This is a genomic window from Tatumella sp. JGM91, assembly GCF_018257575.1.
GTDB lineage: Bacteria > Pseudomonadota > Gammaproteobacteria > Enterobacterales > Enterobacteriaceae > Tatumella > Tatumella punctata.
This window is the reverse complement of the sequence record NZ_JAERJP010000001.1, coordinates 114685-172355: the sequence shown is the minus strand read 5'-3', so window position 1 is coordinate 172355 and position 57671 is coordinate 114685. Positions and strand designations below refer to the sequence as shown.

Genomic DNA, 57671 nt, shown 5'->3' with positions numbered 1-57671 from the left:
TTATTGTAGTAAAGCTGGCCCAGCCAGTAATTTGCATTAGGCTGATAAGTAGAATCCGGATATTTTTTCACCCACGCCTGCATTGCAGTGATCGCCTGATCAAACTTTTTCTGCTTCAGGATCAAATCAACAGCTGCATTATACTCGCTGTTTGCATCACCTGACTGGGTACCTGACGCGGCTTCTGTCGCCGGTGTGTTAGCGGTACTGGCAGCCCCATTGGTTGCCGCGGCAGCCGTTGCAGACGCAGAATTATTACTACTCAGCGCATCAATTTGCTGATAAAGCTGCTTTTGCTGCTCAGTAACCTGGCTAAGCTGATAGGTGTTTTGCTGAATCTGACCACGCAATGAGTCAATATCATTCTGGGTGTCACTGAGTTGCTGTTGCAGTTGTTGCAGTAACTGTGCCTGTGCATTCGAAATACGTTCAAGGGTGGTGACCCGGTCATCTACCGAGCCAGAGCCAACGCTACTGATTGACGCCTGAGCATGAGCGGCCGGAACGGCCGCTACAGCAATCAGTAACGACAGACTCAGGGTATGAAGTCTGAAGTTACTAATCATATTCTTCTCTTAGTAAACCAGTACGGCACGACGGTTTTTAGCCCAGGCGGCTTCGTCATGACCCAGTACTGCAGGTTTTTCTTTACCGTAAGATACGATAGACATTTGATCTTCGGCGACGCCTTTACCTTGCAGATACATTTTCACTGCATTAGCACGACGTTCACCCAGTGCAATATTGTATTCCGGTGTACCACGTTCATCCGCATGACCTTCGATAGTCACTTTGTATGAAGGGTTGCTGCGCAGGAAGTTAGCATGCTGATCCAGCATCTGAGCGTAGTCAGGCAGGATGTCATACTTATCCAGACCGAAGTAAACAATATTGTTCTGCTGCAGCTGCTGCATTTGCAGACGTGCCTGCTCATCAGAAGACATATTGCCGCTATTAGCGCCATTACCGTATGCACTGTCTGCACCGGTAGTTGCACCGCTATCATTATCATTTTTATGTGAGCTACAAGCTGCTACAGCCAGAACAGGCAGAGCAAGCATTAACCCTTTCAGCAGTTTATTCAGTTGCATTTCAAAATCCTATTATAGTTTGCCATACATATTTACACATGCATCACAGATACGGAGACCAGGCAGGTGATGACACCTGTCCGTCAGTCGCCGGAAGACGCGCTTTGAAACGCCCGTCGGTCGAAACCAACTGCAAGACGGACCCGTAACCCTGAGTAGAGCTATAGATAACCATTGTGCCGTTAGGTGCAAGACTTGGCGTCTCATCCAGGTACGTGTCCGTTAATGTTTGAACGGCTCCCGTTTCCAGATCCTGTTTAGTGACGTGCTGAGCACCGTTTGCGGTACTGATCATCACCATAAATTTCCCATTCGGGGCCACATCCGCATCCTGGTTCTGGTTGCCTTGCCAGGTAATACGTTGTGGTGTACCACCATTAATACCGATTTTATAAATTTGCGGACGTCCCGCCTGATCCGAAGTATACGCCAGAGACTGGCTGTCCGGGAACCATGTCGGTTCTGTACTGTTATATCGCGCATTTGTCAGCTGGCGAATCTGCCCCGACGCCAGATCCATCAGATAAAGATTCAGGCTGCCGGTCTTGGATAAAGCAAATGCCAGTTTGGTCCCGTCCGGAGAAAAGGCCGGTGCACCATTGTGTCGTGGGAAATCAGCGATAGTACGTATCGCACTGTTCGCCAGGGTCTGGACCACCAGTGCAGAACGGCCGGTTTCAAACGTAACATAGGCCAGTTTACTGCCATCCGGTGACCATGCCGGGGACATTAATGGTTGCGGTGAACGATGCACGACAAACTGGTTGTAGCCATCATAATCGGCAACACGCAGTTCCCATGGATACTGGCCACCATTGGTCTGAACGATATAAGCGATACGGGTACGGAATGCTCCTTTGATACCTGTCAGTTTCTGAAATACTTCGTCACTGGCAGTATGGGCCGCATAACGCAACCATTGTTTGGTCACTTTGTACGAGTTCTGAGAAAGTACGGTGCCCGGAGCCCCGGCGGTATCCACCAGCTGATACGATACCTGATAGCTGCCATCTGCATTCCCCTGAACCTGACCGACCACAACAGCATCAATCCCCAACGCAGACCATGCTGCAGGCTGAACCTCTTGTGCAGTTGTCGGTTGCTGAGGCAGGCGACTACGATCTAATGGATTGAATTTTCCACTGTTGCGTAAATCAGCTGCCACGATACCACCGATGTCCTCTGGCGCTGCACCTGTTCCCACCCACTGAAAAGGAACTACGCCTATCGGACGAGCCGTATTGACCCCCTGGGTGATTTCGATGCGTACTTCAGCCTGTGAGACTACGGTCCATAACAATAAAAAAAGACCCAAGGTTATACGAAATGCATGCTTCATCTTTTCTCCCTTATCTGAACTCAGTGTTCATGATAATTCGTATAAATTCCGATAAATTGTCTGATAAAAGAACGACTATCTTTGACAGCATAGTCGTTCTTTTATTCCGCGACACAGTTAAGGCTTAAATACCAGTGTTGCATCTTTTACCGCCTGCCAGACATCCTGACTTGGTGGTTTCGGAATACGTGCCAGTTTAGCCGCCGTAATCGCCGCCTGGCATAACGCCGTATCGCCTCCCGCCGACACCGCAGAAATCAGCGTCCCGTCTGGCATCAGTTTTATCCGGACATTACAGGTTTGCCCTGTATAGTTATCAGAGTCATAGAACTTGCTCTGAATAGCACCCTGTACCTGACCGATATAACTTTCAATCGCCGCACCTGATGCTCCGGATTTCTTCTGTGTTCCCTGACCAGCTGCAGAGGTCCCTGCATTTTTTCCTGCTTTGGGCGCATTTTTCCCTGACGCCAGCCCCCCCAGTAAATTATCAACTTCACTGCTTTGTCTGGCTGCCGCGGCGGCTTTGGCTTTCGCTTCTGCCGCTGCTTTCTGTTTCGCTTCCGCTGCTGCCTTCGCTTTCGCTTCTGCTTCAGCCTTCTGCTTCGCTTCCGCTACTGCCTTCGCTTTCGCTTCTGCCTCAGCCTTCTGCTTCGCTTCCGCTTCTGCCTTCGCTTTCGCTTCTGCCTCAGCCTTCTGCTTCGCTTCCGCTGCTGCCTTCGCTTTCGCTTCTGCCTCAGCTTTCTGCTTCGCTTCCGCTACTGCCTTCGCTTTGGCTTCTGCCGCAGCAGCTTTCGCCTGCTGATCTGCCTGTGCTTTAGCTTCTGCCGCAGCGGCTTTCGCCTGCTGTTCTGCCTGTGCTTTGGCCTCTGCCGCAGCGGCTTTCGCCTGCTGTTCTGCCTGTGCTTTGGCCTCTGCCGCAGCGGCTTTCGCCTGCTGTTCTGCCTGTGCTTTGGCTTCTGCTGCAGCGGCTTTCGCCTGCTGTTCTGCCTGTGCTTTGGCTTCTGCTGCAGCGGCTTTCGCCTGCTGGTCTGCCTGTGCTTTGGCTTCTGCATCAGTATCGGCTTGCTTATCAGACTGTTGCTGTGCCTGTTTTGCGGCAGCCTGCTGCTGAGACTGCTGGGCATTATCGCGGTTGTATTGTTCAACGACAGCGCCAGGATCTACCATGACCGCATCAATGTCGCTTCCCCCGCCACCACCGCTGGGTTCAATATTTTCGTCAAACGAGCTAAGGATAAGCACCCCGACCACCAGAACATGCAAGGCGACGGATATCATCATTGAGCGCTTTAACTTATCGTTTTGTTCGGTTGCCTTCGACACTATTGGTTCCCAAAAACAGATGATAATTAAATCGGTTTGGTCATCAGACCGACAGACTTAACACCTGCCTGATGAAGTAAATTCAGTGCTTTAATTATTTCATCGTAAGGCACATCTTTTGCCCCGCCGATCAAAAATATACTTTTCGGATTCGCTTCCAGACGGTGCTGCGCCTCACTGATAATCTGTTCCGGCGGCAGTTGTTCTAACCGTTGATGATCTTCAACAATAGTATATTGTCCGACACCTGAGACTTCTAAAATCACCGGTGGGTTATCATCAGCAGACACTGTTTTAGAATCGGTAGCATCCGGCAGATCCACATTGACACTCTGGGTAATAATCGGTGCTGTTGCCATAAAAATCAGTAACAACACCAGCAATACATCCAGCAGCGGTACAATATTTATCTCTGACTTCAGGTCACGACGAGCGCGACCACGCGTTCTGGCCATGAGTCAACCTCTGCTTACTTAGGGCTTTCGCTGGTAAATGCCTGGCGATGCAGGATTGCGGTAAACTCTTCGGTGAAGTTATCGTAACCCTGTTCCAGCTTATTCACCCGCTGGTTCAGACGGTTATAAGCCATAACCGCAGGTATTGCCGCAAATAAACCAATTGCTGTCGCAATCAGTGCTTCCGCAATGCCGGGCGCAACCATTTGTAAAGTCGCCTGCTTCACTGCACCCAGAGCGATAAAGGCGTGCATAATCCCCCACACGGTACCAAACAGACCGATATACGGGCTGATAGATCCCACCGTACCGAGGAAAGGAATATGGTTTTCAAGATTTTCCAGTTCACGGTTCATCGAAATACGCATCGCACGGCTGGCACCTTCAACAACAGCTTCCGGCGCATGTACATTGGCACGGTGCAGCCGGGCAAACTCTTTAAATCCTGCGTAGAAAATCTGCTCTGAACCATTCAGTTCCTCACGGCGCCCCTGACTTTCCTGGTATAAACGGGATAAGTCGACACCTGACCAGAACTTATCTTCGAAGGCTTCGGCTTCACGGTTTGCCGCATTTAAAATACGGGTACGCTGAATAATGATGGCCCAGGATACGATGGAAAAACCAATCAAAATCAACATAATGAATTTGACCAGAAGGCTTGCCTTCAGGAACAAATCAAGGATGTTCATATCAGTCACTGCTTGAACTCCGCGACAATGGACTTAGGAAGCGCAATCGGCTTCATACGATGAGTGTTGATACAGGCAATAAGAACTTCAGCTTCATTAATCAGCCTGCCCTCTGAATTTAGCATGCGTTGACGAAAAGTCATGGTTGCCCGCCCCATATCGCTGACTTCACTCTCAATGTGCAGTAAGTCATCAAGCCGGGCTGCCGCAATGTAATCGACCGTCATACGCCGTACCACAAAAGCGGTCTGCTGCTCTAACAGCGTTTGCTGCGTAAAGCCGCACTGACGCAACATTTCGGTTCGTGCCCGTTCATAAAAAGCAATGTAGCTGGCGTGGTACACCACACCTCCGGCATCAGTGTCTTCGTAATAGACCCTGACCGGCCAACGAAACAGTAAGTTACTCACCCTGTATCCCGGTATTAAGTTAAACCAGCATACTATACGCAACTGAAATCGGCTTTGGAATGGGACAATACTGACCTGTGAAAATAATTATTTCCGCGGAAACACCCCTCGCCTCTGAGGGGGATAAATATGACAAACTCTTAAGATTTTTTACTCTCTGCGTACAGTCACAGCAGAAAAATTTGCATATACGGTAATAATTTCATCTCCTCTCGCAGGATAACCTGCGGGAGAAAATGATTTATTGGGATTGATCGTCAGAAAAAAGGAGGGAAATACGGATTCAGGCGCTGTAGAAGCAAATGATCGCAGACAATAAAATAATCCAGGCAAAAAGAGGATTAAACACTATCTGCCAGAGCATTGTACGGAGACGAAAACCACTGCCGTGTATCACACTGCTACACACCGCCCAGATGAGTAATATCCCCCACCACAGACTCAGCGTTTTTGAGGACAGTGAAAAACGGGTGGGATCCCAGAGAACACAACCTGCAACCAGCAAACCGGCGATCAGTGAAAGGCCCCGTAAAGGGGCCTTACCGGTCAGGTCATAAATCCTGCTGACCATCCGCTGCATCAGGCCTGTTCATCCTGATTATCTTTACTGCCATTCTCTAATGCCAGTGCAGTCATGATCCCGAAGGAACAAGCCAACAGCGTGCCAAGAATCCAGGCAAAATACCACATGGTTGACCTCTCTTTTAATACAGTGAATGGGTATTACGGTCGATATCATCTTTAGTGATCCGTCCGTACATTTTGTAATAACACCAGGCGGTATATGCCAGGATCAAAGGCACAAAGATAATCGCCGCAAACGTCATAGTGGTCAGAGTCAGCTTGCTGGAGGTCGCATCCCACATGGTCAGACTCATACCAGGATTAGTGTCCGATGGCATGATGAACGGGAACATAGCAATACCGGCAGTCATAATAACGCAGGCAATGGTCAGGGAAGAGAATACAAATGCCCAGGCGCCTTTGTTGAGACGGGTAGTGAGTATTGTCAGCAACGGCAGTACTGCCCCCAGCACCGGGAACAACCATAACACCGGCGACTGTTTAAAGTTTACCAGCCATGCACCACTTTCACGGATAACATCTTTACCAAGAGGATCCGAGGCGGCGTGACGATCGATTACACTTTTCACTACATAGCCATCAATACCATAAGCAATCCAGATGCCCGCCACAACAAAGCATACCAGCATCACCAGTGCTGTAACCTGCGTCATACTGCGGCTGCGCAGATACAATTCACCGGCAGTACGCATCTGCAGATAGGCCGCTCCCTGAGTCAGGATCATCGTCAGACTGACAATGCCGGCTAACAGGGCAAACGGATTCAGCAGCATAAAGAAATTACCCGTATAAAACAGGCGCAGATACTCATCCATGTGGAAAGGAACACCCTGCAGCAGGTTACCAAATGCCACACCTATTACCAGCGGCGGAACAAAGCTGCCGATGAAAATCCCCCAGTCCCACATTCCTCTCCAGCGGCTGTCAGCCAGTTTTGAACGATAATCAAAACCGATCGGCCGGAAGAACAATGAGGCCAGCACCAGAATCATCGCAATATAAAATCCGGAAAAGGCGGCCGCATAAACGGTCGGCCAGGCGGCAAACAGCGCACCACCGGCAGTAATCAGCCAGACCTGGTTACCGTCCCAATGGGGGGCAATACTGTTAATCATTATCCGGCGTTCAGTATCTGTTTTTCCGATAATCCGGCAGAGCATCCCTACCCCCATATCGAAACCATCGGTCACTGCAAACCCGATAAACAGAACCCCGATCAGCAGCCACCAGACAAAGCGCAATACTTCATAATCAAACATGTGTGCTCTCCTGAATTATCGTGCCGACTGAGTGGTTGCTGGCAATTGTTCATGATGATAGCGACCTGTTTTCAGACTGCTGGGTCCGAGACGAGCAAATTTGAACATCAGGTACATCTCTGCAATCAGGAACAACGTGTATAAACCACAAATCAGGCCCATGGAAAACAGCAGGTCGCCTGCTGTCAGGGAAGAGTTTGCCACAGCAGTCGGTAATACCTCACCGATAGCCCATGGCTGACGACCATATTCGGCCACAAACCAGCCTGACTCAACCGCGATCCAGGGTAACGGAATACCGAGTAATGCAGCTTTGAGTAACCAGCGGCATTTGCCAATCCGGTTGCGCAGCACACTCCAGAAAGAAAGCGCAATAATCGCCAGCAGCAGCACTCCGCAAAGCACCATGATGCGGAAGGCAAAATAGAGCGGTGCTACTTCAGGGATAGAGTCTTTGGTCGCCTTCGCAATCTGAGCTTCTGTCGCATTGGTCACATCCGGTGTGTAACGTTTCAGCAGCAATCCATAACCCAGATCTTTTTTGGTTTGGTCGAATGCGGTACGTACCGCCGGATCCTGGTTGCCGTTGCGCAACTCATTCAGCAATCCATAGGCTTTCATCCCGTTACGAATACGAATTTCATGCTGCGCCAGTAAGTCTTTTAACCCGAGAACCGGGGTATCAAGAGAGCGCGTGGCAATTAATCCGAGCAGATAAGGGATTTGAATCGAGTAGTTATTTTTTTCAGTCTTCTGGTCCGGAATAGCAAACAGAGTGAATGAAGCGGGTGCCGGCTGAGTTTCCCATTCAGCTTCTATCGCAGCCAGCTTGGTTTTCTGTACATCCCCCATCTCGTAGCCTGATTCATCGCCAAGCAGAATAACGGACAACACGGCAGCCATACCAAAACTGGCAGCGATAGCAAACGAGCGTTTGGCAAATGCAGTATCCCGGCCTTTCAGTAAGTAGTACGCGCTGATACCCAGAATAAACATCGCCCCGGTGGTATAACCTGCGGCAACCGTATGAACAAATTTAACCTGCGCTACCGGATTAAGGACTAATTCGGAGAAACTGACCATCTCCATACGCATGGTTTCATAGTTAAATTCAGAGGCTACCGGATTTTGCATCCAGCCATTGGCCACCAGGATCCATAAGGCGGACATATTGGAACCCAGGGCAACCAGCCAGGTGACCGAAAGATGCTGAACCTTGCCCAGACGATCCCAGCCGAAAAAGAACAGACCGACAAAGGTGGACTCAAGGAAAAATGCCATCAGACCTTCGATGGCCAGCGGCGCTCCGAAAATATCTCCGACATAGTGGGAATAGTATGACCAGTTAGTCCCGAACTGAAACTCCATTGTCAGGCCGGTAGCGACCCCGAGGGCAAAGTTAATACCAAATAATTTCCCCCAGAACTTAGTCATATCTTTATAAATTTGTTTACCGCTCAGCACATATACGGTTTCCATAATTGCCAGCAGAAACGCCATACCGAGCGTCAGTGGCACAAACAGAAAGTGGTACATTGCAGTCAAGGCAAACTGTAGACGAGACAGTTCGACGATATCTAACATCCTGACTCCTTGCTCTTTTTAATAAAAATTCTCTTCAGATAACATTGGGTTGCTTCCGGACTTCAGAGAATAAGCCGTTAACGGTACCGGTAAATTGTACTTCGTTGTGTTGACAGAAAATTGACCGATTATTGATAATCAAACGTTTGTATCCGCTAATCAGGGTCTGATACCTGTCATTCCTCTGACTATCACTGTACTGTCAGGACTCACACCAGTGATCTTTATCAACTTTTTAATAACAGGAAAAACAACAGAAAAAACCCAAATTGACGTAAGACAATTTAATCTAAAATCCTTATTTATATCCAGCAGATAAAATAGATATAAGCCATGATTTATTGATCTAAGTCGTTATTTGTCGATAAACTTTTTGATATGTAAATGACCCTGTAACGATATCAATAGATATCCGTGATTACAGGCAGAGACAGAACGATGAACAATACAAGATTATTGAAAACCAGACTTCATGTCAGTTAACCTATGCATTTATAACATGCATTAAAGTAAGCGTAGTACATGATAGTGAATCAGGATATGTATTATTTACAGTTTAATGATATTTAAATAACAAAATAAATCATAATAAAAAGAATAATTGTATTTATCCCATTATTACAGCGTGTTAGTCGTTGAAGATTGTTTGTCATTCACTGACCTCTGCTATAGGGGAAAAAAAACCACCGCCGGCTGGCAGTGGTTTAATCAGAGCCGAAGGAGATCAGCGGGCAGGTAATACCGATTTCACAGCCTCACCGATCTCTGCGAGGCTGTGAACCGTTTTAACTCCGGCAGCTTCAAGAGCTGCAAATTTCTCATCTGCAGTCCCTTTCCCCCCGGCAATAATCGCGCCGGCATGCCCCATACGTTTACCTTTTGGTGCAGTCACACCGGCAATGTAGCTGACGACCGGTTTGGTCACATGCTGACTGATATAAGCGGCTGCTTCCTCTTCTGCACTCCCGCCAATTTCACCAATCATCACAATCGCCTCGGTCTGCGGATCCTGTTCAAACAATGCCAGAATATCAATAAAGTTTGAGCCTGGAATCGGGTCTCCGCCAATACCCACGCAGGTTGACTGTCCATAGCCAATATCTGTGGTTTGCTTAACAGCTTCATAAGTCAGTGTCCCTGAACGAGAGACAATCCCGATGCGACCCGGCAGATGGATATGACCTGGCATAATACCGATTTTACATTCTCCCGGAGTAATCACCCCCGGGCAGTTCGGGCCAATCATCCGCACACCGGCTTCATCTAGTTTGACTTTAACCGTCAGCATATCCAGCGTCGGGATACCTTCAGTGATAGTAATAATCAGTTTAATCCCGGCATCGATAGCTTCAAGGATACTGTCTTTGCAGAACGGTGCCGGCACATAAATAACCGAGGCTGTCGCTCCGGTATGCTCTACCGCTTCACGTACGGTATTGAATACCGGCAGGCCAAGGTGCGTGGTCCCGCCTTTACCCGGCGTGACTCCGCCCACCATTTGCGTACCATAAGCAATCGCCTGTTCAGAGTGAAATGTCCCCTGCCCGCCAGTAAATCCCTGGCAAATAACTTTGGTATTTTTGTCGATCAGAATTGACATTATTTGCCCTCCGCTGCAGCCACTACACGCTGAGCCGCGTCAGTGAGACTGGTTGCTGCAATAATATTTAAACCACTTTCGGCCAGTTTTTTCGCCCCTTTCTCCGCATTATTGCCTTCCAGACGGACCACTACCGGGACATTAACGCCGACTTCTTCAACCGCACCGATAATACCGTCGGCGATCAAATCGCAGCGGACAATACCACCGAAAATATTCACAAAAACCGCACTGACCGCATCATCCGACAAAATAATTTTAAATGCTTCGGTAACGCGTTCTTTAGTCGCACCACCGCCCACATCAAGGAAGTTCGCCGGCTGACCGCCGTGGTGCTTAACAATATCCATGGTTCCCATCGCCAGGCCGGCACCATTGACCATGCAACCAATATTGCCTTCCAGAGCTACGTAATTCAGCTCCCATTGTGCAGCACTGGCTTCACGGGCATCTTCCTGGCTTGGGTCATGCATTTCCCGCAGTTCAGGCTGACGGAATAACGCATTACTATCAATACTCAGTTTACCGTCCAGACACACCAGTTCCCCCGCGGTAGTTATCACCAGCGGGTTGATTTCCACCAGCGCCAGGTCCCGCTCAAGGAAGAGAGTTGCCAGTCCCATAAAAATTTTCGCAAACTGGCTCACCTGCCGGCCTTGCAGGCCAAGTTTAAATGCCAGTTCACGGCCCTGGTACGGCATCGGTCCGGTCAATGGATCAATGGCCATTTTGTGGATCAGATGAGGCGTTTCTTCCGCGACTTTCTCTATTTCCACACCACCTTCCGTCGAAGCCATAAAGACCACACGGCGGCTGCTGCGATCAACGACCGCACCCAGATATAATTCTTTATCAATATCAGTCGCCGCTTCGACCAGAATCTGATTGACTGGCTGACCATCAGCATCTGTCTGATAGGTAACCAGTTTGTTACCCAGCCACTGTTCAGCAAACGCACCAATGTCTTCTTTATTGTGCACAACCTTCACACCACCGGCTTTACCGCGACCACCGGCATGGACCTGACATTTCACGACCCAGGGCCCGGCTCCGATCTTCGATGCGGCTTCTTCCGCTTCACGCGGGGTTGTACAGGCATACCCTGTAGGGGCAGGTAAGCCGTACCGGGCAAACAGTTGTTTTGCCTGATATTCATGTAGATTCATGATGTTCTATCCATTCAGTTCTGAAAAGAATAAAAAACAGGCGCCCCTCAGGAACGCCCGGCTAAAAATCAGACATCCAGTAACAAGCGGGCCGGATCTTCCAGCAGCTCTTTAATCGCGACCAGATAACCCACGGATTCACGGCCATCGATCAAACGATGATCATAAGACAATGCCAGGTACATCATCGGCAGGATTACTACCTGACCATTGACGGCCATTGGTCGATCTTTTATCGCATGCATACCGAGGATCGCGCTCTGTGGCGGGTTAATGATCGGCGTCGACATCAGAGAGCCAAAGACTCCGCCATTGGTAATCGTGAAATTACCGCCCGTCAGTTCTTCAACCGTCAGTTTTCCGTCACGGCCTTTAATCGCCAGCTCTTTAATTTTCTTCTCGATCGCGGCCATGCTCAGGGCATCGACATCACGCAGCACCGGGGTGACCAGACCGCGCGGGGTAGACACGGCAATGCTGACATCAAAGTAGTTATGGTAGACCACATCATCACCATCGATGGAAGCATTGACTTCCGGATAGCGTTTCAGTGCCTCCACAACCGCTTTAAGGTAAAAAGACATAAACCCGAGCCGTACGCCGTGACGTTTTTCGAACGCTTCACCATACTGTTTACGGAGATCCATAATCGGTTGCATGTTCACTTCGTTAAACGTTGTCAGCATGGCAGTGCTGTTTTTCGCTTCCAGCAAACGTTCGGCCACCCGCTTACGTAACCGGGTCATCGGTACCCGTTTTTCACTGCGGTTGCTCAGTGCCGGTTGCTCTGCTGTTACTGTTGCTGCGGCAGCAGGCAGAGGGGCGGTCTTCTGTCCGGCCAGATATTTTTCAACATCTTCACGGGTCAGACGCCCGCCTACCCCGCTGCCTTTAATCTGAGAAGCATCCAGTGAATGTTCAGCAATTAAACGGCGGATAGCCGGGCTAAGAGCATCACTGGATTCTTCTTCCAGCGAAGCCGTCTGTCGTTGTGCCGGGGTCGATTCTTTGGCTTCGGTTTTCACCGCCGATTCTTTGCCGCTGCTGTTACCTTCTTTCAGACGGCCTAATAACTGGCGCGAAGTTACCGTCGCCCCTTCATCTTCCAGTACCGCCTCAAGCACCCCGTCAGCAAACGCCGGCACTTCCAGGATCACTTTATCGGTTTCAATTTCGACCAGCACTTCATCGCGCCGGACGCTGTCACCCGGTTTTTTATGCCAGGTAGCCACAGTGGCGTCGGCAACAGACTCCGGCAAATCGGGAACGAGAATATCTAAGCTACTCATTATCTTTCCTTATAATCAATCAACGTTCAGCGCATCATTTACCAGCGCTTGCTGCTGCTGCTGGTGAACAGACATATACCCGACAGCAGGCGAGGCGGATGCCGGACGCCCTGCATAGCGCAATGACGCTCCCTGCGGTACAACTTCACGGAAATTATGCTGACTGGAATACCATGCACCCTGATTCAGTGGCTCTTCCTGACACCAGATAAAATCGGTCACATGTGAATAAGACTGCAGGATCTCCTGCACAGCCTGATGCGGGAAAGGATACAGCTGTTCAATACGGATGAGAGCCACATCCTGCTGCTCATTTTTACGGCGCTGCTCAAGTAAATCGTAATAGACTTTGCCGGCACACATCACTACGCGGCGAATATTTGCCGGATTCAGCGGATCAATTTCACCGATCGCCGGCATAAACTGTCCGTCTGCCAGCTCCCCGAGCCCGGAAACGGCCAGCGGATGACGTAACAGGGATTTAGGGGACATCACAATCAGTGGCCGGCGCATACCGCGCAGGGCCTGGCGACGTAACATATGATAGACCTGCGCCGGCGTGGAAGGGACACAGACCTGCATATTCTGCTCTGCACAGAGTTGCAGATAACGTTCCAGCCGGGCGGATGAGTGTTCCGGCCCCTGCCCTTCATAGCCATGCGGTAATAACATGACCAGGCCACACATCCGTCCCCACTTTTGCTCACCGGAGCTGATAAACTGGTCAATAACCACCTGAGCACCATTGGCGAAGTCACCAAACTGGGCTTCCCAGATAGTCAGGGTACGTGGCTCTGCGGTTGCATAGCCATATTCAAAAGCCAGTACCGCTTCTTCAGACAATACGGAATCCCAGACTTTGAATTTTCCCTGCCCGTGGTGGATATGCTGTAACGGCGTGTAGGTTGACCCGTTAATCTGATTATGGATCACCGCATGCCGATGGAAAAACGTTCCCCGTCCGGTATCTTCTCCCGACAGACGAATAGGCACACCTTCATCCACCAGCGTGGCATAGGCCAGGTTTTCCGCCCCGCCCCAGTCGAATGGCCGGGTGCCTTCGGCCATTTCCTGACGGTCACGATAAATTTTCAGTACCCGTGACTGTGCTTCAATACCTTCAGGTATCTGGCTGATACGCCGGGCCAGCTCCTGCAACCGTTTCATCTCAACGGTTGCAGGGTAGCTTTCGTCCCAGTCATGGTTCAGGTACGGAGACCAGGTGTAAGAATTGAGAGTCATCGGACGCCATTCGTCTACCACACATTCACCTGAATCCAGGGCATCCCGGTACAGGTTCATCATTTCTGTGGCATCCGCGCTGCTGATCACCCCTTCATTCTGCAATCGATCTGCATAAATTTTACGGGGCGTCGGATGTTTTTTGATTTTTTTATACATAAGCGGCTGGGTTGCACTTGGCTCATCCGCTTCGTTATGACCATGGCGGCGATAGCATACCAGGTCAATAAAGACGTCACGTTTAAAGGTATTACGATAATCCAGCGCCAGCCGTGTCACAAATGCCACGGCTTCCGCATCGTCCGCATTCACGTGAAAAATGGGTGCCAGCACCATTTTTCCGATATCAGTACAATAAGGTGTTGAACGTGCATCCTGAGGATTAGAGGTGGTGAAGCCCACCTGATTGTTGATAACAATACGAACCGTTCCGCCCACTTCATAACCACGGGCCTGGGACATATTCAGGGTTTCCTGCACGACCCCCTGACCGGTAACCGCAGCGTCACCGTGAATTGTAATTGGCAAAACCTGGTCAATCGACGGCTGTGACAGACGATCTAAACGGGCGCGCACCGACCCCATCACTACCGGACTGACAATTTCCAGATGAGACGGGTTAAAGGCCAGTGCCAGATGCACCAGCCCGCCTTCGGTTTCAATATCTGAAGAAAACCCCATGTGGTATTTCACATCACCGGTGCCCAGCAATTCTTTGTGTTTACCGGCAAACTCATCAAACAGATGCTGGGTTTTCTTACCCAGTACATTGATCAGTACATTCAGACGCCCGCGGTGTGCCATACCCAGTACCACTTCACGGGTACCATGTTTTCCCGAATGTCGGATCATTTCACGCAACATCGGGATTAATGCATCTCCGCCTTCCAGAGAAAAACGTTTCGCCCCCGGGAATTTTGCCCCGAGATATTTCTCAATTCCCTCGGCTGCAGTCAGTTCCTGCAGAAATTTTTTCCGCTCGCCGCTCGTAAAGCTGGCACGTCCGGCCACCGATTCAATACGCTGCTGAATCCAGCGCTTTTCTTCGGTGTTATTAATATGCATATATTCCGCACCAATCGAGCCGCAGTATGTCTGCTTCAGTGCTTCATAAAGATCCGCCAGCTTCATGGTGTCTTTGCCAATGGCAAATGACCCCACATTAAAAGTTTCCCCGAAATCTTCGGCCGTCAGACCATGAAATGCCGGGTCAAGATCCGGTACCGGATCCTGTTTCCAGAGCCCTAACGGGTCAAGGCTGGCTTGCTGATGGCCCCGAAAACGAAAAGCATTGATCAGCTGCAATACTTTTACCTGCCGGGAATTCGCTTCAGGATCCGTGACCGATGAGGTATACCGGGTGGAATCTTTAGCCAGACGGCGAAAGTAATCACGGGTCGTTGAATGAAATTGTTCCGGACGAAGGTTATCAGCAGGGAATTGTTCAAACAGTTCCCGCCAGACAGGTTCTACAGAATCAGGACTTGTAAGGTAATCCTCGTATAACTGTTCTATATAAGACTGGTTCGCTCCGGCCAGCCAGGAAGAATCCAGCCAGGGTTTCATTGCATTGTTCTGCATGGTGATCCCTTGTGCATTATCATGCTTTTCGTAGTTATTGTTGCCGTTTTCACGGGTGTTCCGGGACAATGCGTCGGCCGATGAGTACTATTCCACAGTAAATTCTGCCTGCCTGATACTGCCATCCTGCAGGCGTTAAACGGGGAATGATTTTTCACCCTGCATCACTACTGTCCGCAATCATCATCACCTTGTTTTATATCATTAAACAGGGTGTTGTGGACATGCAAGATTGCCTTCAGCAGTCACACTGTCTCCCAGGTTCAACGGAGCGAACATCATGGTGCTGTCTTTGCCCGCAAGGGAACCTTTGTAAACCCTTTCGTCTGTCGCACCGGGAAAAGGTTTACCAGGGTTTCCGTCAATTGCCGGGAAGCAATGCTTCCCGGCGTATCTATATCAGGCCCCTCGTTGCAGCAGCATAGATTTAATGTGACCAATCGCGCGGGTAGGATTCAGCCCCTTCGGACAAACATTCACACAATTCATAATACTGTGGCAGCGGAAAACACTGAATGCGTCATCAAGTGCATCCAGACGTGCATCTGTTTCTGTATCACGACTATCAATCAGGAAACGATAAGCCGCCAGCAAACCCGCCGGGCCGACAAATTTATCCGGGTTCCACCAGAAAGACGGACAGGACGTTGAACAGCAGGCACACAGAATACATTCATACAGGCCATCAAGATGGGCACGCTGATCAGGAGACTGCAGATTTTCCCTGGCTGGCGGGTTACGGTCATTATTTTGCAGGAAAGGTTTAATCTTTTCGTACTGGGCATAAAACTGCCCCATGTCCACGACCAGATCACGGATCACCGGCAGCCCGGGTAACGGACGGATGACAATTTTACCTTTGCCTCTCAGGGCTGAGAGCGGGGTAATACAGGCCAGACCGTTTTTCCCGTTCATATTCAGACCGTCAGAACCACATACCCCTTCACGACAGGAACGGCGAAATGACAAGCTGGGGTCCTGTTCTTTAAGCAGAATTAATGCATCCAGCAGCATCATATCACTGCCTTCTTCTGCATTAAGGGTGTAATCCTGCATCCGCGGGGCATCATCAACCTCAGGATTATACCGGTACAGCGAAAATTCCAGTTTCATTTATCTTTCTCCACCGGTTAATAAGTACGCACTTTCGGCGGGAACGCCGGACGTAACTTAGGCTGCATATTGACTTCACGCCGCGTCATACTTTCAGTCTGAGGTAAATACAGACTGTGGCATAACCAGTTCGCATCATCCCTGTCAGGGAAATCGAAACGGCTGTGCGCGCCGCGGCTTTCGGTACGGTAATTTGCGGCAACTGCGGTGGCATAAGCCGTTTCCATCAGATTATCCAGCTCCAGACATTCAACACGCTGGGTGTTGAAGTCCGGGGAGCGGTCATCAAGCCGCGCATCCTGCAGCCGGGCACGGATATGCTTTAATTCTTCCAGCCCTTTGGCCATTGCATCCCCCTCGCGGAATACGGAGAAGTTATGCTGCATACAGGTCTGGAGTGCTTTCCGGATTTCCGCCGGGTCTTCACCCGTAGTGTTATTATCCCAGCGCTGATAGCGGGCCAGCGCAGCATTAATATCGTCTTCTGTCGCATCAGCCAGTGGCCCCTGCTGCTGAATAGATTCCAGCAGGTGCAAGCCCGCAGCACGACCAAACACCACCAGGTCAAGCAGCGAGTTGCCTCCCAGCCGGTTAGCGCCATGCACTGATACGCAGGCGATTTCACCGACAGCAAACAAGCCCGGAACGACCTGATCATTACCATGTTCATCAACCGTCAGCGCCTGACCCGTCACTTTGGTCGGGATCCCGCCCATCATATAATGGCAGGTCGGGATCACCGGGATCGGCTCTTTCACCGGATCCGCATGGGCAAATGTCCGGGAGAGTTCAAGGATCCCCGGTAAACGTGATTCCAGGACGTCTTTACCTAAATGGTCAAGTTTGAGTTTAAGGTGAGGTCCCCACGGACCATCACAACCACGGCCTTCACGGATTTCGATCATCATAGAACGGGCCACCACATCACGTCCGGCAAGATCTTTGGCGTTCGGTGCATAGCGTTCCATAAAGCGTTCACCGTGTTTATTCAGCAAATATCCGCCTTCACCACGACAGCCTTCCGTGACTAACACCCCGGCACCGGCAATACCTGTCGGGTGAAACTGCCACATTTCCATATCCTGTACCGGCACTCCGGCCCGCAGGGCCATTCCCACACCATCACCGGTATTAATATGCGCGTTGGTTGTTGACTGATAAATACGCCCCGCCCCGCCGGTCGCCAGAATGGTCGCTTTGGCTTTGAAATAAACCACTTCTCCGGTTTCGATACAGAGCGCAGTACAACCGACAATTGCACCCTGCTGATTTTTCACCAGGTCCAGGGCATACCATTCAGAAAAGATGGTGGTTTTATTTTTCAGGTTCTGCTGATAAAGGGTATGTAACAACGCATGGCCGGTACGGTCAGCCGCTGCGGCAGTACGCGCAGCCTGCTCCCCGCCGAAATTTTTCGACTGCCCGCCAAAAGGACGCTGATAGACCCTGCCATCATCCAGACGGGAGAACGGTAATCCCATATGTTCCAGTTCCAGAATCGCTTCCGGTCCGGTTTTACACATATATTCGATAGCATCCTGATCACCGATATAATCTGACCCTTTAACAGTGTCATACATATGCCATTCCCAGTTATCTTCATGGGTATTACCCAGGGCAACGGTAATCCCCCCCTGTGCAGAAACCGTATGGGAACGGGTTGGAAATACTTTTGATAACAGAGCACAACTTTGCCCTGACTGTGAAATCTGTAGTGCTGCACGCATACCTGCGCCACCTGCACCAATGACCACTGCATCAAATTCTCTGACCGGCAAACTCATTTACACACCCCACACGATAATCGTTCCGTAAATCGCATACGTAAGTAACGCCAGGATCACCAGCCCCTGCACTACCAGCCGTAATGCTACATTTTTGACATAATCGGTCAGTACCTGCCACATACCGATCCAGCCATGAATCAGAAGCGAAAATAACGCCAGCAGAGTAAATACACGGGTAAATGTTGCGGCAAAAAAACCGCGCCAGACATCAAAAGTGACATGACCGGTAAAAACAAAGAAACCGAGTATATAGAGGACATACAGGGCGATGACAATCGCAGCACCACGCAACAATAACCAGTCATGGATACCATTACGGCCGAGTGCAGAAACGTTAGTTACCATACAAGAACCCCCGCCAGAACCGACAGCACAACAGTGATTGTAAAAGTAATCTGTGCAGAACGTTTACCGGCTGCCAGAGTTTCTTCGAGGAAGCCAAAATCCATCAGCATATGACGAATACCACCCGCGATATGATAAGCCAGCGCCGTCAGAATGCCCCACAGAATGAATCTGACGACCAGGCCATTGAGCATGGCTGATGCGTGTTGAAAGCCTTCGGGGGAAGAGAGAGACAATCCAAGTAACCACAGCAGAATTCCGATAGCGACAAAGGTAATCACGCCGGAGATACGGTGGAGAATTGATGCTATTGCAGTCAAGGGAAACTTGATTGTCGAGAGATCCAGGTTGACAGGTCTTTGTTTTTTCAAGGTTTTGCCCACACAGCTTTTATTATTTTAGCTTCCTCCGGTCCTGCTGGAACGTGAAAATCGTTATCATGCTGATTTTCCCGCCACTCTGACAGTAACATCCAGTGTTAAATGACGCGTAAAAACGCTGGGTGACTCCTGACGACAGGGTATTCCGGAGACCTTTACAAAGTATAAGATGATCACAATCTGATTACAATTACCCTACATATTGTTTGGATAAAATTGGGCAGAACAGTGATCACTATCACGATACAGACAATTTTTCCGACACCTCCGCTACTGTTCACATTAAATAAACATTTATTTCACATCCTGAGTGTAAAGCCGTTATCATAGCCGCGCATGGTTCGGGATAGACATTCCGATATACCTGCGATATATAACTGACAGGAAGCAAATCGCTTAGATAATCATTACCGAACTATTTCAACGCCGGTAGCAGGCGAAAAATTATATCCGGACGTGTTTGCTGCCACAGGTTGTTTTAGCAAAATACCTGAGCAGTAAACAACAAGCGGTGCGTTTTTTTAAGCAAATATTGCGCATAATTTGGCGTTCCTGATGGTTGCAGTGAGACGCTAAAGGAGACCAGAATGACAGACAAGAAAGTGACGTTAACTTTTGAGGGTGAAACGTCTTTAGAGCTCAATGTCCTTAAAGCCAGTTTGGGTCAGGATGTCGTAGATGTCCGGGCACTGGGCAACCGCGGCCTGTACACTTTTGACCCGGGGTTTACCTCCACCGCGTCCTGCGAATCGAAAATCACGTATATTGATGGTGAGGAAGGTATCCTGTTACATCGCGGTTACCCAATCTCACAATTAGCGACACATTCCACCTATCTGGAAGTCTGTTATATTTTGCTGTACGGCGAGGCCCCGACACCGGAGCAGTACCAACAGTTTAAAACCACCGTCACCCGTCATACGATGATCCATGAACAAATTACCCGTCTGTTCCATGGCTTTCGCCGCGACTCCCATCCGATGGCAGTGATGTGCGGTGTGACCGGTGCCCTGGCTGCGTTTTATCATGACTCTCTGGATGTGAATAATCAGCGCCACCGGGATATCGCCGCTTATCGTCTGCTGTCGAAAATGCCGACGGTTGCCGCCATGTGCTATAAGTATTCCCTCGGACAGCCCTTTATTTATCCGCGTAACGACCTCTCCTATGCCGGGAATTTCCTGCATATGATGTTTGCCACCCCTTGTGAAGAGTATGTGGTCAACCCGGTACTTGAAAAGGCTATGGACAGGATCCTGATCCTGCATGCGGATCACGAACAGAATGCTTCAACATCGACGGTACGCACCGCCGGCTCTTCGGGTGCTAACCCATTCGCCTGTATCGCGGCGGGTATTGCTTCTCTGTGGGGACCTGCTCACGGGGGAGCCAACGAAGCAACGTTACGGATGCTGGAGGAAATACAGACGGTCGAGCATATTCCGGAGTTTATCCGCCGCGCGAAAGATAAAAACGATTCTTTCCGCTTAATGGGCTTCGGTCACCGGGTGTATAAAAACTATGATCCCCGTGCCACGGTAATGCGCGAAACCTGCCATGAAGTATTGAAAGAGCTGGACATGAAAGACGACCTGCTGGAAGTCGCTATGGAACTGGAACATATTGCACTCAACGACCCGTATTTTATTGAGCGTAAATTGTATCCGAACGTCGATTTCTATTCCGGTCTGATCCTGAAAGCCATGGGGATACCGACTTCCATGTTTACGGTTATTTTCGCAATGGCAAGAACCGTCGGCTGGATATCCCACTGGATAGAAATGCATGAAGAAGGTATGAAAATTGCCCGTCCGCGCCAGCTGTATACCGGGTACAGTGAACGGGAATTTCATTCCCGCCTGCAGAAATAATCTGCTGAAGGTGCCTGCGGCACCTTCTTTTATCTCCCCCGTGACAACACAGACTTAGCCGGTGAAGAGTTGCTGTAATACTTTTTTCATCGGCGCTTTATCCGCCCGGCGATCAAACCAGTAAGCCAGATTAAGCGCTCCCTGATTTACCAGCATATTCAGCCCGTTAAGTGTCTGACAGCCTTGATCTGCGGCCTTACGTAATAAAGCTGTCTGCGGCGGGTTAGGGATAACATCAGCGACAAACTGGGTGGGTTTCAGGCTCTCAATATCAATATCCGGTAATGCTTCAGCATCATCCAGACCGACTGACGTCGCATTCACCACAATATCCTGTCCGGCATCAATGGCGATACCCGCTGTCCAGTGTACAAATCTGGCCCTGGCCGGGGTATGCTGCGTAATCAGTTCAGCCAGCGCCTGTCCTTTCTGCTGGTCACGGTTAATAATCGTAATCTCACTGGCGCCTGCCAGCGCTGATTCAACCGCAATCGCCCGGGCTGCGCCACCGGCTCCCAGTAATGTCAGCTTTTTTCCACGCGGGTCAATGTGTTCTTTCAATGCCTCGACAAATCCCTTGCCATCCGTATTCTCGCCGGTCAGTTTACCGTCACGGATAATCACACAATTGACTGCACCAATAACCCTGGCTGAGGTTCCCAGCTCATCAATATAATCAATAATGGTTTGTTTGTTGGGTATTGAACAATTAAACCCGCGCCAGCCCATCGCTTTAGCACCCGCCACTGCCATTGCCAGCTGTTGCTGTCCGACATCACAGTTAATATAACGCGCATTAATGCCCTGGTGGCGATAAACCGCTTCCATCATAGCCACCGTCGGGTTTTCACTACAGGGAGAGGAGAAAGAGCCGGTAAGATCACTCAGGAAATTTTGTTGTTCTGCCATGATATGCTCCTTTACAGGGTAGGTCTTTTAAGGGTCAGACAGAATTCTCTGCGGGTCAACCTGGTCAGGTTAATATTATGAATCATAATATTACATAACTCTCCGCCGCTGCCGCAGACATCCTTGTCCGCATCGGGCATCCCTGCCGACAGGCACTATTCTGCGGAAACAGTGATATCCTGTTGCCGGAAAGCGTCTTTGAGTTCGCGGGCGAATACCAACGCGTGTTCACCATCACCATGCAGGCAGACCGTCTCAGCGCTGACGTTAACATATTCGCCACTGACAGCCTGTACACGCCCTTGCTGAATCATCATCAGGGTCTGCCCGATAGCCTGAGAAGCATCGGCCAGCAAATCCCCCGGCTGCCCGCGGGGCACCAGTCGTCCGGATGCGGTATAACCACGATCAGCAAACACTTCTTCACGGGTTGTCAGCCCGTAATGCCGGCCGGCGGCAATCAGCTCACTGTTTGCCAGTCCGACCAGTACCAGCGCAGGATCGGCCGCCACCACGGCGCGGGCAATGGCATCCGCCAGTTGCCGATCATTCGCAGCCTGGTTATACAACATGCCATGAGGTTTCACATGAAATAACCCGACACCTTCGCTGGCGGCTATCGCCTGCAGCGCACCGATCTGATACAACTGCTGGGCATAAATCTCTGCCGGAGGTAAAGACATGGCTGTCCGGCCAAAGTTTTGGCGATCAGGAAAAGACGGGTGCGCACCAATCTTTACCTGATACTGTTTTGCCCAGCGTACCGACTGCAACATCATCGGTGCATCTCCGGCATGAAAACCGCAAGCAATATTGGCGGAACTCACCAGTTGCAGTAATTGCTGGTCATAATCACCGCCTTCCCCCAGGTCTGCATTTAAATCAATTTTCATGACGCCAGAAGCCCCCATTTAATCATATCCAGTGCATGCTGCTGCTGTTGCTTCGCCTGCCTGGCTTGCTCTAATGTACAGTGAATAAAGTGAACAGGTTCACCGGGCCTCAGCTGCGCAAGATGGTACAAATCTGCAGATATAACAACCCCGATACGCGGATATCCTCCGGTCGTCTGGGCATCAGCCATCAGTACCACCGGTTGTCCGCCATTGGTGACCTGCACCGTCCCCGGGACCACTGCATGAGACAACAACTCACGTGATGTATCCCGCGATAACGTCCGGCCCTGCAGACGGTATCCCATGCGGTTACTTTGGGGAGATAATACCCAGCCGGTACGCCAGAATGCCTGCTGAGCCTCGCGGCTGAACTCATGATATTCCGGCCCCGGCAACACCCGGATACGGTTACCCCACAATAATTGTCTGACACCGACACTTCGGGAAAAGTGATGTGTCGGCAGATTCAGCGGTAACATATCGCCGTCACGCAGATACCTGCCCTGCCAGCCGCCAAAACCCGCTTTCAAATCGGTACTGCACGACGCCATCACCTGCGGAATATCGAACCCGCCATCCACGGCCAGATAGCTGCGCACACCCCGGGTTGCCCTGCTTAACGTCAGTATTTGCCCCCGTTTCGCCGGGATCCGCCAGCCAGTCCAGACCGTTTTACCGTCCAGATCAGCGTCACATCCTGCCCCCGTAAGAGCGAACCAGCTGTCACGTTCAAAACGAAACTGGCACTGACCGAGTGTTATTTCTAAAACAGCACAGTCAGGGCTGTTACCCGCCAGCAGATTGGCAGTTTCCATTGCCGGATGATCCATAACCCCGGCAAGGCTGATCCCTGACTGCCGATAACCGGGCCGGCCGGCATCCTGAAGAGAGGTCGCCATACCGGCACGAAGAATAGTTAACATTGCCCCTCCTTTTGCGGAACAAAACGTACTCTGTCGCCCGGCGCCAGCAGTGCCGGAGGGGTTCGTTGTGCTAAAAACAACGGCGTCAGGGTACGGCCAATAAGCTGCCAGCCACCCGGGGCAGCTAACGGATAAATACCGGTCTGGCTGCCACCAATGCCGACACTGCCCGCAGGTACAGAGACCCGCGGCTCAGCACGGCGCGGACAATGGATCGCCGGGTCCAGCCCGCCAAGATAAGGAAACCCCGGCTGAAAACCAATACAATAAACGGTGTATAGCACCGCGCTGTGCCGTTCCACGACCTGCGACGCCGTCAGCTGACATTGCCTGGCAACCGCTGCAAGATCCGGCCCGGCATCTCCCCCATACACCACCGGAATCTCGATGGTGCGGGAAACCGACTCATCGGCATCACTTTCATCCCACCAACTGCGCAGCTGTCGCAGGGCGGCCAGCGGATCAGCAGGAATCTCACGGAGCATAACCGTCAGGTTATTCATGCCAGGCACCACTTCCTGAACCTGTTCCAGCGCAGATAACCGCCGGGTTAACCCGCGGATTTTTTGCTGTGAGTCCAGCAATAATGGTGCCGACAACTCCAGAACTAACGCCTGTTCACCCAGCATGTAACATCTTAGTTGCTGCACAACCTGCCTCCACTTATCCCCTGTCAACAACTCCCGCGTTATATTACCGGCTGCCGGATAAACGGGGAGTCATTCCGTTAATAACCTTATCCGCAACCGGAGGATTTATGTCAATAATTTTAATATCCGGGATGCTTTTAAGGTTGTTTATCTCTGACAAAACACACCTTTTTTACGGAGGTTATGCAGAAAAAAGCAGTGAAAAACGGGGATAAGATGAGATATGGCGGAAACCTTTAGCCGTTTCCGCCGCATAGCCGGGCGGGTGTGATACCTCAGGCAGGGTTATCAATATCAACAAATGTGACGTCCAGCCCGTGGGTTTCAGTCAGCCACTCGCCCAGGGCTTTAACCCCGCCACGCTCGGTGGCATGATGGCCGGCAGCAAAGAAATGCAGACCGCACTCACGGGCCACATGGATAGTCTTTTCGGAAACTTCACCGCTGATAAAGGCATCAACCCCATACTCTGCCGCGTCATCAATAAAGCCCTGTCCGCCACCTGTACACCAGGCCAGAGTACGGATCGTCTGAGGAGCATTATCAGCACAATGCAGCGGCGCACGGCCCAGTTTTTGGCCGATCAGTTCAGCAAATGCTTCCCCTTCCATCGGAACAGCCAGACGCCCGCAAGGGACTAAAGGGGCAATTTCACCTTCAGGGATAATGCCCAGCAGTTTTGCCAGTTGTGCGTTATTACCCAGTTCAGGGTGGGCATCTAATGGCAGATGCCAGCCATACAGATTAATGTCATTCAGTAATAACGTCCGTAGTCGCTGACGCTTCATCCCTTTAATCAGCGGCGATTCGTTTTTCCAGAAATAGCCATGGTGCACAATTAATGCGTCCGCTTGTAAACGCACAGCTTCATCGAGCAGCGCCTGGCAGGCAGTTACTCCGGTCACCACCTTACGGACCTGCTGACGGCCTTCAACCTGCATCCCATTCGGCGCATAATCGCTGAAGCTCTGGCTGTTAAGCTGCTGATTAATTAATTCTTCAAGCATGGTGTTTTTCATGGATAACCTTATTCCTGTACTGAATTTCCGCCTTTACGGGCAGTTTCGAATGCCTGCAGCGTAGTCTGCCGTGCCTGCTTATGATCGACAATCGGTAACGGATAAGCCAGCGTTACACGGTTCTTTTTTGCCCACTCATGGGGGTCATGGATAGCTTTTCCCGGTATTCCCGCCAGTTCAGGCAGCCAGCGGCGGATAAAATCGCCCTGCGGGTCAAAACGTTCTCCCTGTAAACGCGGATTAAAAATACGGAAATAAGGCGCAGCATCGGTACCCGTCGACGCTGCCCACTGCCAGCCACCATTATTCGCCGCCAGATCGCCATCAAGTAGTTGTGACATAAAATAGCGTTCACCTTGCCGCCAGTCGATAAGCAAATCTTTTACCAGAAAACTGGCAACGATCATTCTCAGGCGATTATGCATCCAGCCCGTTTCCTGTAATTGCCGCATCGCGGCATCCACTATCGGAAACCCGGTGCTGCCCTGTTGCCAGGCAGTAAACTGCACATCATTCTGCTGCCAGCGGATATTTCGCGTCCAGTCCGTAAACGGCTGATGCCGGCATAATTGCGGATACGCGACCAGTAAATGGCGATAAAATTCACGCCAGAAAATTTCATTCAGCCAGCTGCCTTCATCGCCGCCGGACAGCGCCCGGGGATGATCATGGACAATACGTCGCAGACACTGACGGGCGGAAATTTGTCCGGTCGCCAGATAAGGGGACAACCCGCTGGTTGCCGGTTGCTCAGGAAAATCACGCAGCCGGTGGTAATCACGGATTTTATCCTGACTGAAACTGCGTAAACGTTGTAATGCAGCCCGGTGGCCCGGCGGGAATAATTTCCGGTCATATTGCTGGCTGTCCGGGCTGAGGCACGGAATCTCATCTCCGGCCAGATCAGCCGGGTATTCTCTGACTGCCGGTGACGGATAGCATTCGGGAAGCTCTGTATTAAGCACCTTCAGCAAGGCTTTACTGAACGGGGTATAAACATTGTACATTGTCCCTTTACCGGTCAGCACACTGCCCGGCGGCAACAGGGTTCCGTCATGAAATCCTTCACAGATAATACCGCTGGCGGAGAGCTGCTGTTCTGCCAGCCGGTCCCGTCGTTGTTCATTGAGTTCATACTGGTAATTATAAAACAGCTGAGTTGCCTGATGCTTTATACAGAGCGTTGTCAGACAGGAGACACTGTCGGTAAAACTGTCAGCAGAGGCATATAATAACGGGATACGGAGTGCCGATAATTCTTCACTCAGCAGTTTCAGCCCGTCGCGGATAAATTCCAGCTGACGACCAGAAACATCATGCTGCTGCCATTGCCCCGGGGTGGCAATATACAGAGCAATGACCCTTGCCTGAGGATCCTGGCAGGCGGCATAAAGTGCAGGATTATCATGCAGTCGTAAATCTGCACGCAGCCAGACAATATGTGTTTTCACTTATCCTCCTGTAATTCAGTACATTTCCGCGCCGAAGGCAGATAAGGAAACAGATAGCGTTGCGATTCAAGCCAGGGATGAGGGTATTCCGCCAGTAACTGACGTAATTCCGTGACCGGTACGGAAAGAGGGAGTAACCCGCAACGATAGTGTTCAATAGTTTCCGTCAGGTGCTGGCGCCGGGCGCTACTCAGGTAAGGCCTGAAATATCCCTGAATATGCATCAGGACATTGGTATGGTTGGCACGGCTGTCAGGTAATAACATGATTGCCATCATCCTGCTGCGATATTCTGCGGCAAAATCTTTCAGGGACGACCATTCAGATATCCCTGCCACCAGCGGCCCCAGCTGACGATATAACGGCTGTGAGTGTGCCAGTAACAACGATTTATACCGGCTATGGAACTGAATCAGCTGATGCGCACTGAGCCGCGACTCACACAATGCATCGAACTCGGCACGGGCGCTGACTGCCTGAATAAACAGCCGCCGTTGTTCAGGATCCTGAAGTCCGTCCTCACTGCAGACCGGCATATCGACCAGCTGCCGTTGCAAATGTTGCGGAGAAAATAGCGCATCACCGGACTCAGTAACATTGCGGCTGACAATGATGCCGCTGACCGGTAATTCAGGGTAATAAGCCTTTGGCTGCGTATTGCTCCGGGCCACATCACAGTCCTGAAGCATACCGGACAACTCAGTCAGCGGCAGCTGTAGCAGTTGCCATTCGGCGGGCAATGCCATCAGCAGGTGCTCAGTCACCGGGGCATAATCAGAACCGGCCAGCAGGCCAGCGACGACTAAAGGAGGCATAAACTTGTACCTTGTTAGAATTTTGTACAAGTTTACAATATCGTCCCGCGCCACGTAAAGGTCCTCTTGCCTGGCGGGGATGCGCGGGGGATGGCACTGTTATTGCTTCTGCCTGGCTCAAAACTCCGGGCCGCCAGGATAAAAAAAGGCGCTGATATCAGCGCCTTTGTTACTATGGATAGCCGTCAGGCATTTTTCAGCACTTCGCTGACAATCTGTACGGCTTCTTTTTCAATTTTCTCGCGATGTTCTGCGCCGAGGAAACTCTCACAATAGATTTTGTAAGCATCTTCGGTCCCTGACGGACGTGCAGCAAACCAGCCGTTCGCGGTCATCACTTTCAGACCACCGATAGAGGCACCATTACCCGGAGCGTCAGTCAGACGGGCAATGATCGGATCGCCCGCCAGTGTCTCTGCGCTGACCATTTCAGGAGACAGCTTAGATAACGCCGCCTTCTGTGATGTACTGGCCGCAGCCTGCAGACGGTTATAACTCGGCGACCCAAATTTCTCCGCCAGGTTATCATAGTGCTGTTGCGGATTAAGTCCTGTCACAGCGGTAATTTCTGCCGCCAGCAGGCACATAATAATACCGTCTTTATCCGTGGACCATGGCGTGCCATCAAAACGCAGGAATGAAGCACCGGCGCTCTCTTCTCCACCGAACCCAAGGCTGCCATCAAACAGACCATCCACGAACCATTTGAAACCCACCGGGACTTCGACCAGTTTACGACCGAGATCCTGCACTACCCGGTCAATCATGGCACTGGACACCAGGGTTTTACCCACAGCAACTTCCGGTGACCATTGTTTACGGTGACGGAACAGATAATTAATTGCGACCGCCAGATAGTGGTTAGGATTCATTAATCCGGCTGGCGTCACGATACCATGCCGGTCATAGTCCGGATCGTTGGCAAAAGCTAAATCAAACTTATCACGCAGCGCCAGTAAGCCCGCCATTGCACATTCGGATGAACAATCCATACGGATTGCGCCATCTTTATCGAGATGCATAAAACGGAAGGTCTGATCGATAGCATCATTTACCAGCGTAATATTCAGCTGATAATGTTCTGCAATACGTGGCCAGTAGGCAATGCCTGAACCGCCCAGCGGATCAACACCGATGGTCAGATTAGCGTTTCTGATGGCATCAAAATCAATAATCTCTGCCAGCCCTTCAATATACGGCTGTACCAGATCCTGCTCATGAATCAGACCGCTGGCGGCAGCCTGTGCCGGGGTGTAACGTTTTATATCCCGTAATTCATCTTTTATCAGCTGGTTAGCACGTGCTTCAACCACTTTCGTGACATTGGTATCCGCAGGTCCGCCATTGGGCGGATTATATTTTATCCCCCCGTCTTCAGGCGGATTATGAGAAGGCGTTATGACAATACCGTCAGCCAGCGAAGCGCCACGTTTATTATGTTCGAGGATTGCGTTAGAGATAGCCGGTGTCGGTGTATAGCCATTATCCTGCTGGACAATCACTTCAACGCCATTCGCCGTCAGCACTTCCAGTACTGAAAGAATTGCTGGCTCTGAAAGTGCATGAGTATCTTTACCTACATAACATGGCCCGGTAATTCCATTTTTTTTGCGTTCCTCGGCAATAGCCTGGGCGATAGCAAGGATATGTGTTTCATTGAAGCTGTTACGTGCTGCACTACCACGGTGGCCGGAGGTGCCGAATTTAACGGCATGTTCACTGTCAGAAACATCCGGTTTCAGTACATAATATTGTGATGTCAGTTGTGCAACATTAATCAGATCACTCTGCTGAGCAGGTTGCCCTGCCCGTGGGTGATTGGCCATCGGCATTTCTCCCTAACGCTTAAGTTCGGATTAAATAGTACCGCAAACTTTGTCAGCAAGCTCCTGAGGGAACTTCATCGACTGCATAATATGTTCAATCATGCTGCATTTGCGGCCGGTATTCGTATTAGTAATCACCCAATACGGGGTTCCGGGAATATGTTTTGGTTTGGTATGCGTACCATTCTGTAACAATGTTTGTTCATCACCGGCAAAATACACCCGGGTGCGGCCCTGCATGGTGGTGGTAGCTACCTGAAATTCCCGCGGGTCCAGCCGGTAGAGGGTGGATAACACCATCATAAACCGGTTAACAGCACGTTTTTGTTCCGCATATTCGTCAGATAACAGCAATTCACGTACGGTACGGACCCGATCCTGCGGGCGAGAGCCAGCTCGGGTTTCTGCCAGTAGCGGCGTATCACGTTTCTCAGACGGTATTTCCTGAGCCGCGGATTCCGCCAGCCCGGATACATTCAGCATTCTGCGTAATATATCAGAGGCACTTTCACCAATATGGTGTGTATGGCTGGCAATATAACGATAAAGATCATCGTCTATTTCAATCGTTTTCATCTTATTCCGTACTGTTATGACTGGGGTAAAATGTCTTCCTGCGCAGTTGTGCCGCTAAATATCCGGTATTCTGCGCCCGATATTTTACCAGGTGATTATAAAATTAAACTCAGCGAAGCCGGAAGCGCTGAATAGCAATTCCGCTAAAAGTCAGATAATACCCTAAACATTTTCTGCTGAATTCATGAAAGATTAAACCATGATACCCTAAGCCAGGCTTTCAACCGTAAGAACTTTGCCATGATTTTAAACAGCCGTCTGCAAACTGAACAATTTGATGAAGAATTATCCCCGATCTTATTGATCCATGGGTTGTTTGGCAGCCTGGATAACCTGGGGGTATTGGCCCGTCATCTGAAATCCCGCGCGCCGGTGGTTCAGGTCGATGTGCGAAACCACGGACATTCTCCGCGGGCAGCAGAGATGTCCTATGCCGCCATGGCCCGGGATATGCTCGATACTCTCGACCATCTGCAACTCGGAACGGTGAATGTTATCGGCCATTCGATGGGCGGAAAAATTGCCATGGCCATGTCCGCACTGGCACCGGCACGGATCAAACGACTGGTGATGATTGATATTGCCCCGGTCGATTATCAGATTCGTCGCCATGACGATATTTTCGCAGCACTGCGGGCGGTCAGTCAGGCAGCGGTCACCCGAAGAGATGCGGCGGCGGAACTGATGAGACCCATACTCAGGGATGAGATGGTGATTAATTTTCTGCTTAAATCTTTTCATCAGGGAGAATGGTTGTTTAATGTGCCGGCTTTATGGGAAAACTACACCACCATTGCTGGCTGGGAAACCTGCCCTTGCTGGCCTCATCCGGCATTATTTATCGGCGGAGGTGCATCACCTTACCTTGACCCGCTGTACCGTACCCCGTTACTGGCACAATTTCCCTGTGCGAAAGCACATATCATTGCCGGTGCCGGTCACTGGGTCCATGCGGAAAAACCTGTGGCAGTGCTCAACGCAGTTCAGCGTTTTTTATACGGCCCGCAGAAAACTCAGGGCTGAGATGGTTTAAACATTGGCGTCCTTCATCGCACTGGAGTATGATTGCGCGCTAAATTTTTATCGTGTGCTTTTAACATGATAACGGTATTCATTCATCATAAGCTGCGTGTATCTGATACATAGCAGGTGTTCAGTTTCAAAAATCATGGCAAAAGAAAATACGGATCGTACCACGCTCGATTTGTTCGCCAACGAACGCCGGCCCGGTCGTCCCAAAACCAGTCTGCTTTCCCGGGATGAGCAATTGCGGATAAATAAGCGCAATCAACTGAAACGAGATAAAGTCCGAGGTTTACAACGGGTTGAACTCAAAATGAACACTGAAGTCGTCGATGCTCTGAACGCGCTGGCTGCGGAACGTAACCTGAGCCGCAGTGAACTTATTGAACAAATTATTCTGGCACAGCTAAAGCAGGACTGAGTTCAGGGAAACGCACTCAGGGACAAATCTGACCGGTTTACAAGTTCCGCACACATCGCAGGTCTGTTATCATCTGCGCATCTGTAGTGACATTACAATTATCTGATTCGAAGATTCAAGAGGTTATCCCCACATGGCAATCGTAGGCATCTTTTTTGGCAGCGATACCGGCAACACAGAAAACATCGCGAAAATGATCCAGAAACAATTGGGTAAAGACGTTGCTGAAGTGCACGATATCGCTAAGAGTACCAAAGAAGATTTGGAAGCTTTCGATATTCTGCTGCTGGGCATCCCGACCTGGTACTATGGCGAAGCACAATGCGACTGGGATGACTTCTTCCCGACCCTCGAAGAAATTGATTTTAACGGTAAGCTGGTTGCGCTATTTGGTTGCGGTGATCAGGAAGACTACGCCGAATATTTCTGTGATGCACTGGGTACCCTGCGTGACATTATCGAGCCAAAAGGCGCGGTGATTGTCGGCCACTGGCCGACTGCCGGTTACCATTTTGAAGCATCCAAAGGCCTTGCCGATGACAACCACTTCCTCGGACTGGCGATTGACGAAGATCGTCAGCCAGAGCTGACTGCTGAGCGTGTCAGCCAGTGGGTAAACCAGATTTCGGACGAACTGCAGCTGAAAGAAATCCTCGAGGCTTAATAGGGGTTTTAGTATCAGTTGTGATACTGTTTACTTCAGACACTTGCGGGAACGACTAACATGACCAGAAGAACCCGCACTCTTCTTTTCGGCAGCGCCCGGCTTATAAGAGATGTCAGGGTCAGACCCTGACAGAGTTGATGCACCGGACCTGAGCACAGTAAAACACTTTATTGAAGTGTTATTGGTGCGTTGTTTTCAGGTCTGTAGTTTCAATTTTGGTGTATCAGTCCTATAATGGACTAACAATTATAAGGTCATTATCTAACAAACTTCAGGGCTTCTTGCCAAAGTCATTTTTCAAAAGTAACAGGACATAAACTGCATGACTGACAACAACTCCGCATTGAAGAAGGCTGGCCTGAAAGTTACCCTTCCAAGACTGAAAATTCTGGAAGTGCTTCAGGAACCAGAATGCCACCATGTCAGTGCGGAAGACTTGTATAAACGCCTGATCGATATGGGTGAAGAAATTGGTCTGGCCACCGTTTACCGTGTGCTTAACCAGTTTGATGATGCGGGCATCGTTACCCGTCACAACTTCGAAGGCGGTAAGTCAGTTTTTGAATTGACTCAGCAGCAACATCATGACCACCTGATCTGCCTGGATTGCGGCAGAGTGATTGAGTTCAGTGATGAGTCAATTGAACAACGCCAGCGTGAAATCGCAACCCGGTTTGGTATTAAGCTAACTAACCATAGTCTTTATCTGTATGGTCACTGTACAGAAGGTGACTGCCGCGAAGATGATTCATTACATAACGATAAATAACCCGGCCCTGTTCAGGTTGTAACTGTTATCTGATGACGGATGTTTACCGTCATAGTCTTACAGATAAAAAACCCGCAAATTGCGGGTTTTTTTATCTGCCCTTCCCTCTGTTATCCGGCCACCGCAGGAGCTTTCAGACTGTTATACGGTAGCCATTGCTGACCACCATCGACGGAATATTCAATAGCGACCCCGGGTAAAGCAGTGTTAGCCTGCAGAGTGCCGTTGATGATCACCGCGCCGGGCACAGGTATACGGTAATTTATACCGGCCGTATCCAGCCGTATCAGGGCTGACTGCCCCAAAAGATTAGCAAAGCGCTGCCAGTCATTATCTAGCCGTTGCTGATCGACATGCTGTGTTTTCCCTTTTTCAAAATACTGGTCCTGTTTATACGGTAATTCCCAGTCAGCTTTATGCCAGGCCCGCTCTGCCACGGAAAATAACCGTGGATATAACCGGTACTCCATCTGCTGATCGGTACGCACTATTTCACTCCAGACCTGTGCTGACATACCATAAGCCCCCGGCCAGTGACCGGCAGAATTGGCCGCAAAGCTGTTACCATCACGGTCCGTAGATGTTTCTGCATTTTGTGGCAGGTTATCCGGCGCGAAACTGAAGATCTTCCGCTCATCAGTGAAACGGGTTGCCCAGTAATAGCCGGGTTCCTGAGGATTCACTTCATAGGGCATATCCAGATAAAGATAATCAGGATTAGATACAATCACCCGATAACCTTTATTCGCCCAGTCATTGACTGAACTGACGCCCCCCCAATAGAGGGTATCCCAGAAATTCACCAGATTATCTCTGGTACTAAACTGACGGTTATCACTGATTTCTTTCAGTCCGTCCTGCCAGGCCTGAATACCCTTCAGCCCGTGAGATTTGGCCAGCTGGCTGACCTGCAATGCAAACCAGCCAGGTAAATGGGTGAGATCCGCAACGGCACCGGATTGCAGTAATTTATTGCAACTTGCTGATTTCTGCCACGGATGATCCTGCAACCGCATATCCCGCTGACCTTTACCCGGTTCAGGATTAGTCTTATCCGTATATCCGGCCCCGAGATAGATATTTTTGGCTTCATCCCCCCCGAAATGCCAGCGCTGTAACGGTTGCCCGGCGTCTTTATGCATACTGATAATTTCCGACATGACTTTATCAGTAAAACGCCGCGAAGAAGGCAGGCAGGGATTAACAAAACTGGTACGATCATAAAACTGTACTGTGGTCACCTGCGAGTTATCCCCGGCATCCTGAAGACGATATTCATTCGCCTCTCTGGTTTTACCTTCCGCCATCAGTTTTTTATAACGGGCTTCCATCGAAATCACTGCCGCCCGGGCATGGGCTGGCATATCGATTTCAGGGATCACCGTTATTTGTCTGGCTTTCGCATATCTCAGTATTTCCAGGTAATCTTCACGGCTGAAGAATCCGCTGCCATTGGTACCGGTATCCGGGCCGGAGCCGAGTTGCGGTAGCAAACAGCGGGTTTCACTGAGGTCATGGCAACGGCTGGCCCCGACCTGCGTCAGCTCAGGTAAACCGGGGATTTCCAGTCGCCAGCCTTCATCGTCACTCAGATGCAGATGCAGAGTATTGAGTTTATAGGCAGACATTTGAGCCAGAGTCCGCAGGATCGCGGCTTTAGAATGAAAGTTCCTGGCGACATCAATAAATATTCCACGATAAGCAAAGCGCGGCGCATCCTGTATGCGAATTTCCGGTATCAGCGGGTCACCCTGCGGCGGGATTAATTGCAATAATGACTGAAGGCCATAAAATACGCCTTGCGGATCGTAACCGGTAATCACGGTTTTATCTGCCGAAACATCCAGCCGGTATGCCCCTTGTTTTATTGCCTCACCGGTAAAATCAGCGGGGACAATGCGGGTGCTCACCGGATACCCTTCACCGGTCCGGACCCCCGCCGCTTCAAATGCCCGGTGAATCACCTGCGCACTGTCTGTCGGTAATGCCCCGAGACTAAGTACAACCCCTTGTTTCAGGCTGACATTTCCCTGCCGTATATCCACTTGTTGCGGGGTGGGGATAATCTGACCACGCAGTTGCTGGCGGCTGATTAACCGGACAGACTTATTTTTCAGGTAACGATTTTCTGCAGTCATCAGGATATTGGCATCGGTCGGGCTGCGACGCCACTGGCCCGACGGGATGTCGGTGATCTGCTGCAGATCTTCAGTATCCGTGACACGGATCACCTTCGGGGTTGCTCCGCCAGAAGTGACATACCAGCGCGGCAATACATCACTGACAGAAACCTGCCAGTATTCATTGATCAATGGCAAAACCACTGACTGCCTGGCCGGAAAGCCACGAAATTTATCCGTGGGTTCTATCTTGTGTAAATCCCCCACCAGATGCGTGATTTTAAACTGATCATTCCCGACGGACAGAATCTGTCGAATACTGGAGAAATAAATGGCCCAGTCTTTGTCATTCAGCGCTTCTCCGGGATTAGTCAGTGTGATAGAGGCACGGTAACAGGATCCCCAGTCGCCGCCCAGGGCGGCACAGTCAATACCATTGGTCGCGGCCAGATTATCCTGTACTGAAAACTTCACACCAAACTGACTTATTTTATCGATAGTCATCTGACTGGCGGTAGCCGTACTGCATAACAGCAAAGCACTGACTATACCGGCTAACACATGTTTTCGGGTATATTTCATGAGTCGTCCTTAATTCATTATGTTAATTTAATTAATTTTTTCTTATTTCATTAGTAATACGCTGGCAACGAATAACAGAGTCTTCATCATCACCGCTTTTCAGGGTATTAATACAGGCCTGATAATCACGCGGACTGACAGTTTCCATATTATTATTAAGTGGTTTTTTTATTGATGCCTGACACCCGGCCAGGCCAGATACGATAAAAAAGTACAGTAAATACTTCATAATCCGTCCTTTTACGGAAATCAAATAATATTAAAAGGTACCATCATGATAAATTTCACATCACGCTCATCCTGAAACATATTTCCGTAACCCCCGGAATAACTGGGTATATCAGAGTGATTGCTGTATTGTGTAAAGTGCAATTTAAATAATGTTCCTTTAGCACGCCCCTGCTGTACGGTATAAATCCCATCCAGACTCCAGGAGGATTCCTTTATTTTATTCCCGGAGAAATACCAGCTATCTGCAGCCTCATTGACAGAGGACGGCTTCGCATTCCAGCCATAAGCAACCGATGCGCCTACCGCCCAGCCCGGAAGTTGCCAGCGGCTGAGGTCATACATCGCACTAAGGAATACTGCTTTTTCACCGTTGGCGTTAAAGTCAGAACGGTTATCCCACCACACATCCAGCCGGCCATTAGACGAGGAATAGGTCTGGGTCATGCGTTGCAGAAAATATCCCTGCCTGCCTGCGGCTTTTACACTGGTGGCTTCCAGACGTAAATCGACCTGACCGACACGATAACCAAAGGTTACAGCCTGTAGCCACGCCATTCCGTCATACACCTGGTTCGCCCCTTGTTGCTGAGATTTATTCCGGGAACCATAAAACTGATAACTGCTGTGTAACGGCGAACCGGCAAGGTCAACGCTATAGCTGGTTTTCAAAAAATACTGACTGATATAATTTCTGGCTTCACCATAAGCGGCTTCCAGTAACAAACCATTTTTGAAATCATACTTAGCCCCCAGTGAGTGCAGGTATGCGACTCTGGAACGGCGATCATTTTTGTAAAAACGGTCCATTTCGATATGCCACGGTGACTTATAGCGGTTGGTCCACATATAAGAAAATTTGAGAGCTCCGTAGTCTGCATAATCGAAAGCAGCTTCAGCCTCTGCGCCCTGATAGGTACCCGGTAACAGACTCCAGTGTGGTGCCAGTAATGTCTGGCCTTCTGGCTGAATATATCCGGCACGTAATTTAAAGGGACCGTATTTCATTTTTAATGCGGCTTTATATAAACTAATCCCGCTTTTATCACCGCTCCAGTCTTCAGAATAGGCTTTATTACTCGATGAAAAAGCAATTTCGTTCGGATGGCTGCTGTCACCGGACTCTGTCATTTCTATCGCAGTGAAGGCTGCAACATCAATACCGATGATATCCGCCGCATAACCCGAAGAGAAGTCCAGATTACCGTTCCATGTACCATGCGCAAGATTTGTTTTATATTTTCCAGAAGCAATATCCTTACGGTCTCTCTCCCGCTGCCAATAATAAACATTACCATTCAGCTGACTGTCATCAATAAAACCTGCCCCATTCACCTCCGGTGATAAAACGAAATAACTGCCTGTCATCAGTAACGACAGAGTTAATACTTTATAGTTACGGGTATACTCAGACATATCGCGGATCCTTCCCGATAGTAATATTCAACAGTAAAATGATTAAATAATTACAGTGATAACAGCATATCTTCCCTGCACAACGTTATTCATCGGCTTCAGAATATTTTTCGTGACGCGAATTATCAAGCTATTTCCGCGTGAAATATCAAATGCATGATAAAGTTCACAAAAAGAATAAATGTTAAAAATAATAAAAATCAGGAAGATATAATTATCGGAAATAAGCAATAATGGTAAGAGCGTTAAAATAATAATAGGTTATTTCAATCCAAAAAAAAACGCCACAAACGTGGCGTTTTTCCCGTTATTTCAGTCAGCCGATTCAGGAACCGGCTTTAGCCCAGGTATCCCGAAGTCCGACGGTGCGGTTAAAAACCAGCTTTTCAGGACAGGAATACACAGTATCAGCACAGAAATAACCTTCCCGCTCAAACTGATACGAGAAAGAAGCGACTGCATTTTGCAGGCTCTGTTCCGCATAGCCATGGCGAATTTCCAGCGATTCAGGGTTAATCGTTGACAGGAAATCGTCTTCTGCTCCGGGATTAGCGACACTGAACAGGCGATCATACAAACGGAATTCAGCAGGCACACCGGCGGTTACCGATACCCAGTGGATCACACCTTTAACTTTACGTCCGTCGGCAGGATCTTTGCTCAGCGTCTCCGTATCGCACTGGCAATAAATAGTCGTGATATTACCCGCCTCGTCTTTTTCCACCCGCTCAGCTTTTATCACATAGGCATTGCGCAGACGAACCTCTTTACCTGTCACCAGACGTTTATAATGTTTGTTGGCTTCTTCACGGAAATCAGCACGGTCAATCCAGACCTCACGGCTAAACACCACTTCACGGCTTCCCATCTCCGGGCGGTTCGGATGATTAGGCATCGATAACACTTCCGTGTGACCTTCCGCCAGGTTTTCCAACACGACACGAACCGGGTCAAGGACCGCCATCGCCCGCGGTGCATTTTCATTTAAATCATCACGAATACAGGACTCCAGCGAGGCCATTTCAACAATATTGTCCTGTTTGGTTACCCCGATACGACGGCAAAACTCACGTACAGAAGCCGCGGTGTAACCCCGACGACGCAGGCCTGAAACAGTCAGCATGCGCGGGTCGTCCCAGCCTTCCACAATATTTTCGGCCACCAGCTGTGTCAGTTTACGTTTCGACATCACCGCATATTCGAGATTCAGGCGGGAAAATTCGTACTGACGCGGGTGACTTTCAATCGAAATATTGTCCAGTACCCAGTCATACAACCGGCGGTTATCCTGGAACTCCAGAGTACAGAGTGAATGGGTAATCCCTTCCAGCGCATCGGAAATACAGTGAGTAAAGTCATACATCGGATAAATGCACCATGCATTACCGGTCTGGTGATGCTCAGCAAATTTAATCCGGTACAGCACCGGGTCACGCATGACCATAAAACTGGATGCCATATCGATTTTAGCGCGCAGGCAGGCCGTCCCCTCAGCAAACTCACCGTTGCGCATTTTCTCAAATAATGCCTGGTTTTCTGCCGGGCTACGGTCACGGTAAGGACTGTTTTTACCCGCTGATGTCAGTGAACCACGGTATTCACGGATTTGTTCCGGAGAAAGCTCATCCACGTAAGCCAGGCCTTTCTGAATCAGTTCCATCGCGTACTGATACAACTGTTCAAAATAGTCTGAAGAATAGTGGATCTGACCATCCCACTGATATCCCAGCCATTGCACATCACGTTTAATCGACTCGACAAACTCCACGTCTTCTTTGACCGGGTTGGTGTCATCAAAGCGTAAATTACATTGCCCCTGATAGTCCTGTGCAATACCAAAGTTCAGGCAGATAGATTTCGCATGCCCAATGTGCAGGTAGCCGTTAGGTTCGGGTGGAAAACGGGTATGCACCGTGTTGTGCTTACCGCTCGCCAGATCTTCATCAATAATCTGGCGAATAAAGTTAGTTGGGCGGGCTTCAGCCTCACTCATCTCAATTTCCTCAGTACGTAGATCAGGGTGATTACCCATAAAGTTACCGGATATGATCCACAAAGCGACACCGGGAAACAACCGTTAGTTGATAAACAAAGATAAAAAAGGCAGGAATGACTTCCTGCCTGATGATCGTCCGGGAAAAATCAGCCTTTTATCTGATAAATCTCCGTTTCTCCTGCTACTACTGTCTCACCGGCCAGCAGGGTCAGCCCGCTGTAATCATCAATATTACTGATAACCACAGGGCTTATCATCGACCGCGCATGGCTATTCAGGTAATCGAGATCCATTTCCAGTATCGGCTGCCCGGCAACCACGCTGTCACCTTCCGTGATCAGACAACGGAAGCCGTTTCCTTCCAGTGCCACCGTATCCAGCCCCATATGTACCACAACTTCCGCACCGCACTCTGACTCCAGACAGAAGGCATGGTGCGTGGCAAATATTTTGACGACTGTGCCACTGAGCGGAGAGACCACCGTACTGCCTGATGGCAGGATTGCCAGACCATCGCCGACCGCCTTAGAAGCAAATGCCTCATCGGGAACGTCTTCAATCGCCACAACTTTACCGCTGACCGGTGCCACCAGAGTCGCAACAACTGGCTGAGTGCTGTTACGGGTGGCCTGTTGCGGTGTGTTTTCTGCTGCTTTGCGGGCTGCAGGCTCCGGAGTACCTGCCGCCGGTACCAGCCCTTTTTCCAGTACCGTTTTCATTGCCCTGGCGATGCTTTCGGCCTGGGTTCCGACCACAATCTGGACACTTTGTTTATTCAGACGGATCACCCCGGCCGCACCCAGTTTTTTGGCCAGCGAATCATTCACCCGCTCAGCGTCGGCCACATTAAGACGCAGGCGTGTAATGCAGGCATCAATAGCCGTCAGGTTATCTGAACCTCCGACAGCACCAATATAACGCCTTGCCAGAGTCTCCGTGGCTGATTCTTTACTGTCAGCAGGCTCAATATCTTCATCATAACCATCTGATTCATCACCACTGACCGCCAGTTCACGGCCCGGTGTTTTCAGATTAAATTTCAGAATAGTGAACCGGAAAACAACGTAGTAGATAACAAAGAACACCAGTCCCTGAGGGATCAACATATACCAGTGTGTCGCCAGCGGATTACGGGTCGACAAGACCAGGTCCACCAGTCCGGCACTGAAACCGAATCCGGCAATCCAGTGCATAGATGCAGCAATAAAGACCGAAATACCGGTCAGCACGGCATGTATCAGATACAGCACCGGGGCAACAAACATAAATGAAAATTCAAGAGGTTCGGTAATACCGGTGAAAAATGCAGCGAAAGCCGCGGCCAGCATAATACTGCCGACTTTGGCACGGTTTTCCGGGCGAGCACACTGCCAGATAGCCAGCGCAGCACCGGGTAAACCAAACATCATCACCGGAAAGAAACCCGCCTGATAACGCCCGGTAATACCGACAATGCCGGTTCCGTTGGCAATAGATTCAGCGCCGCCGAGAAATTTAGGGATATCGTTAATACCGGCCACATCAAACCAGAACACAGAATTCAGCGCATGGTGCAAACCGACCGGAATCAGTAAACGGTTAAAAAAGGCATAGATCCCTGCGCCTGCCGCCCCCAGTTTCTGGATATGTTCGCCAAAAGAGACCAGCACACCAAAGATCACCGGCCAGATATACATCAGTAAAAAGGCCACCACAATCATCAGAAACGATACCAGGATCGGCACCAGCCGTCGGCCACTGAAAAAAGACAGCGCTTTGGGTAATTCCACATGGCTGAAACGGTTATAGACTTCTGCTGAAAGGATCCCGACCAGTATACCGACAAACTGATTATTAATTTTTCCGAAAGCCGCAGGAACCTGGTCAACAGGGATCTTTTGTATCATTGAGACGGCGGCCGGTGAACACAGCGTCGTCACCACCAGGAAGCCGACAAACCCGGTTAATGCGGCAGAGCCATCTTTGTCTTTCGATAAACCATAGGCTACCCCGATAGCAAATAACACTGACATATTATCAATAATTGCCGACCCGGATTTAATCAGCAGGGCAGCTAACGCATTTCCTGCCCCCCAGGCATCCGGATCCAGCCAGTAACCTACCCCCATCAGAATGGCGGCAGCGGGCAAGGTTGCAACCGGCACCATCAGTGCACGCCCGACTTTCTGTAAATAACCGATTATATTCACTAATCTCCCCTCTGAAACAGGCTGTTCAACGCCTATGCCTGCCGAACCTTACATCGTAAGTCATTCAGACAGTGCCAGCACCAAAACTCTCTGCGATTGAGTGTATGTAGTTTTTAATTCGCTTCGCAAATTAATTCCCGTTTTATCGTGATTAAAATCAACAAAAATTACATTGCAAGATAGATGCCACTGGTAATAACTCACTACTTATTTTATGATTTTAATTATCGATACAGCATCCCTGCCAGAGTGTTATTGTGTCGGCCCTTAATCCGCAACAACCGGCACTCTCTCACCGTTAACTGATTTGTTTACTGAATTGAGGTAATGTATGAGACTCATCCCGCTGGAAACCTCAGCCGAAGTTGCATGCTGGGCAGCCAGGCATATCACCCAACGCATTAATGCCTTCGCTCCGAATGCCGACCGTCCTTTTATTCTCGGCTTACCCACCGGAAGCACGCCCCGGCAAACCTACCAGCATTTGATCCGGATGCACCAAAATGGTGAGGTCAGCTTTAAGCACGTTGTGACCTTTAATATGGACGAATATGTCGGTTTACCCAGACAGCATCCGGAAAGCTATCATACGTTTATGCACCGGAATTTCTTTGACCATATTGATATTCCGGCCGACAACATTAATCTGCTGGACGGTAATGCCAGTGATGTTGATGCCGAATGTCAGCGCTATGAAAATAAAATCCGCCAGTACGGTAAAGTTCACCTGTTTATGGGCGGTGTGGGTAATGACGGCCATATCGCTTTTAATGAACCGGCATCCTCACTGGCATCCCGGACACGTATTAAAACCCTTACTCAGGAAACCCGTCTTGCTAATTCACGTTTTTTTGGCGGTGATGTCAGTCAGGTGCCAAAACATGCGCTGACCGTTGGTGTCGGAACACTGCTGGATGCTGAAGAAATCATGATTCTGGTGAACGGACAGGTAAAGTCACTGGCACTGCAGGCTGCAGTGGAAGGCAATGTTAATCACCTCTGGACCATCAGTTGCCTGCAATTACACGCTAAATCCATTATCGTCTGTGACGAACCTGCCACCGGTGAACTGAAAGTAAAAACCGTAAAGTACTTCCGTGAAATGGAAGCTGATAATATAAAAGATATTTAACTCAGCAAGTAATGCAGATAACGGATCCCCGCCCGGTGTGACGGGCCGCTTTATTATCTGACGGAGAACCTCAAATGTACGCTTTAGTGAATGGCCGGATTTATACGGGATATCAGGTACTTGATGATCATGCGGTTCTGATCAAAGACGGACGGATTGCACAACTCTGCCCTGCCCGTCAGTTACCGGAAAATACCCCCCGCCATGACGTGTCAGGGGCAATCATCTCTCCCGGCTTTATTGACCTGCAATTGAATGGCTGTGGCGGTGTACAGTTTAACGATGAGTTATCCGCTCTGAGTATCGACACACTGGCGATCATGCAACGGGCCAACGAAAAATCCGGCTGCACCAGTTTTCTGCCGACTCTGATAACCAGTACCGACGAGATGATCATTAAAGCTGTTAAGACCATGCAGCAATGGCTGACGCAACATAAACACCAGGCGCTGGGGCTGCATATTGAAGGCCCCTGGTTGAATAAAATTAAAAAAGGGACCCACAACCCGGACTTAATCCGCCCCGTAACTGCAGAATTATTAAAATTTCTTTGTGATAATGCTGATGCCGTTAGTCAGATCACTCTGGCACCGGAAAATGTGAGCGCAGAAGACATCCGCGCCTTACGTAAAGCAGGTATTATCGTTTCAGCGGGCCATTCTAATGCCACTTATGCCAGGGCCATCGAGGGCTTCGATGCCGGCATTACCAGCGCGACTCACCTGTATAATGCGATGACCGCAGCCGCCGGCCGTGAACCGGGATTAACAGGGGCGATCTTTGACTCCCCGCAGGTCTACTGTGGTGTTATCGCGGATGGCCTGCATGTTCATTATGCCAATATTCGTAATGCCAAAGCCATCAAAGGTGACAAGCTGATGCTGGTCACCGATGCCACTGCCCCGGCCGGGGCCGATATTGAACAGTTCATTTTTGCCGGTAAAACAATATACTATCGCAACGGCTTGTGTGTGGATGAGCAGGGTACGCTAAGTGGTTCTTCACTGACCATGATTGAAGCCGTGCGTAATTGTGTTGAACATGCAGGATTCTCTCTGGAGGAAACCCTGCGCATGGCAACTCTCTATCCGGCCAGGGCTATGGGCGCAGAGGAACAGCTGGGGTCGATTCAGCAAGGCAAAGTAGCCAACCTGACTGTTTTTTCTCGTGACTTTACAATATTAAAAACTATCGTTAATGGTGACGTGGTTTTCAGCAGGTAAGTATTTAATGGGCACTGGCAGACAGACGCAAATTGGTAATATTGATCTTGTTAAGCAATTAAACAGCGCAGCAGTATATCGCCTGATTGATCAGGAGGGACCTATATCCCGGATACAGATTGCAGAAATCAGCCAGCTTGCCCCCGCCAGCGTTACCAAAATTACCCGCCAGCTGATTGAGCGCGGACTGATTAAAGAAGTCGAGCAGCAGGCATCCACCGGCGGACGACGGGCAATTTCTATTGTGACCGAAAACCACGGTTTCCATACCATTGCAGTACGTCTGGGCCGCCAGGATGCTACCCTGGCACTGTTTGACTTAGGTGGCGAATTACTGGCCGAACAACACTACCCTGTTCCATACAGCGAACAGGATGCCGTCGAAGCTGCATTATTTTCAGCTATCGATAGCTTTATGCAGCAACAGCACAGGGTACTGAAAGAAATCATTGCCATCGCCGTTATTTTGCCGGGCCTGGTCGATCCGGAACGCGGTGTAGTGCGCTTTATGCCACATATTGGTAAAACTCACTGGCCACTGGTGAAAAATCTGACCGCCCGTTTTAATATTGCCAGCTTCGTCGGCCACGATATTCGCAGCCTGGCCCTGGCCGAACACTATTTTGGCGCTACCCGTGATTGCGCAGATTCCTTACTGGTGCGTATTCACCGTGGAACCGGTGCCGGAATTATTGTGAACGGTAATATTTTTCTCGGCAGTAATGGAAACGTCGGGGAAATTGGCCATATACAGGTTGATCCTTTAGGTGAGCGTTGTTACTGCGGTAACTTTGGCTGTCTGGAAACGATTGCCTCGAACAATGCAATTACAGAAAAAGCACAGAAACTAATAGCAGAAGGCTATCCCGGTACGCTGCACCCGTCAGCCACCGGCATCGCCGATATCTGCCGGGCCGCCTGTGAGGGTGATACCATGGCCCGGGCGCTGATCACCGACGTGGGCATCCATCTGGGTAAAGCGCTGGCGATGGCCATTAATCTGTTTAACCCACAAAAAGTTGTACTGGCAGGAGAGATCACCGCCGCAGAAGAGATACTCTTCCCGGTGATCCGCAGCTGTATTGATAATCAGGCACTGAATGATTTTCGTCAGAACCTGCCGGTGGTACGTTCACAACTGGATAACCGCTCTGCTATTGGTGCTTTCGCGCTGGCCAAACGTGCGATGCTGAACGGCATCCTGCTGCAGCATTTACTGGAAGAATAATAACGTAATTTTGCAACTCTACTTGCGGATGGTAATGAATGACGATTAAGAATGTGATTTGCGATATTGACGGCGTTTTAATGCATGATAATACGGCCGTTGAGGGTGCTAAAGAATTTCTGCACGGTTTACTGGAAAAAGAAATTCCGCTGGTGGTACTGACCAATTATCCGTCACAGACAGAGCAGGATCTTGCTAACCGTTTCTCTTCTGCTGGTATTACCCTGCCCGAATCTGCTTTCTATACCTCGGCCATGGCCACCGCAGATTTTTTACGCCGCCAGGAAGGGAAAAAAGCCTATGTCATTGGCGAAGGCGCACTTATTCATGAATTGTACAAAGCCGGATTTACGATTACTGATATCAACCCCGACTTTGTGATTGTCGGAGAGACCCGGTCTTTTAACTGGGAAATGATGCATAAAGCGGCATTCTTTATCGTCAACGGTGCACGCTTTATTGCGACCAACCCTGACTCTCACGGGCGTGGTTTTGTCCCGGCGTGCGGTGCGTTATGTGCCGGTATTGAGCGAATTTCAGGGCGTAGTCCGTTCGTGGTCGGTAAACCCAGCCCCTATATTATGCGGGCAGCTCTTAACAAAATGCATGCCCATTCCGAAGACACGGTGATTATCGGCGATAATCTGCGAACCGATATTCTGGCCGGATTCCAGGCCGGTTTAAAAACGGTTCTGGTGTTATCGGGTGTATCACAGGCGGAAGATGTCAGTCAGTTACCCTTCAGGCCGGACTGGATTTATCCATCAGTCGCTGATATAGACCTGTTCTGAACCAGAGTATTTTCTGATAACACACCCGGTGCCGGTTAAAGATATCTTCAGGGTATCCGCTTCCGGCACGATTAATATACCCGAACCCGCTCATTCCTTGTCGGGCGAGCAGAGTATAAAAAACAGACGGAAAGGCAGTTTCTTTAAATTAAATTCAAAAAACACCCACAAAAACTGAATATTTTTTAATATTACAGCCCTGCAAACCACTATTTCCAATTTCAGAATTAAATGACTTGCCAACCTCCGGTGTAATAGCGCATTTTCTTATATATCGCGCCCGGACAGGCAGCTGTTAATCACTATTATTTATTCTGACAATATTACCGTCTATGCACTCAGGAGTAGCTTATGTGTTCGATTTTTGGGGTTCTGGATCTGAAAACGGATCCCGTTGAATTGCGTAAAAAAGCGCTGGAACTTTCGCGTCTGATGCGTCACCGTGGCCCGGACTGGTCAGGTATTTATGCTGATGATAATGCGATTCTGGCCCATGAACGCTTATCAATTGTTGACGTCAATAACGGAGCACAACCACTGTACAACGCAGCCGGTACCCACGTTCTGGCGGTCAACGGCGAAATCTATAACCATCGCGCACTGCGTGCAGAACTGAGTGACCGCTATCAGTTCCAGACAGACTCAGACTGTGAAGTTATTCTGGCCCTGTATCAGGAAAAAGGTATCGATTTCCTCGACGATTTACAGGGGATGTTTGCCTTCATTCTTTACGATAAAGAAAAAAACAGCTGGCTGATCGGCCGCGATCATATCGGGATTATCCCGCTGTATATTGGTTATGATGAGCACGGTAACCTGTTTGCTGCCTCTGAGATGAAAGCACTGGTACCGGTGTGTCGTACTATCAGCGAATTCCCGCCGGGAAGCTATATGTCCAGCACCGACGGAGAAATTCGTCAGTACTACCAGCGTGACTGGATGGAATATGACAATGTTGCTAATAACAAGACTGATGCGGCTGCACTGAAAGAAGCGCTGGAAGAGTCAGTGAAAAGCCATCTGATGTCAGATGTACCTTACGGAGTCTTATTATCAGGCGGCCTGGATTCGTCGATTATTTCGGCTGTTACCAAGCGTTTTGCGGCCAGACGTATTGAAGATCAGGATAAAAGTGATGCCTGGTGGCCTCAGCTGCACTCTTTCGCCGTTGGCCTGAAAGGCGCACCGGACCTGAAAGCAGCCAAAGAAGTGGCTGATTCGCTGGGGACTGTACACCATGAAATTCACTTCACCGAGCAGGAAGGGCTGGATGCTATCCGTGATGTGATTTATCACATCGAAACTTACGATGTTACCACCATCAGGGCATCCACCCCGATGTACCTGATGTCGCGTAAGATCAAAGCGATGGGCATTAAAATGGTGCTGTCAGGTGAAGGTGCGGACGAAGTGTTTGGTGGTTATCTGTATTTCCACAAAGCGCCTGATGCCCGAGAATTCCACGAGGAAAACGTCCGTAAACTGGCAGCACTGCATATGTACGATTGCGCCAGAGCGAACAAAGCCATGTCCGCATGGGGAGTAGAAGCCCGTGTGCCTTTTCTGGATAAAAAATTCCTCGATGTGGCCATGCGTATTAACCCGGCAGATAAAATGTGTGGCAGTAACGGAAAAATGGAAAAACACATTCTGCGTGAATGCTTCTCTTCCTATCTGCCGGAAAGCGTGGCATGGCGTCAGAAAGAGCAGTTTTCTGATGGTGTCGGCTATAGCTGGATCGATACACTGAAAGCAGTCGCGGCCAGCCAGATCACTGATCAGCAACTTGAGATGGCGCACTTCCGTTTCCCGTACAATACACCCGCGTCGAAAGAAGCCTTTTTGTACCGTGAGATATTTGAAGAGTTGTTCCCTGTTGCGACGGCCGCAGAATGTGTGCCTGGCGGTCCTTCGGTCGCCTGCTCCTCGGCGAAAGCCATTGAATGGGACGACGCTTTCAAAACCATGGATGACCCGTCAGGACGTGCCGTAGGCGTCCACCAGTCAGCCTACTGATTTATTATTCCCCTGTTTATCGGGCCGCGTTTTCGCGGCCTTTTTTATGGGCACCGTCCGGTGATTTACTGCAGTCCCGTCAGCGGACCGGAGCGCAGCTTAGCCATGATGGCACGGTCAGTTTCTCCTTATATCCCCCGCAGTTCGGTCTGATCCGCAGGATCGGGTAAAGCAACAGCACAAAACGACCAACAATTCACCATTATGGTTATTCACCATTCAAACAAACCCTTTCAGGTAAAAAACGGCAAAAAACTTGTTGACGATCATGGGTCAACTCCGCATAATGCGCCCCGCAACGCCGATGAAGGTAACGCAAAAACATACGTATGGCTACGTAGCTCAGTTGGTTAGAGCACATCACTCATAATGATGGGGTCACAGGTTCGAATCCCGTCGTAGCCACCATGTTTTGCGGGAGTGGCGAAATTGGTAGACGCACCAGATTTAGGTTCTGGCGCCGCAAGGTGTGCGAGTTCAAGTCTCGCCTCCCGCACCATTATCTTCAGAGTTTAGCAGGTGGGATATCGCCAAGCGGTAAGGCACCGGTTTTTGATACCGGCATTCCCTGGTTCGAATCCAGGTATCCCAGCCACATTGAAAAGCAGTAAACGGCTACGTAGCTCAGTTGGTTAGAGCACATCACTCATAATGATGGGGTCACAGGTTCGAATCCCGTCGTAGCCACCATGTTTTGCGGGAGTGGCGAAATTGGTAGACGCACCAGATTTAGGTTCTGGCGCCGCAAGGTGTGCGAGTTCAAGTCTCGCCTCCCGCACCATTATCTTCAGAGTTTAGCAGTTGGGATATCGCCAAGCGGTAAGGCACCGGTTTTTGATACCGGCATTCCCTGGTTCGAATCCAGGTATCCCAGCCACATTGAAAAGCAGTAAACGGCTACGTAGCTCAGTTGGTTAGAGCACATCACTCATAATGATGGGGTCACAGGTTCGAATCCCGTCGTAGCCACCAAATAAAATTGGGGTGTCGCCAAGCGGTAAGGCACTGGTTTCTGATACCAGCATTCCGGGGTTCGAATCCCTGCACCCCAGCCAATTTTGAAAGCTCACTCCGGTGAGCTTTTTTCTTTTGTGTTTTTTACTTACTGTCAGCCCATAAAAAACGGTCCGCAGACCGCTTTATCTCTCGACAGAACACTCTCTGAATTGATCCGGGGCTATAACCCCAGCGCATAGCTGAGGGCTTTCTTTTTCAGCCAGCCACCACGCTGGGCAGCCATCAGGGCAAGGTTTCTCGCCAGCATTAACGGATGGCTCCGGTTACTGAATGCCAGATAGAAAAGATCCATTCCGCTTTGCATCAGTAAATTATCTTTGTAGCGTTTACGCTGATAACGGTTCAGCACCTCTGACTGCCACCAGTCACACCCCGCTTTTCGTGCTTCCGCCAGAACATCAATTAATCCGTCAACATCACGATACCCGAGATTAACCCCCTGCCCTGCCAGCGGATTAATCGTATGAGCTGCATCACCGACCAGTGCCAGCCCGGGACGCACATAACCGGTGGCATGTCGACGAGTCAGAGGGAATGCACCGCAGCCCAGTACTGTGACTTTACCGAGGCGGTCAGGAAAATGGCTGGCGACCTGCTGATTAAGCTGACTGAGCGGCAGCCTGGATAATTGCCGGATGCGGGCCGGGCTGTCATACCAGACCAGTGAAGCATAATTGTCATGTAATGGCAGGAATGCCCGTGGTCCCTGCGGCGTAAATTGTTGCCAGGTACTGTCACCGGGCGGATTTTCACATTCTGCCGAAATCAGCATACAGGATTGTGAATAATCCCAGCCATTAACCCCGATGCCTGCCAGCTGGCGAACCTTTGAGTTAGCGCCGTCGGCCCCCACCCATAACCGGGTGGTAAGCTGCTGACCGCTCTGCAGAGTCAGCTGCCAGTATTGGCCGTTGTAGCTGGCGGATGTCACGCTGGCCGGACACAGCAGGGTTATGTCCTGCGACTGCATTTTATGCCACAAGGCTGATTGCAGGACACTGTTCTCCACCATATAACCCAGCTCAGGCAAACCGAGTGACGCCGCATCAAACACCGCGTGGGCATTCTGCCATTCCCAGGTTTCCAGACGACGGTACGGAGTACAGCGCATCGCCTGCACGGCGTCCCAGACTTCAAGCTCTTTAAGTAACCCTACCGAAGCCGCCCCTATTGCCGAAATACGGACATCCGGCAGGCTTGCGGGATCAAAGGGACGCGGTAACTGGTGGTCTATCACCGCCACCCTGAACTGATGCCGTGCTAAACCACAGGCCAGAGCCGCACCGACCATACCCCCGCCGGTGATCACTACATCAAATTGATCTTCCTGCATGTGACTATCCTTCCCATGACTGATTACCCGCCATCATCCGGGCTACGTTAATCGCCACAGTGTACCGGAAAATCAAGTCACGATCAGAAAAGCCTCCGCACTGGTCACAACAGCAGCAAAGCATTACAATATGCCGCCTGCACATCCTTGCACTGAATTAATGGCCAGTTTGATGACAAAAAAATTGCACATAAAGACCTGGGGCTGCCAGATGAACGAGTACGATTCATCTAAAATGTCAGACCTCCTGAATACAACCCACGGCTTTACTCTGACCGAGAATGCGGAAGAGGCGGACGTATTATTGCTTAATACCTGCTCTATCCGTGAAAAGGCCCAGGAAAAAGTATTCCACCAGCTGGGACGCTGGAGAATTTTAAAAGAAAAAAATCCGGAACTGATTATCGGTGTCGGCGGTTGTGTTGCATCACAGGAAGGCGACCATATCCGCCAGCGCGCACATTATGTGGATATCGTGTTCGGTCCGCAGACACTGCATCGTCTGCCGGAAATGATCAACAGTGTCCGGGGTAACAAAAGCCCGGTAGTTGATATCAGCTTCCCGGAAATCGAGAAATTTGACCGTTTGCCGGAACCTCGTGCCGATGGCCCTACCGCCTTTGTTTCCATAATGGAAGGCTGTAATAAATACTGTACTTTCTGCGTGGTCCCTTATACACGTGGTGAAGAAGTCAGCCGTCCCAGCGATGATATTCTGTTCGAAATCGCCCAGCTGGCTGCTCAGGGGGTGCGTGAAGTTAACCTGCTGGGTCAGAACGTCAATGCTTACCGGGGCGAAAATTTCGATGGCTCGGTCTGTAGTTTTGCCGACCTGTTACGTCTGGTCGCTGCGATTGACGGCATTGACCGTATCCGCTTTACCACCAGTCATCCGATTGAGTTTACCGATGATATTATCGATGTCTATCGCGATACTCCGGAGCTGGTCAGCTTCCTGCATTTACCAGTGCAAAGCGGTGCCGATCGGATCCTGACGCTAATGAAGCGCGCACACACCGCGCTGGAATTCAAAGCGATTATCCGTAAACTGCGTGAAGCACGGCCGGATATCCAAATCAGTTCTGACTTTATCATCGGTTTCCCGGGTGAAACTCAGGAAGACTTCGAAAAGACCATGAAACTGATTGCTGATGTTAATTTTGATATGAGCTTCAGTTTTATCTATTCTGCCAGGCCCGGTACTCCGGCGGCGGATTTGCCTGACGACGTCAGCGAAGAAGAGAAAAAACAGCGTTTATGGATCCTTCAGGAACGGATTAACCAGCAGGCAATGGCCTGGAGCCGGCGTATGCTGGGGACAGTACAGCGGGTACTGGTGGAAGGCACTTCACGTAAAAATCTGATGGAACTTTCCGGTCGTACCGAAAATAACCGCGTGGTCAATTTCGAAGGCACCCCGGATATGATTGGTAAATTCGTCGATGTTGAAATAGTCGATGTCTATCCTAACTCATTGCGTGGTGTCGCCGTCCGTACGGAAAAAGAGATGGAACTGCGCGTCACTGAGTCTCCGGCTTCGGTCATTGCCCGCACCCGTAAAGAAAACGAGACCGGTGTCGGTATCTGGCAGCCCTGATCCCGTTATCCGCTGCGGCAGCCTTCCGCTGCCGCAAAAAGCCTGCCTCCGGGGGCTGGATTTTTCTGATTCCGCCCCGATATCCTGATATACCATTTAATTTCTGACAAACAGCATCACTAGCGGCTATCCCCCTGTAAAACAGGCAGCATAGTGTGTTGTTGATTAACCGGCCCTCAGCGACCCATAGGATTACTTTGAATATCGAAACCCGCGAAATAGCCCTCGAACCAGCAGATAATCAGCGTCTGCTCAGTCTGACCGGCCCTGTTGACGATAATCTGAAACATCTGGAACGTCGCCTCGGGATAGAGATTAATCGCCGCGATAACCGTTTTACTCTGTCCGGCAAACCCCTGTGCGTGGATGCTGCGGAACATATACTGAAAAATCTGTATGTGGAGACAGCACCGGTACGCGGTAAAAGCAAAGAGATTGATCCGGAAGCTATTCATCTGGCAATCAAAGAAAGTCGTGTATTGGAACAGACCGCCGACAGTGTGCCGGATTACGGTAAGGCGGTTAATATTCAGACTAAGCGCGGGGTGATCAAACCACGCACCCCGAACCAGGCGAGCTATATTGCCCATATTCTCGACCATGATATTACCTTTGGTATTGGCCCTGCCGGTACCGGCAAAACCTATCTGGCAGTGGCTGCGGCAGTCGATGCTCTGGAACGCCAGGAAGTCCGGCGCATCCTGCTGACCCGTCCGGCGGTTGAAGCCGGAGAGAAGCTGGGGTTTTTGCCGGGTGACCTGAGTCAGAAAGTTGACCCTTATTTACGGCCATTGTATGACGCGCTGTTTGAAATGCTGGGCTTTGAGCGTGTTGAGAAACTGATTGAACGTAATGTAATTGAAGTGGCTCCGCTGGCGTATATGCGTGGTCGTACATTAAATGATGCGTTTATCATTCTGGATGAAAGTCAGAACACCACTATTGAACAGATGAAAATGTTTCTGACCCGTATTGGTTTTAACTCCAAAGCGGTGATCACCGGGGATGTCACACAGATCGATCTCCCCCGTAATGCACGCTCTGGCCTGAAACACGCCATTGAAGTCTTATCCGGCGTGAAAGAGCTCAGTTTTAATTTCTTCCACAGTGAAGATGTGGTGCGCCATCCCGTGGTAGCACGGATAGTGGTCGCCTATGAAGCCTGGGAAGAAGCTGACCAGAAACGCCGTGAGCGGCAGGCTGAAGAGCGTAAAAAAGAAGCGCTTTCCCCCCCGCAGGAGAATGTATGAGCAGTAACGTAACACTTGATTTGCAGAATGCCTGTGAAAATACCCGCGGACTCCCGGATGAAGCTTCCTTTCTCCGCTGGCTGACGGCAACCGTCAGCCTGTTTCAGCCCGAGAGTGAGGTGACTATCCGGCTGGTAGATGAAGCAGAAAGCCACGAACTGAATCTGACCTACCGCGGTATGGACAAACCGACTAACGTGCTGTCCTTTCCGTTTGAGGCACCGCCGGGCATCGAGGATTTACCCCTGCTTGGGGACCTGATTATCTGCCGGCAGGTCGTCGAACGTGAAGCTGCGGATCAGCAGAAACTGGCCGAAGCTCACTGGGCACATATGGTAGTGCATGGTACCCTGCATTTGTTAGGCTACGACCACATCATTGATGATGAAGCCGAAGAGATGGAAGGCATTGAAACAGAGATAATGCTTGCTATGGGCTATCCTGACCCGTACATTTCCGAGAAAGATATGGATTAATCACCGGTTTCTGCCGGTCACCCTGCTGTCAGTGACGCCCCCTGACAGCATTTATTCCCCCACAGAGAGAACTAAATAAATACGCCATGAGCGATGACCATTCACAAAACAGCGATACCCCCGCCAGTAAAAAGGGATTTTTTTCTTTACTGATCAACCAACTGTTTCACGGTGAACCCCAGAACCGTGACGAGTTGCTGGAGCTGATCCGCGACTCAGAGCAGAAAGACCTGATTGATCAGGACACCCGCGATATGATGGAAGGCGTGATGGAAATTGCCGAGCAGCGGGTAAGAGATATTATGATCCCACGCTCTCAGATGATCACCCTCAAACAGGACCAGAGTCTCGAAGAATGTCTCGATGTTATCATTGAGTCTGCCCACTCACGGTTTCCGGTGATCAGTGAAGATAAAGATCATGTGGAAGGTATCCTGATGGCGAAGGACCTGTTGCCGTTTATGCGCAGCAGTTCGGCACCATTCAGTATCGCTGAGGTATTACGTCCGGTGGTTGTCGTCCCGGAAAGTAAACGTGTCGACCGTATGCTCAAAGAGTTTCGCTCCCAGCGTTACCATATGGCGATAGTGATTGATGAATTTGGCGGCGTTTCCGGACTGGTCACCATTGAAGATATTCTTGAACTGATTGTCGGCGAAATCGAGGATGAATATGACGAAGAGGATGCCAGCGATATCCGGCAGCTGAGTCGCCATACTTATTCCCTGCGGGCCCTGACAACTATTGAAGACTTTAATGAGTTGTTTGGTACCGGGTTTAGTGATGAAGAAGTCGATACTATCGGTGGCCTGGTGATGCAAAGTTTCGGGCATCTGCCGGCCAGGGGCGAAAATATTACGATTGACGGTTATCAGTTCAAAGTGGCAATGGCCGACAGACGTCGCATCCTCCAGGTACACGTTAAAATCCCGGATGATGCCACTCCTCCTCAACTTGAAGACGAATAACAGCCTATGACGGCCCTGAATCAGTTATTCCGGCAGCAGAAAATACGTCTGTTGCTGGCTTTACTTACGGGTGCCGTCGGCACCCTGGCATTCTCTCCTTTTGATTTCTGGCCTGCCGCCCTGATCTCCCTGACAGGTTTACAGGCGTTAACTCTGAAACGCTCCACCCCGCAGGCGATAGCGATTGGTTTTTTCTGGGGAATGGGGCTATTCGGCTCAGGCGTCAACTGGGTATACGTCAGTATTGCCACTTTCGGTGGTATGCCTGGCCCGGTAAATGTATTTCTGGTGGTCTTGCTGGCGGGCTGGTTGTCCCTTTTCCCGATGTTATTCAGTGGATTACTCAACCGGTTCTGGCCGGCCGCCACCCCGTGGCGACTGTTTCTAGCCGCCCCGGCACTATGGCAGTTCACCGAGTTCTTACGCGGCTGGGTACTGACGGGGTTTCCGTGGCTGCAATTTGGCTACAGCCAGATCAACGGACCACTGAAAGGTCTGGCTCCCCTTGCCGGGGTCGAAAGTATTACCTTTGTCCTGATGCTGATTGCGGGCCTGATCACCTACAGTCTGCTACAGCGTCATTTACGTGCAGTGATAGCCGCGGTTTTGATTATGCTGGTCAGCTGGCCATTACGTTATCTGCACTGGTATCAGCCGGTCACTGAGCGCAAAGTATCAGTGGCGCTGGTTCAGGGGAACATTCCCCAGTCAATGAAATGGGACTCACGGCAGCTACAGACCACCCTGGATACCTATCTGCGCCTTACCCGCCCGGTATTAGGCAACGCCAGAATCATTATCTGGCCGGAATCGGCGATTACTGATCTTGAAAGCAACGAGCAGCCTTTTCTGACACAGCTGGATGACATTCTGCGCAATAATGGCAGTACCCTCGCAACCGGTATTGTCGATTCCAGATTGCAGGGTAATCGCTACCATGATTACAACACTGTCGTGGTTCTGGGTAATCCGCAGCAGCCCTACAGTTACCAAAGCCTGAATCGTTACCAGAAAAATCACCTGGTTCCTTTTGGTGAATTTGTGCCAATGGAAGATCTGCTGCGGCCGCTGGCTCCGTTTTTTGATTTACCTATGTCATCTTTCAGCCGTGGCCAGTATCGTCAGCCACCGTTAAACCTCGACGGTTATCATCTGACGACGGCTATCTGCTATGAGATTGTGCTGGGCGAGCACGTTCGCGATAATTTCCGGCCGGATACTGACTTTCTGCTGACTGTGTCTAACGATGCCTGGTTTGGCCACTCGATTGGCCCCTGGCAGCACCTGCAGATGGCGCGGATGCGGGCTCTGGAACTTGGCCGGCCGCTGCTGCGAGATACTAATAACGGGGTAACCGCTATTGTGAATCCGCAGGGTGATATTGTGCAGCAGCTTCCGCAGTTCAGTGAGGGTGTATTACAGGCTGAGGTCACGCCTGCGCGCGGGCTCACACCTTATGCCCGCAGTGGTAACCTGACGGTCTGGTTACTCTCTGCCGTAGCGATAGTTGCCTCACTGATAGCCCGCCGTCGCCGCTAATCTGTTTTGCCGGTGCTATGCACCGGCGTCTCCTTTGTTTTCCGGGCAGTCTGGAGGGCAGCTTTGCGGCCCGGCGGCGCCGGAAATATCGCCGGCCACACGGGCTGAAACGACGATTTCTGTCACTCACCGCTGCCTGTTTCGATGATAAATACCGCCAGGGTGTAATGCGGGTGTTGTTGCGCGCTGACCTTATGGGTATGCTATGGGGATCGTATAAAAAACACTGCAGTAAGCTTCGCGCAATTCAACAAGGACCACAGGCTGCCATGCAAGAGCAATACCGCCCGGAAGAGATAGAATCTAAAGTCCAGCAATACTGGCACGATCAGGAAACCTTTAAAGTCACTGAACAGGAAGGGAAAGAAAAGTACTACTGCCTGTCAATGCTCCCCTATCCTTCTGGCCGTCTACATATGGGCCATGTGCGTAACTACACCATTGGTGATGTTATTGCCCGCTATCAGCGTCTGCTGGGTAAAAATGTTCTGCAGCCTATTGGCTGGGATGCATTTGGTCTGCCTGCCGAAGGTGCCGCTGTCAAAAATAATACCGCGCCTGCACCCTGGACCTACGAAAACATCGAGTATATGAAAAACCAGCTGAAACTGCTGGGTTTTGGCTACGACTGGAGCCGTGAGCTGGCCACCTGTCAGCCGGAATACTATCGCTGGGAGCAATGGTTCTTTACGCAACTGTTCGAAAAAGGCCTGGTCTACAAAAAGACTTCCGCCGTCAACTGGTGTCCTAACGATCAGACCGTACTGGCCAACGAACAGGTTATCGAAGGCTGCTGCTGGCGTTGTGATACCAAAGTTGAGCGTAAAGAGATCCCCCAGTGGTTTATCAAAATTACTGACTATGCGGAAGAGTTACTGAATGACCTGGATACGCTGGAAGGCTGGCCTGAGCAGGTTAAAACCATGCAGCGTAACTGGATTGGCCGCTCGGAAGGGGTGGAAATCACCTTTAATGTGGCCGACAGCGACCAGAAACTGACGGTCTACACCACCCGCCCGGACACTTTTATGGGGGCGACCTATGTCGCTGTTGCCGCCGGACATCCGCTGGCACGCCAGGCGGCCATCGGTAACCCGCAACTGAGCGCGTTTATCGACGAATGCAGTAATACCAAAGTTGCTGAAGCTGATATGGCAACCATGGAGAAAAAAGGTCAGCCAACGGGCATGTTTGTTATCCATCCCCTGACCGGTGATAAATTACCCCTGTGGGTGGCTAACTTTGTCCTGATGGAATACGGCACAGGTGCGGTTATGGCCGTTCCCGGCCATGACCAGCGTGACTGGGAGTTCGCCAGCAAATATGGTCTGGCCATAAAACCCGTGATCCTCAATGAGGATGGCAGCGAACCGGATATCAGTGACGCGGCAATGACCGGTAAGGGAACGCTGTTTAATTCCGGACCGTTCGATGGACTGTCTCATCAGGACGGTTTCAACGCTATTGCTGATGCGCTGGCGGCCAAAGGTGTCGGTGAGCGTAAAGTAAA

50 protein-coding genes and 8 tRNA genes (2 of these 58 only partly in view) are annotated in these 57671 nt (G+C 50.2%); 24 read left to right on the top strand and 34 right to left on the bottom strand.

Annotation, left to right across the window (positions count from 1 at the left end; translation table 11 throughout):
• The 19 genes from cpoB to sdhC all read right to left on the bottom strand — a co-directional run.
• A protein-coding gene (gene cpoB, locus JK198_RS00880) for a cell division protein CpoB (RefSeq protein WP_212706779.1) crosses the window boundary here: on the bottom strand, positions 1 to 566 show its 5' portion. Its footprint begins 214 nt before the window's first position; 566 of the gene's 780 nt are visible here — the first part of the coding sequence; it begins with the start codon at positions 564 to 566; the stop codon falls past the left edge of the window.
• A gap of 9 nt (positions 567 to 575) precedes the next feature.
• On the bottom strand, positions 576 to 1091 hold the full coding sequence (gene pal / locus JK198_RS00875; RefSeq protein WP_212706780.1) for a peptidoglycan-associated lipoprotein Pal: 516 nt from the start codon (positions 1089 to 1091) through the stop codon (positions 576 to 578).
• A 43-nt stretch (positions 1092 to 1134) separates the two neighbouring features.
• Entirely contained in the window at positions 1135 to 2430 is a 1296-nt protein-coding gene (tolB, locus tag JK198_RS00870) for a Tol-Pal system beta propeller repeat protein TolB (protein ID WP_212706781.1), read from the bottom strand.
• Between the two features lie 117 nt (positions 2431 to 2547).
• Positions 2548 to 3756, bottom strand: coding sequence for a cell envelope integrity protein TolA (tolA, locus tag JK198_RS00865; protein ID WP_212715357.1), 1209 nt, complete (start codon positions 3754 to 3756; stop codon positions 2548 to 2550).
• 26 nt (positions 3757 to 3782) lie between these two features.
• A complete protein-coding gene (gene tolR / locus JK198_RS00860; RefSeq protein ID WP_212706783.1) occupies positions 3783 to 4211 on the bottom strand; it encodes a colicin uptake protein TolR in 429 nt (142 codons plus the stop codon).
• A 14-nt stretch (positions 4212 to 4225) separates the two neighbouring features.
• Positions 4226 to 4912, bottom strand: coding sequence for a Tol-Pal system protein TolQ (gene tolQ / locus JK198_RS00855; RefSeq protein WP_212706784.1), 687 nt, complete (start codon positions 4910 to 4912; stop codon positions 4226 to 4228).
• Positions 4909 to 5313 (bottom strand): tol-pal system-associated acyl-CoA thioesterase, encoded by a 405-nt coding sequence (ybgC, locus tag JK198_RS00850; RefSeq protein ID WP_212706785.1) that lies wholly within the window; start codon positions 5311 to 5313, stop codon positions 4909 to 4911. The genes tolQ and ybgC overlap by 4 nt, the downstream gene beginning before the upstream one ends.
• 283 nt (positions 5314 to 5596) lie before the next feature.
• On the bottom strand, positions 5597 to 5893 hold the full coding sequence (gene ybgE, locus JK198_RS00845; protein WP_212706786.1) for a cyd operon protein YbgE: 297 nt from the start codon (positions 5891 to 5893) through the stop codon (positions 5597 to 5599).
• Positions 5893 to 6003, bottom strand: a complete 111-nt coding sequence (cydX, locus tag JK198_RS00840) for a cytochrome bd-I oxidase subunit CydX (protein ID WP_212706787.1) — start codon at positions 6001 to 6003, stop codon at positions 5893 to 5895. Before cydX ends, ybgE begins: the two co-directional genes overlap by 1 nt.
• A gap of 14 nt (positions 6004 to 6017) precedes the next feature.
• Positions 6018 to 7157 carry a cytochrome d ubiquinol oxidase subunit II gene (gene cydB / locus JK198_RS00835; protein WP_212706788.1) on the bottom strand — a complete coding sequence of 380 codons (1140 nt, stop codon included), beginning with the start codon at positions 7155 to 7157 and terminating at the stop codon, positions 6018 to 6020.
• 15 nt (positions 7158 to 7172) lie between these two features.
• Positions 7173 to 8741, bottom strand: coding sequence for a cytochrome ubiquinol oxidase subunit I (cydA, locus tag JK198_RS00830; protein WP_212706789.1), 1569 nt, complete (start codon positions 8739 to 8741; stop codon positions 7173 to 7175).
• 724 nt (positions 8742 to 9465) lie between these two features.
• On the bottom strand, positions 9466 to 10341 hold the full coding sequence (gene sucD / locus JK198_RS00825) for a succinate--CoA ligase subunit alpha (protein WP_212708377.1): 876 nt from the start codon (positions 10339 to 10341) through the stop codon (positions 9466 to 9468).
• Positions 10341 to 11507, bottom strand: coding sequence for an ADP-forming succinate--CoA ligase subunit beta (gene sucC / locus JK198_RS00820; RefSeq protein ID WP_212708378.1), 1167 nt, complete (start codon positions 11505 to 11507; stop codon positions 10341 to 10343). The genes sucD and sucC overlap by 1 nt, the downstream gene beginning before the upstream one ends.
• 68 nt (positions 11508 to 11575) lie before the next feature.
• Positions 11576 to 12796 carry a 2-oxoglutarate dehydrogenase complex dihydrolipoyllysine-residue succinyltransferase gene (odhB, locus tag JK198_RS00815; protein ID WP_212708379.1) on the bottom strand — a complete coding sequence of 407 codons (1221 nt, stop codon included), beginning with the start codon at positions 12794 to 12796 and terminating at the stop codon, positions 11576 to 11578.
• 15 nt (positions 12797 to 12811) lie between these two features.
• Positions 12812 to 15619, bottom strand: coding sequence for a 2-oxoglutarate dehydrogenase E1 component (sucA, locus tag JK198_RS00810; protein WP_212709897.1), 2808 nt, complete (start codon positions 15617 to 15619; stop codon positions 12812 to 12814).
• A gap of 399 nt (positions 15620 to 16018) precedes the next feature.
• On the bottom strand, positions 16019 to 16732 hold the full coding sequence (locus tag JK198_RS00805) for a succinate dehydrogenase iron-sulfur subunit (protein ID WP_212708381.1): 714 nt from the start codon (positions 16730 to 16732) through the stop codon (positions 16019 to 16021).
• Positions 16733 to 16749: 17 nt separating this feature from the next.
• Complete coding sequence (gene sdhA / locus JK198_RS00800; RefSeq protein WP_212708382.1) at positions 16750 to 18516, bottom strand: succinate dehydrogenase flavoprotein subunit; 1767 nt, start codon at positions 18514 to 18516, stop codon at positions 16750 to 16752.
• On the bottom strand, positions 18517 to 18864 hold the full coding sequence (sdhD, locus tag JK198_RS00795; protein WP_212708383.1) for a succinate dehydrogenase membrane anchor subunit: 348 nt from the start codon (positions 18862 to 18864) through the stop codon (positions 18517 to 18519).
• Positions 18858 to 19247, bottom strand: a complete 390-nt coding sequence (gene sdhC / locus JK198_RS00790) for a succinate dehydrogenase cytochrome b556 subunit (protein ID WP_212708384.1) — start codon at positions 19245 to 19247, stop codon at positions 18858 to 18860. Before sdhC ends, sdhD begins: the two co-directional genes overlap by 7 nt.
• 584 nt (positions 19248 to 19831) lie before the next feature.
• Here sdhC and JK198_RS00785 point away from each other — a divergent pair.
• The gene (locus JK198_RS00785; protein ID WP_212708385.1) at positions 19832 to 21115 is read left to right on the top strand and encodes a citrate synthase; all 1284 of its coding nucleotides are present in this window, start codon (positions 19832 to 19834) and stop codon (positions 21113 to 21115) included.
• 54 nt (positions 21116 to 21169) lie between these two features.
• Here JK198_RS00785 and JK198_RS00780 read toward each other — a convergent pair whose 3' ends face one another.
• From JK198_RS00780 to seqA, 9 genes are all read right to left on the bottom strand, one after another.
• Positions 21170 to 22024 carry a shikimate dehydrogenase gene (locus JK198_RS00780; RefSeq protein WP_212708386.1) on the bottom strand — a complete coding sequence of 285 codons (855 nt, stop codon included), beginning with the start codon at positions 22022 to 22024 and terminating at the stop codon, positions 21170 to 21172.
• Positions 22025 to 22179: 155 nt separating this feature from the next.
• Complete coding sequence (pxpA, locus tag JK198_RS00775) at positions 22180 to 22917, bottom strand: 5-oxoprolinase subunit PxpA (protein ID WP_212708387.1); 738 nt, start codon at positions 22915 to 22917, stop codon at positions 22180 to 22182.
• On the bottom strand, positions 22914 to 23843 hold the full coding sequence (gene pxpC / locus JK198_RS00770) for a 5-oxoprolinase subunit PxpC (protein ID WP_212708388.1): 930 nt from the start codon (positions 23841 to 23843) through the stop codon (positions 22914 to 22916). Before pxpC ends, pxpA begins: the two co-directional genes overlap by 4 nt.
• Positions 23837 to 24493: a 5-oxoprolinase subunit PxpB gene (pxpB, locus tag JK198_RS00765; RefSeq protein WP_212708389.1), complete on the bottom strand. Its 657-nt coding sequence runs from the start codon at positions 24491 to 24493 to the stop codon at positions 23837 to 23839. The genes pxpC and pxpB overlap by 7 nt, the downstream gene beginning before the upstream one ends.
• Positions 24494 to 24768: 275 nt before the next feature.
• Positions 24769 to 25512: a type 2 GTP cyclohydrolase I gene (locus tag JK198_RS00760; RefSeq protein ID WP_212708390.1), complete on the bottom strand. Its 744-nt coding sequence runs from the start codon at positions 25510 to 25512 to the stop codon at positions 24769 to 24771.
• Between the two features lie 8 nt (positions 25513 to 25520).
• Positions 25521 to 26963 (bottom strand): deoxyribodipyrimidine photo-lyase, encoded by a 1443-nt coding sequence (phrB, locus tag JK198_RS00755; RefSeq protein WP_212709896.1) that lies wholly within the window; start codon positions 26961 to 26963, stop codon positions 25521 to 25523.
• The gene (locus JK198_RS00750) at positions 26960 to 27778 is read right to left on the bottom strand and encodes a DUF1722 domain-containing protein (protein ID WP_212708392.1); all 819 of its coding nucleotides are present in this window, start codon (positions 27776 to 27778) and stop codon (positions 26960 to 26962) included. The genes phrB and JK198_RS00750 overlap by 4 nt, the downstream gene beginning before the upstream one ends.
• Before the next feature lie 185 nt (positions 27779 to 27963).
• Positions 27964 to 29604 carry a phosphoglucomutase (alpha-D-glucose-1,6-bisphosphate-dependent) gene (gene pgm / locus JK198_RS00745; protein WP_212708393.1) on the bottom strand — a complete coding sequence of 547 codons (1641 nt, stop codon included), beginning with the start codon at positions 29602 to 29604 and terminating at the stop codon, positions 27964 to 27966.
• Between the two features lie 30 nt (positions 29605 to 29634).
• Positions 29635 to 30180 (bottom strand): replication initiation negative regulator SeqA, encoded by a 546-nt coding sequence (gene seqA, locus JK198_RS00740; RefSeq protein ID WP_212708394.1) that lies wholly within the window; start codon positions 30178 to 30180, stop codon positions 29635 to 29637.
• Between the two features lie 240 nt (positions 30181 to 30420).
• Here seqA and ybfF point away from each other — a divergent pair, with 240 nt between their 5' ends.
• From ybfF to fur, 4 genes are all read left to right on the top strand, one after another.
• Entirely contained in the window at positions 30421 to 31203 is a 783-nt protein-coding gene (ybfF, locus tag JK198_RS00735) for an esterase (protein ID WP_212708395.1), read from the top strand.
• Between the two features lie 145 nt (positions 31204 to 31348).
• The gene (ybfE, locus tag JK198_RS00730) at positions 31349 to 31624 is read left to right on the top strand and encodes a LexA regulated protein (RefSeq protein ID WP_212708396.1); all 276 of its coding nucleotides are present in this window, start codon (positions 31349 to 31351) and stop codon (positions 31622 to 31624) included.
• A 133-nt stretch (positions 31625 to 31757) separates the two neighbouring features.
• Positions 31758 to 32288 (top strand): flavodoxin FldA, encoded by a 531-nt coding sequence (gene fldA, locus JK198_RS00725; protein WP_212708397.1) that lies wholly within the window; start codon positions 31758 to 31760, stop codon positions 32286 to 32288.
• A gap of 325 nt (positions 32289 to 32613) precedes the next feature.
• Complete coding sequence (gene fur / locus JK198_RS00720; RefSeq protein ID WP_212708398.1) at positions 32614 to 33060, top strand: ferric iron uptake transcriptional regulator; 447 nt, start codon at positions 32614 to 32616, stop codon at positions 33058 to 33060.
• Positions 33061 to 33170: 110 nt separating this feature from the next.
• On the opposite strand, the gene JK198_RS00715 is transcribed toward fur, so the two are convergent.
• From JK198_RS00715 to nagE, 5 genes are all read right to left on the bottom strand, one after another.
• Positions 33171 to 35762 carry a family 20 glycosylhydrolase gene (locus JK198_RS00715; protein WP_212709895.1) on the bottom strand — a complete coding sequence of 864 codons (2592 nt, stop codon included), beginning with the start codon at positions 35760 to 35762 and terminating at the stop codon, positions 33171 to 33173.
• A gap of 31 nt (positions 35763 to 35793) precedes the next feature.
• On the bottom strand, positions 35794 to 35991 hold the full coding sequence (chiQ, locus tag JK198_RS00710; RefSeq protein WP_212709894.1) for a ChiQ/YbfN family lipoprotein: 198 nt from the start codon (positions 35989 to 35991) through the stop codon (positions 35794 to 35796).
• Between the two features lie 20 nt (positions 35992 to 36011).
• Positions 36012 to 37358 carry an OprD family outer membrane porin gene (locus JK198_RS00705; protein ID WP_249212923.1) on the bottom strand — a complete coding sequence of 449 codons (1347 nt, stop codon included), beginning with the start codon at positions 37356 to 37358 and terminating at the stop codon, positions 36012 to 36014.
• Positions 37359 to 37731: 373 nt separating this feature from the next.
• Positions 37732 to 39399: a glutamine--tRNA ligase gene (glnS, locus tag JK198_RS00700; protein ID WP_212708439.1), complete on the bottom strand. Its 1668-nt coding sequence runs from the start codon at positions 39397 to 39399 to the stop codon at positions 37732 to 37734.
• A gap of 149 nt (positions 39400 to 39548) precedes the next feature.
• Positions 39549 to 41585, bottom strand: a complete 2037-nt coding sequence (nagE, locus tag JK198_RS00695) for an N-acetylglucosamine-specific PTS transporter subunit IIBC (protein ID WP_212709930.1) — start codon at positions 41583 to 41585, stop codon at positions 39549 to 39551.
• 337 nt (positions 41586 to 41922) lie between these two features.
• On the opposite strand from nagE, the gene nagB reads away from it, so the two are divergent.
• The 13 genes from nagB (at position 41923) to JK198_RS00630 (ending at position 49036) form a co-directional block, all read left to right on the top strand.
• Positions 41923 to 42723 (top strand): glucosamine-6-phosphate deaminase, encoded by an 801-nt coding sequence (gene nagB / locus JK198_RS00690; RefSeq protein ID WP_212708402.1) that lies wholly within the window; start codon positions 41923 to 41925, stop codon positions 42721 to 42723.
• A 74-nt stretch (positions 42724 to 42797) separates the two neighbouring features.
• Positions 42798 to 43946 carry an N-acetylglucosamine-6-phosphate deacetylase gene (nagA, locus tag JK198_RS00685; protein WP_212708403.1) on the top strand — a complete coding sequence of 383 codons (1149 nt, stop codon included), beginning with the start codon at positions 42798 to 42800 and terminating at the stop codon, positions 43944 to 43946.
• Between the two features lie 7 nt (positions 43947 to 43953).
• Positions 43954 to 45174, top strand: a complete 1221-nt coding sequence (locus JK198_RS00680; protein WP_212708404.1) for an ROK family protein — start codon at positions 43954 to 43956, stop codon at positions 45172 to 45174.
• 38 nt (positions 45175 to 45212) lie between these two features.
• The gene (locus tag JK198_RS00675; protein WP_212708405.1) at positions 45213 to 45965 is read left to right on the top strand and encodes an HAD-IIA family hydrolase; all 753 of its coding nucleotides are present in this window, start codon (positions 45213 to 45215) and stop codon (positions 45963 to 45965) included.
• A 351-nt stretch (positions 45966 to 46316) separates the two neighbouring features.
• Positions 46317 to 47981 carry an asparagine synthase B gene (gene asnB, locus JK198_RS00670; protein WP_212708406.1) on the top strand — a complete coding sequence of 555 codons (1665 nt, stop codon included), beginning with the start codon at positions 46317 to 46319 and terminating at the stop codon, positions 47979 to 47981.
• A gap of 331 nt (positions 47982 to 48312) precedes the next feature.
• Positions 48313 to 48389, top strand: a tRNA-Met gene (locus JK198_RS00665).
• A 6-nt stretch (positions 48390 to 48395) separates the two neighbouring features.
• Positions 48396 to 48480 (top strand) — tRNA-Leu (locus JK198_RS00660).
• A gap of 21 nt (positions 48481 to 48501) precedes the next feature.
• Positions 48502 to 48576, top strand: a tRNA-Gln gene (locus JK198_RS00655).
• 18 nt (positions 48577 to 48594) lie between these two features.
• Positions 48595 to 48671: transfer RNA gene (locus tag JK198_RS00650), tRNA-Met, on the top strand.
• Positions 48672 to 48677: 6 nt separating this feature from the next.
• Positions 48678 to 48762, top strand: a tRNA-Leu gene (locus JK198_RS00645).
• Positions 48763 to 48783: 21 nt separating this feature from the next.
• Positions 48784 to 48858 (top strand) — tRNA-Gln (locus JK198_RS00640).
• 18 nt (positions 48859 to 48876) lie between these two features.
• A tRNA-Met gene (locus tag JK198_RS00635) sits at positions 48877 to 48953 on the top strand.
• An 8-nt stretch (positions 48954 to 48961) separates the two neighbouring features.
• Positions 48962 to 49036, top strand: a tRNA-Gln gene (locus JK198_RS00630).
• Between the two features lie 122 nt (positions 49037 to 49158).
• Here JK198_RS00630 and ubiF read toward each other — a convergent pair.
• Positions 49159 to 50331 (bottom strand): 3-demethoxyubiquinol 3-hydroxylase, encoded by a 1173-nt coding sequence (gene ubiF / locus JK198_RS00625; protein ID WP_212708407.1) that lies wholly within the window; start codon positions 50329 to 50331, stop codon positions 49159 to 49161.
• Positions 50332 to 50503: 172 nt separating this feature from the next.
• Here ubiF and miaB point away from each other — a divergent pair, with 172 nt between their 5' ends.
• The 6 genes from miaB to leuS form a co-directional block, all read left to right on the top strand.
• Entirely contained in the window at positions 50504 to 51928 is a 1425-nt protein-coding gene (miaB, locus tag JK198_RS00620; protein ID WP_212708408.1) for a tRNA (N6-isopentenyl adenosine(37)-C2)-methylthiotransferase MiaB, read from the top strand.
• A 197-nt stretch (positions 51929 to 52125) separates the two neighbouring features.
• Entirely contained in the window at positions 52126 to 53178 is a 1053-nt protein-coding gene (locus JK198_RS00615; protein WP_212709893.1) for a PhoH family protein, read from the top strand.
• Positions 53175 to 53654 (top strand): rRNA maturation RNase YbeY, encoded by a 480-nt coding sequence (ybeY, locus tag JK198_RS00610; protein WP_212708410.1) that lies wholly within the window; start codon positions 53175 to 53177, stop codon positions 53652 to 53654. The genes JK198_RS00615 and ybeY overlap by 4 nt, the downstream gene beginning before the upstream one ends.
• 86 nt (positions 53655 to 53740) lie before the next feature.
• Positions 53741 to 54622, top strand: a complete 882-nt coding sequence (corC, locus tag JK198_RS00605; RefSeq protein ID WP_212708411.1) for a CNNM family magnesium/cobalt transport protein CorC — start codon at positions 53741 to 53743, stop codon at positions 54620 to 54622.
• Between the two features lie 6 nt (positions 54623 to 54628).
• Entirely contained in the window at positions 54629 to 56161 is a 1533-nt protein-coding gene (lnt, locus tag JK198_RS00600; RefSeq protein ID WP_212709892.1) for an apolipoprotein N-acyltransferase, read from the top strand.
• Positions 56162 to 56430: 269 nt separating this feature from the next.
• Positions 56431 to 57671, top strand: the beginning of a protein-coding gene (leuS, locus tag JK198_RS00595) for a leucine--tRNA ligase (protein WP_212709891.1). It continues 1342 nt past the right edge of the window; 1241 of the gene's 2583 nt are visible here — the first part of the coding sequence; its start codon is at positions 56431 to 56433; its stop codon lies beyond the right edge, outside the window.

What these genes read in the sequence shown, in the direction of transcription:
- ybgE (WP_212706786.1), bottom strand. Translation starts at nt 5,893, where the DNA reads ATGCAGCGGATGGTCAGCAGGATTTATGACCTGACCGGTAAGGCCCCT.
- sucC (WP_212708378.1), bottom strand. Translation starts at nt 11,507, where the DNA reads ATGAATCTACATGAATATCAGGCAAAACAACTGTTTGCCCGGTACGGC.
- JK198_RS00785 (WP_212708385.1), top strand. Translation starts at nt 19,832, where the DNA reads ATGACAGACAAGAAAGTGACGTTAACTTTTGAGGGTGAAACGTCTTTA.
- JK198_RS00780 (WP_212708386.1), bottom strand. Translation starts at nt 22,024, where the DNA reads ATGGCAGAACAACAAAATTTCCTGAGTGATCTTACCGGCTCTTTCTCC.
- pgm (WP_212708393.1), bottom strand. Translation starts at nt 29,604, where the DNA reads ATGGCCAATCACCCACGGGCAGGGCAACCTGCTCAGCAGAGTGATCTG.
- asnB (WP_212708406.1), top strand. Translation starts at nt 46,317, where the DNA reads ATGTGTTCGATTTTTGGGGTTCTGGATCTGAAAACGGATCCCGTTGAA.
- JK198_RS00805 (WP_212708381.1), bottom strand. Translation starts at nt 16,732, where the DNA reads ATGAAACTGGAATTTTCGCTGTACCGGTATAATCCTGAGGTTGATGAT.
- JK198_RS00715 (WP_212709895.1), bottom strand. Translation starts at nt 35,762, where the DNA reads ATGAAATATACCCGAAAACATGTGTTAGCCGGTATAGTCAGTGCTTTG.
- ybfE (WP_212708396.1), top strand. Translation starts at nt 31,349, where the DNA reads ATGGCAAAAGAAAATACGGATCGTACCACGCTCGATTTGTTCGCCAAC.
- pal (WP_212706780.1), bottom strand. Translation starts at nt 1,091, where the DNA reads ATGCAACTGAATAAACTGCTGAAAGGGTTAATGCTTGCTCTGCCTGTT.
- miaB (WP_212708408.1), top strand. Translation starts at nt 50,504, where the DNA reads ATGACAAAAAAATTGCACATAAAGACCTGGGGCTGCCAGATGAACGAG.
- JK198_RS00675 (WP_212708405.1), top strand. Translation starts at nt 45,213, where the DNA reads ATGACGATTAAGAATGTGATTTGCGATATTGACGGCGTTTTAATGCAT.
- tolR (WP_212706783.1), bottom strand. Translation starts at nt 4,211, where the DNA reads ATGGCCAGAACGCGTGGTCGCGCTCGTCGTGACCTGAAGTCAGAGATA.
- cydX (WP_212706787.1), bottom strand. Translation starts at nt 6,003, where the DNA reads ATGTGGTATTTTGCCTGGATTCTTGGCACGCTGTTGGCTTGTTCCTTC.
- cydA (WP_212706789.1), bottom strand. Translation starts at nt 8,741, where the DNA reads ATGTTAGATATCGTCGAACTGTCTCGTCTACAGTTTGCCTTGACTGCA.
- sucD (WP_212708377.1), bottom strand. Translation starts at nt 10,341, where the DNA reads ATGTCAATTCTGATCGACAAAAATACCAAAGTTATTTGCCAGGGATTT.
- ybfF (WP_212708395.1), top strand. Translation starts at nt 30,421, where the DNA reads ATGATTTTAAACAGCCGTCTGCAAACTGAACAATTTGATGAAGAATTA.
- sdhD (WP_212708383.1), bottom strand. Translation starts at nt 18,864, where the DNA reads ATGGTAACTAACGTTTCTGCACTCGGCCGTAATGGTATCCATGACTGG.
- lnt (WP_212709892.1), top strand. Translation starts at nt 54,629, where the DNA reads ATGACGGCCCTGAATCAGTTATTCCGGCAGCAGAAAATACGTCTGTTG.
- sucA (WP_212709897.1), bottom strand. Translation starts at nt 15,619, where the DNA reads ATGCAGAACAATGCAATGAAACCCTGGCTGGATTCTTCCTGGCTGGCC.
- nagA (WP_212708403.1), top strand. Translation starts at nt 42,798, where the DNA reads ATGTACGCTTTAGTGAATGGCCGGATTTATACGGGATATCAGGTACTT.
- cydB (WP_212706788.1), bottom strand. Translation starts at nt 7,157, where the DNA reads ATGTTTGATTATGAAGTATTGCGCTTTGTCTGGTGGCTGCTGATCGGG.
- pxpA (WP_212708387.1), bottom strand. Translation starts at nt 22,917, where the DNA reads ATGAAAATTGATTTAAATGCAGACCTGGGGGAAGGCGGTGATTATGAC.
- seqA (WP_212708394.1), bottom strand. Translation starts at nt 30,180, where the DNA reads ATGAAAACGATTGAAATAGACGATGATCTTTATCGTTATATTGCCAGC.
- pxpC (WP_212708388.1), bottom strand. Translation starts at nt 23,843, where the DNA reads ATGTTAACTATTCTTCGTGCCGGTATGGCGACCTCTCTTCAGGATGCC.
- glnS (WP_212708439.1), bottom strand. Translation starts at nt 39,399, where the DNA reads ATGAGTGAGGCTGAAGCCCGCCCAACTAACTTTATTCGCCAGATTATT.
- fldA (WP_212708397.1), top strand. Translation starts at nt 31,758, where the DNA reads ATGGCAATCGTAGGCATCTTTTTTGGCAGCGATACCGGCAACACAGAA.
- ubiF (WP_212708407.1), bottom strand. Translation starts at nt 50,331, where the DNA reads ATGCAGGAAGATCAATTTGATGTAGTGATCACCGGCGGGGGTATGGTC.
- corC (WP_212708411.1), top strand. Translation starts at nt 53,741, where the DNA reads ATGAGCGATGACCATTCACAAAACAGCGATACCCCCGCCAGTAAAAAG.
- tolB (WP_212706781.1), bottom strand. Translation starts at nt 2,430, where the DNA reads ATGAAGCATGCATTTCGTATAACCTTGGGTCTTTTTTTATTGTTATGG.
- ybeY (WP_212708410.1), top strand. Translation starts at nt 53,175, where the DNA reads ATGAGCAGTAACGTAACACTTGATTTGCAGAATGCCTGTGAAAATACC.
- fur (WP_212708398.1), top strand. Translation starts at nt 32,614, where the DNA reads ATGACTGACAACAACTCCGCATTGAAGAAGGCTGGCCTGAAAGTTACC.
- chiQ (WP_212709894.1), bottom strand. Translation starts at nt 35,991, where the DNA reads ATGAAGTATTTACTGTACTTTTTTATCGTATCTGGCCTGGCCGGGTGT.
- JK198_RS00750 (WP_212708392.1), bottom strand. Translation starts at nt 27,778, where the DNA reads ATGCCTCCTTTAGTCGTCGCTGGCCTGCTGGCCGGTTCTGATTATGCC.
- JK198_RS00760 (WP_212708390.1), bottom strand. Translation starts at nt 25,512, where the DNA reads ATGAAAAACACCATGCTTGAAGAATTAATTAATCAGCAGCTTAACAGC.
- sdhA (WP_212708382.1), bottom strand. Translation starts at nt 18,516, where the DNA reads ATGAGTTTGCCGGTCAGAGAATTTGATGCAGTGGTCATTGGTGCAGGT.
- JK198_RS00705 (WP_249212923.1), bottom strand. Translation starts at nt 37,358, where the DNA reads ATGACAGGCAGTTATTTCGTTTTATCACCGGAGGTGAATGGGGCAGGT.
- JK198_RS00680 (WP_212708404.1), top strand. Translation starts at nt 43,954, where the DNA reads ATGGGCACTGGCAGACAGACGCAAATTGGTAATATTGATCTTGTTAAG.
- nagB (WP_212708402.1), top strand. Translation starts at nt 41,923, where the DNA reads ATGAGACTCATCCCGCTGGAAACCTCAGCCGAAGTTGCATGCTGGGCA.
- odhB (WP_212708379.1), bottom strand. Translation starts at nt 12,796, where the DNA reads ATGAGTAGCTTAGATATTCTCGTTCCCGATTTGCCGGAGTCTGTTGCC.